This window comes from Lysobacter sp. N42, assembly GCF_004344885.1.
The window spans coordinates 1-57,671 of sequence record NZ_SKFB01000001.1; the positions used below are offsets into that span (position 1 = coordinate 1).

48 protein-coding genes, 3 tRNA genes and 2 rRNA genes (1 of these 53 running past the window's edge) are annotated in these 57,671 nt (G+C 46.1%); 33 read left to right on the forward strand and 20 right to left on the reverse strand.

The window, feature by feature from the left end; translation table 11 throughout:
- The first annotated feature begins 14 nt into the window (after positions 1–14).
- Positions 15–2,894, forward strand: a 23S ribosomal RNA gene (locus EYQ95_RS00005).
- Between the two features lie 121 nt (positions 2,895–3,015).
- A 5S ribosomal RNA gene (gene rrf / locus EYQ95_RS00010) occupies positions 3,016–3,131 on the forward strand.
- Between the two features lie 626 nt (positions 3,132–3,757).
- On the opposite strand, the gene EYQ95_RS00015 is transcribed toward rrf, so the two are convergent.
- Positions 3,758–4,639, reverse strand: coding sequence for a DNA ligase (locus EYQ95_RS00015; RefSeq protein ID WP_111914813.1), 882 nt, complete (start codon positions 4,637–4,639; stop codon positions 3,758–3,760).
- 570 nt (positions 4,640–5,209) lie between these two features.
- On the opposite strand from EYQ95_RS00015, the gene ybgC reads away from it, so the two are divergent.
- From ybgC to EYQ95_RS00105, 18 genes are all read left to right on the forward strand, one after another.
- The gene (ybgC, locus tag EYQ95_RS00020) at positions 5,210–5,608 is read left to right on the forward strand and encodes a tol-pal system-associated acyl-CoA thioesterase (protein ID WP_111914812.1); all 399 of its coding nucleotides are present in this window, start codon (positions 5,210–5,212) and stop codon (positions 5,606–5,608) included.
- A 1-nt stretch (position 5,609) separates the two neighbouring features.
- Positions 5,610–6,314 (forward strand): protein TolQ, encoded by a 705-nt coding sequence (gene tolQ, locus EYQ95_RS00025; RefSeq protein ID WP_207916220.1) that lies wholly within the window; start codon positions 5,610–5,612, stop codon positions 6,312–6,314.
- Positions 6,307–6,741, forward strand: a complete 435-nt coding sequence (gene tolR / locus EYQ95_RS00030; RefSeq protein ID WP_243618887.1) for a protein TolR — start codon at positions 6,307–6,309, stop codon at positions 6,739–6,741. The genes tolQ and tolR overlap by 8 nt, the downstream gene beginning before the upstream one ends.
- A 1-nt stretch (position 6,742) precedes the next feature.
- Complete coding sequence (gene tolA, locus EYQ95_RS00035; RefSeq protein WP_111914810.1) at positions 6,743–7,606, forward strand: cell envelope integrity protein TolA; 864 nt, start codon at positions 6,743–6,745, stop codon at positions 7,604–7,606.
- Positions 7,607–7,622: 16 nt separating this feature from the next.
- A complete protein-coding gene (tolB, locus tag EYQ95_RS00040) occupies positions 7,623–8,975 on the forward strand; it encodes a Tol-Pal system beta propeller repeat protein TolB (RefSeq protein ID WP_111914809.1) in 1,353 nt (450 codons plus the stop codon).
- A gap of 57 nt (positions 8,976–9,032) precedes the next feature.
- Complete coding sequence (gene pal, locus EYQ95_RS00045; RefSeq protein ID WP_111914808.1) at positions 9,033–9,602, forward strand: peptidoglycan-associated lipoprotein Pal; 570 nt, start codon at positions 9,033–9,035, stop codon at positions 9,600–9,602.
- A 25-nt stretch (positions 9,603–9,627) separates the two neighbouring features.
- Positions 9,628–10,368 carry a tol-pal system protein YbgF gene (gene ybgF / locus EYQ95_RS00050; protein WP_111914807.1) on the forward strand — a complete coding sequence of 247 codons (741 nt, stop codon included), beginning with the start codon at positions 9,628–9,630 and terminating at the stop codon, positions 10,366–10,368.
- 186 nt (positions 10,369–10,554) lie between these two features.
- Positions 10,555–10,630, forward strand: a tRNA-Lys gene (locus EYQ95_RS00055).
- Between the two features lie 20 nt (positions 10,631–10,650).
- A tRNA-Lys gene (locus tag EYQ95_RS00060) sits at positions 10,651–10,726 on the forward strand.
- Positions 10,727–10,879: 153 nt separating this feature from the next.
- Entirely contained in the window at positions 10,880–11,911 is a 1,032-nt protein-coding gene (gene nadA, locus EYQ95_RS00065) for a quinolinate synthase NadA (RefSeq protein WP_111914806.1), read from the forward strand.
- On the forward strand, positions 11,911–12,744 hold the full coding sequence (locus EYQ95_RS00070; protein WP_111914805.1) for an NAD-dependent epimerase/dehydratase family protein: 834 nt from the start codon (positions 11,911–11,913) through the stop codon (positions 12,742–12,744). Before nadA ends, EYQ95_RS00070 begins: the two co-directional genes overlap by 1 nt.
- A gap of 86 nt (positions 12,745–12,830) precedes the next feature.
- Positions 12,831–14,123: a DASS family sodium-coupled anion symporter gene (locus tag EYQ95_RS00075; protein ID WP_111914867.1), complete on the forward strand. Its 1,293-nt coding sequence runs from the start codon at positions 12,831–12,833 to the stop codon at positions 14,121–14,123.
- Positions 14,124–14,170: 47 nt separating this feature from the next.
- Positions 14,171–14,356 carry a DUF2798 domain-containing protein gene (locus EYQ95_RS27120; RefSeq protein ID WP_369333882.1) on the forward strand — a complete coding sequence of 62 codons (186 nt, stop codon included), beginning with the start codon at positions 14,171–14,173 and terminating at the stop codon, positions 14,354–14,356.
- 105 nt (positions 14,357–14,461) lie between these two features.
- Positions 14,462–18,799 (forward strand): DUF1566 domain-containing protein, encoded by a 4,338-nt coding sequence (locus tag EYQ95_RS00085; RefSeq protein WP_111914803.1) that lies wholly within the window; start codon positions 14,462–14,464, stop codon positions 18,797–18,799.
- A gap of 11 nt (positions 18,800–18,810) precedes the next feature.
- A complete protein-coding gene (locus EYQ95_RS00090) occupies positions 18,811–19,332 on the forward strand; it encodes a DUF1566 domain-containing protein (RefSeq protein ID WP_111914802.1) in 522 nt (173 codons plus the stop codon).
- 201 nt (positions 19,333–19,533) lie between these two features.
- Positions 19,534–23,700: a DUF1566 domain-containing protein gene (locus EYQ95_RS00095; RefSeq protein WP_111914801.1), complete on the forward strand. Its 4,167-nt coding sequence runs from the start codon at positions 19,534–19,536 to the stop codon at positions 23,698–23,700.
- A gap of 14 nt (positions 23,701–23,714) precedes the next feature.
- Positions 23,715–24,236 (forward strand): DUF1566 domain-containing protein, encoded by a 522-nt coding sequence (locus EYQ95_RS00100; RefSeq protein WP_111914800.1) that lies wholly within the window; start codon positions 23,715–23,717, stop codon positions 24,234–24,236.
- A gap of 51 nt (positions 24,237–24,287) precedes the next feature.
- Positions 24,288–24,378 (forward strand) — tRNA-Ser (locus EYQ95_RS00105).
- Positions 24,379–24,416: 38 nt separating this feature from the next.
- Here EYQ95_RS00105 and EYQ95_RS00110 read toward each other — a convergent pair.
- Together EYQ95_RS00110 and gltB are read right to left on the reverse strand one after the other, a co-directional pair.
- Positions 24,417–25,832, reverse strand: a complete 1,416-nt coding sequence (locus EYQ95_RS00110) for an FAD-dependent oxidoreductase (RefSeq protein ID WP_111914799.1) — start codon at positions 25,830–25,832, stop codon at positions 24,417–24,419.
- The gene (gene gltB, locus EYQ95_RS00115; RefSeq protein ID WP_111914798.1) at positions 25,832–30,304 is read right to left on the reverse strand and encodes a glutamate synthase large subunit; all 4,473 of its coding nucleotides are present in this window, start codon (positions 30,302–30,304) and stop codon (positions 25,832–25,834) included. Before gltB ends, EYQ95_RS00110 begins: the two co-directional genes overlap by 1 nt.
- Before the next feature lie 389 nt (positions 30,305–30,693).
- Here gltB and EYQ95_RS27125 point away from each other — a divergent pair, with 389 nt between their 5' ends.
- The 8 genes from EYQ95_RS27125 to EYQ95_RS00155 all read left to right on the forward strand — a co-directional run bounded on the left by EYQ95_RS27125 (position 30,694) and on the right by EYQ95_RS00155 (position 36,474).
- Positions 30,694–30,921, forward strand: a complete 228-nt coding sequence (locus tag EYQ95_RS27125) for a bacterioferritin-associated ferredoxin (RefSeq protein ID WP_111914797.1) — start codon at positions 30,694–30,696, stop codon at positions 30,919–30,921.
- Positions 30,922–30,950: 29 nt separating this feature from the next.
- Positions 30,951–31,427, forward strand: coding sequence for a bacterioferritin (gene bfr, locus EYQ95_RS00125; RefSeq protein ID WP_111914796.1), 477 nt, complete (start codon positions 30,951–30,953; stop codon positions 31,425–31,427).
- Positions 31,427–31,885: a bacterioferritin gene (bfr, locus tag EYQ95_RS00130; protein WP_111914795.1), complete on the forward strand. Its 459-nt coding sequence runs from the start codon at positions 31,427–31,429 to the stop codon at positions 31,883–31,885. The genes bfr (EYQ95_RS00125) and bfr (EYQ95_RS00130) overlap by 1 nt, the downstream gene beginning before the upstream one ends.
- A gap of 123 nt (positions 31,886–32,008) precedes the next feature.
- The gene (locus tag EYQ95_RS00135; protein WP_111914794.1) at positions 32,009–33,037 is read left to right on the forward strand and encodes an ArsJ-associated glyceraldehyde-3-phosphate dehydrogenase; all 1,029 of its coding nucleotides are present in this window, start codon (positions 32,009–32,011) and stop codon (positions 33,035–33,037) included.
- A gap of 3 nt (positions 33,038–33,040) precedes the next feature.
- The gene (murB, locus tag EYQ95_RS00140; RefSeq protein WP_111914793.1) at positions 33,041–34,066 is read left to right on the forward strand and encodes a UDP-N-acetylmuramate dehydrogenase; all 1,026 of its coding nucleotides are present in this window, start codon (positions 33,041–33,043) and stop codon (positions 34,064–34,066) included.
- The gene (gene birA / locus EYQ95_RS00145) at positions 34,059–35,027 is read left to right on the forward strand and encodes a bifunctional biotin--[acetyl-CoA-carboxylase] ligase/biotin operon repressor BirA (protein ID WP_111914792.1); all 969 of its coding nucleotides are present in this window, start codon (positions 34,059–34,061) and stop codon (positions 35,025–35,027) included. Before murB ends, birA begins: the two co-directional genes overlap by 8 nt.
- A 1-nt stretch (position 35,028) precedes the next feature.
- Complete coding sequence (locus EYQ95_RS00150; protein ID WP_165924678.1) at positions 35,029–35,748, forward strand: type III pantothenate kinase; 720 nt, start codon at positions 35,029–35,031, stop codon at positions 35,746–35,748.
- 57 nt (positions 35,749–35,805) lie between these two features.
- Positions 35,806–36,474 (forward strand): tetratricopeptide repeat protein, encoded by a 669-nt coding sequence (locus EYQ95_RS00155; RefSeq protein WP_165831942.1) that lies wholly within the window; start codon positions 35,806–35,808, stop codon positions 36,472–36,474.
- On the opposite strand, the gene EYQ95_RS00160 is transcribed toward EYQ95_RS00155, so the two are convergent.
- Both EYQ95_RS00160 and EYQ95_RS00165 read right to left on the reverse strand, forming a co-directional pair.
- Positions 36,471–37,310: a DMT family transporter gene (locus EYQ95_RS00160; protein ID WP_111914790.1), complete on the reverse strand. Its 840-nt coding sequence runs from the start codon at positions 37,308–37,310 to the stop codon at positions 36,471–36,473. The genes EYQ95_RS00155 and EYQ95_RS00160 overlap by 4 nt on opposite strands.
- Positions 37,311–37,324: 14 nt before the next feature.
- Positions 37,325–37,858 (reverse strand): GNAT family N-acetyltransferase, encoded by a 534-nt coding sequence (locus tag EYQ95_RS00165; protein ID WP_111914789.1) that lies wholly within the window; start codon positions 37,856–37,858, stop codon positions 37,325–37,327.
- Between the two features lie 226 nt (positions 37,859–38,084).
- On the opposite strand from EYQ95_RS00165, the gene EYQ95_RS00170 reads away from it, so the two are divergent.
- Positions 38,085–38,438, forward strand: coding sequence for a VOC family protein (locus EYQ95_RS00170; RefSeq protein ID WP_111914788.1), 354 nt, complete (start codon positions 38,085–38,087; stop codon positions 38,436–38,438).
- An 11-nt stretch (positions 38,439–38,449) separates the two neighbouring features.
- On the forward strand, positions 38,450–38,839 hold the full coding sequence (locus tag EYQ95_RS00175) for a nuclear transport factor 2 family protein (protein ID WP_111914787.1): 390 nt from the start codon (positions 38,450–38,452) through the stop codon (positions 38,837–38,839).
- Positions 38,840–38,855: 16 nt separating this feature from the next.
- Here the strand turns inward: EYQ95_RS00175 and nspC are convergent, their stop codons facing one another.
- From nspC to EYQ95_RS00220, 9 genes are all read right to left on the reverse strand, one after another.
- Positions 38,856–40,013 (reverse strand): carboxynorspermidine decarboxylase, encoded by a 1,158-nt coding sequence (gene nspC / locus EYQ95_RS00180; RefSeq protein ID WP_111914786.1) that lies wholly within the window; start codon positions 40,011–40,013, stop codon positions 38,856–38,858.
- A gap of 46 nt (positions 40,014–40,059) precedes the next feature.
- A complete protein-coding gene (locus EYQ95_RS00185) occupies positions 40,060–41,262 on the reverse strand; it encodes a saccharopine dehydrogenase family protein (RefSeq protein ID WP_111914785.1) in 1,203 nt (400 codons plus the stop codon).
- Between the two features lie 151 nt (positions 41,263–41,413).
- Positions 41,414–43,447 (reverse strand): GNAT family N-acetyltransferase, encoded by a 2,034-nt coding sequence (locus tag EYQ95_RS00190; protein ID WP_111914784.1) that lies wholly within the window; start codon positions 43,445–43,447, stop codon positions 41,414–41,416.
- Entirely contained in the window at positions 43,419–43,901 is a 483-nt protein-coding gene (locus EYQ95_RS00195; protein WP_111914783.1) for a hotdog fold domain-containing protein, read from the reverse strand. Before EYQ95_RS00195 ends, EYQ95_RS00190 begins: the two co-directional genes overlap by 29 nt.
- Positions 43,855–44,226, reverse strand: a complete 372-nt coding sequence (locus EYQ95_RS00200; protein WP_111914782.1) for a hypothetical protein — start codon at positions 44,224–44,226, stop codon at positions 43,855–43,857. Before EYQ95_RS00200 ends, EYQ95_RS00195 begins: the two co-directional genes overlap by 47 nt.
- Before the next feature lie 83 nt (positions 44,227–44,309).
- Positions 44,310–45,164 carry a thioredoxin gene (gene trxA / locus EYQ95_RS00205; RefSeq protein ID WP_111914781.1) on the reverse strand — a complete coding sequence of 285 codons (855 nt, stop codon included), beginning with the start codon at positions 45,162–45,164 and terminating at the stop codon, positions 44,310–44,312.
- Between the two features lie 90 nt (positions 45,165–45,254).
- A complete protein-coding gene (locus tag EYQ95_RS00210; protein WP_111914780.1) occupies positions 45,255–46,652 on the reverse strand; it encodes an aldehyde dehydrogenase family protein in 1,398 nt (465 codons plus the stop codon).
- The gene (locus tag EYQ95_RS00215; protein ID WP_111914779.1) at positions 46,649–47,794 is read right to left on the reverse strand and encodes a PQQ-dependent sugar dehydrogenase; all 1,146 of its coding nucleotides are present in this window, start codon (positions 47,792–47,794) and stop codon (positions 46,649–46,651) included. The genes EYQ95_RS00210 and EYQ95_RS00215 overlap by 4 nt, the downstream gene beginning before the upstream one ends.
- Positions 47,791–48,273, reverse strand: a complete 483-nt coding sequence (locus EYQ95_RS00220) for a hypothetical protein (RefSeq protein ID WP_111914778.1) — start codon at positions 48,271–48,273, stop codon at positions 47,791–47,793. The genes EYQ95_RS00215 and EYQ95_RS00220 overlap by 4 nt, the downstream gene beginning before the upstream one ends.
- Before the next feature lie 157 nt (positions 48,274–48,430).
- Here EYQ95_RS00220 and EYQ95_RS00225 point away from each other — a divergent pair, with 157 nt between their 5' ends.
- Positions 48,431–50,455 carry an NADPH-dependent 2,4-dienoyl-CoA reductase gene (locus EYQ95_RS00225; RefSeq protein ID WP_111914777.1) on the forward strand — a complete coding sequence of 675 codons (2,025 nt, stop codon included), beginning with the start codon at positions 48,431–48,433 and terminating at the stop codon, positions 50,453–50,455.
- 37 nt (positions 50,456–50,492) lie between these two features.
- Positions 50,493–51,800, forward strand: a complete 1,308-nt coding sequence (locus EYQ95_RS00230; protein WP_111914776.1) for a Glu/Leu/Phe/Val dehydrogenase — start codon at positions 50,493–50,495, stop codon at positions 51,798–51,800.
- A 1-nt stretch (position 51,801) separates the two neighbouring features.
- Here the strand turns inward: EYQ95_RS00230 and EYQ95_RS00235 are convergent, their stop codons facing one another.
- The 5 genes from EYQ95_RS00235 to EYQ95_RS00255 are packed head-to-tail and all read right to left on the reverse strand — an operon-like array spanning position 51,802 to position 56,904.
- Positions 51,802–53,019, reverse strand: coding sequence for a DASH family cryptochrome (locus EYQ95_RS00235; RefSeq protein ID WP_111914775.1), 1,218 nt, complete (start codon positions 53,017–53,019; stop codon positions 51,802–51,804).
- Positions 53,019–54,590 carry a cryptochrome/photolyase family protein gene (locus tag EYQ95_RS00240; protein ID WP_207916180.1) on the reverse strand — a complete coding sequence of 524 codons (1,572 nt, stop codon included), beginning with the start codon at positions 54,588–54,590 and terminating at the stop codon, positions 53,019–53,021. The genes EYQ95_RS00235 and EYQ95_RS00240 overlap by 1 nt, the downstream gene beginning before the upstream one ends.
- Complete coding sequence (locus EYQ95_RS00245) at positions 54,587–55,282, reverse strand: flavin reductase family protein (protein WP_111914774.1); 696 nt, start codon at positions 55,280–55,282, stop codon at positions 54,587–54,589. Before EYQ95_RS00245 ends, EYQ95_RS00240 begins: the two co-directional genes overlap by 4 nt.
- Positions 55,283–55,316: 34 nt before the next feature.
- On the reverse strand, positions 55,317–55,457 hold the full coding sequence (locus EYQ95_RS00250; RefSeq protein WP_111914773.1) for a DUF2256 domain-containing protein: 141 nt from the start codon (positions 55,455–55,457) through the stop codon (positions 55,317–55,319).
- On the reverse strand, positions 55,435–56,904 hold the full coding sequence (locus tag EYQ95_RS00255) for a cryptochrome/deoxyribodipyrimidine photo-lyase family protein (RefSeq protein WP_111914772.1): 1,470 nt from the start codon (positions 56,902–56,904) through the stop codon (positions 55,435–55,437). Before EYQ95_RS00255 ends, EYQ95_RS00250 begins: the two co-directional genes overlap by 23 nt.
- A gap of 40 nt (positions 56,905–56,944) precedes the next feature.
- Here EYQ95_RS00255 and rsuA point away from each other — a divergent pair, with 40 nt between their 5' ends.
- On the forward strand, positions 56,945–57,634 hold the full coding sequence (gene rsuA / locus EYQ95_RS00260) for a 16S rRNA pseudouridine(516) synthase RsuA (protein WP_111914771.1): 690 nt from the start codon (positions 56,945–56,947) through the stop codon (positions 57,632–57,634).
- Here rsuA and EYQ95_RS00265 read toward each other — a convergent pair.
- Positions 57,631–57,671, reverse strand: the end of a protein-coding gene (locus EYQ95_RS00265; protein ID WP_111914770.1) for an anti-phage deoxyguanosine triphosphatase. Its footprint extends 1,264 nt past the window's final position; 41 of the gene's 1,305 nt are visible here — the last part of the coding sequence; its start codon lies off the right edge, out of view; it ends in the stop codon at positions 57,631–57,633. The two genes, rsuA and EYQ95_RS00265, sit on opposite strands and share 4 nt — an antisense overlap.

The following is a 57,671-nucleotide window of genomic DNA, read 5'->3' on the forward strand; positions in this document are numbered from 1 at the left end:
TTTTCGGGTTGTATGGTTAAGTGACTAAGCGTACACGGTGGATGCCTTGGCAGTTGGAGGCGATGAAGGACGTACTAACTTGCGATAAGCCTAGTTGAGCTAGTAAGAAGCACTTGAGACTAGGATTTCCGAATGGGGAAACCCAGTGGATTTATCCACTATCTTTAACTGAATACATAGGTTAAAGAGGCGAACGAGGGGAACTGAAACATCTAAGTACCCTTAGGAAAAGAAATCAACCGAGATTCCGTAAGTAGCGGCGAGCGAACGCGGATTAGCCCTTAAGTTTGATAAGATGCAGTGGAACACTCTGGAAAGTGTGGCGATAGAGGGTGACAGCCCCGTACACGAAGTGTGTTATCAAATGAAATCGAGTAGGTCGGGACACGTGTTATCTTGACTGAATATGGGGGGACCATCCTCCAAGGCTAAATACTCCCAACTGACCGATAGTGAACCAGTACCGTGAGGGAAAGGCGAAAAGAACCCCTGTGAGGGGAGTGAAATAGAACCTGAAACCGTGTACGTACAAGCAGTAGGAGCACCTTCGTGGTGTGACTGCGTACCTTTTGTATAATGGGTCAGCGACTTACATTTTGTGGCGAGGTTAACCGAATAGGGTAGCCGTAGGGAAACCGAGTCTTAACTGGGCGTCCAGTCGCAAGGTGTAGACCCGAAACCGGGCGATCTAGCCATGGGCAGGTTGAAGGTTGAGTAACATCAACTGGAGGACCGAACTCACTAATGTTGAAAAATTAGGAGATGACCTGTGGCTCGGAGTGAAAGGCTAATCAAGCCCGGAGATAGCTGGTTCTCCCCGAAATCTATTTAGGTAGAGCCTTGGACGAATACCATTGGGGGTAGAGCACTGTTTGGGCTAGGGGGTCATCCCGACTTACCAACCCCATGCAAACTCCGAATACCAATGAGTACTATCCAGGAGACACACGGCGGGTGCTAACGTTCGTCGTGGAGAGGGAAACAACCCAGACCGCCAGCTAAGGTCCCCAAGTTATGGTTCAGTGGGAAACGATGTGGGAAGGCATAGACAGCTAGGAGGTTGGCTTAGAAGCAGCCATCCTTTAAAGAAAGCGTAATAGCTCACTAGTCGAGTCGGCCTGCGCGGAAGATGTAACGGGGCTAAACCATACACCGAAGCTGCGGCAGTAGTTTTACTACTGGGTAGGGGAGCGTTGTGTAAGCTGTTGAAGGTGTGTCGAGAGGCATGCTGGAGGTATCACAAGTGCGAATGCTGACATGAGTAACGATAATGGGGGTGAAAAACCCCCACGCCGGAAGACCAAGGGTTCCTATCCCATGCTAATCAGGGTAGGGTAAGTCGGCCCCTAAGGCGAGGCTGAAAAGCGTAGTCGATGGGAAACGGGTTAATATTCCCGTACCGATGTATATTGCGATGGGGAGACGGAGAAGGCTAGGTAAGCGCGGCGTTGGTTGTCCGCGTGAAAGTGAGTAGGTTGAGAGTTTAGGCAAATCCGGACTCTTAAGACTGAGACACGAGACGAGACTCTACGGAGTCGAAGTTATTGATGCCCTGCTTCCAGGAAAATCCTCTAAGCTTCAGATATGCACGACCGTACCCGAAACCGACACAGGTGGTCAGGTAGAGAATACTAAGGCGCTTGAGAGAACTCGGGTGAAGGAACTAGGCAAAATAGTACCGTAACTTCGGGAGAAGGTACGCCGCTGTTGGTGATGAGCTTTACGCTCTAAGCTGATAGCGGTCGCAGTGACCAGGTGGCTGGGACTGTTTATTAAAAACACAGCACTCTGCAAACTCGAAAGAGGACGTATAGGGTGTGACACCTGCCCGGTGCCGGAAGGTTAATTGATGGGGTTAGCGTAAGCGAAGCTCTTGATCGAAGCCCCGGTAAACGGCGGCCGTAACTATAACGGTCCTAAGGTAGCGAAATTCCTTGTCGGGTAAGTTCCGACCTGCACGAATGGTGTAACCATGGCCACGCTGTCTCCACCCGAGACTCAGTGAAATTGAAATCGCTGTGAAGATGCAGTGTACCCGCGGCTAGACGGAAAGACCCCGTGAACCTTTACTACAGCTTGGCACTGAACATTGAACCTACATGTGTAGGATAGGTGGGAGGCTTTGAAGCATTGTCGCTAGATGATGTGGAGCCGCCCTTGAAATACCACCCTTGTATGTTTGATGTTCTAACTTAGTCCCCTTATCGGGGATGAGGACAGTGTCTGGTGGGTAGTTTGACTGGGGCGGTCTCCTCCCAAAGAGTAACGGAGGAGCACGAAGGTTGGCTAAGTACGGTCGGACATCGTACGGTTAGTGCAAAGGCATAAGCCAGCTTAACTGCGAGACAGACACGTCGAGCAGGTGCGAAAGCAGGTCTTAGTGATCCGGTGGTTCTGAATGGAAGGGCCATCGCTCAACGGATAAAAGGTACTCCGGGGATAACAGGCTGATACCGCCCAAGAGTTCATATCGACGGCGGTGTTTGGCACCTCGATGTCGGCTCATCACATCCTGGGGCTGAAGTCGGTCCCAAGGGTATGGCTGTTCGCCATTTAAAGTGGTACGCGAGCTGGGTTTAGAACGTCGTGAGACAGTTCGGTCCCTATCTGCCGTGGGCGTTTGAGAATTGAGAGGGGTTGCTCCTAGTACGAGAGGACCGGAGTGAACGAACCGCTGGTGTTCGGGTTGTCATGCCAATGGCACTGCCCGGTAGCTACGTTCGGAATCGATAACCGCTGAAAGCATCTAAGCGGGAAGCGAGCCTCGAGATGAGTTCTCACAGGACTTTAAGTCCCTGAAGGGTTGTTTAAGACTAAGACGTTGATAGGCAGGGTGTGGAAGCGCTGTAAGGCGTTGAGCTAACCTGTACTAATTGCCCGTGCGGCTTAACCATACAACACCGAAGCGGTGTTGGATGTGAACGACACAGAAAACGACACTAGATAGAGTGTGTTATACCGGCTCAGATAGAGTTTAAAGTATTTATCAGCGCAGTCCGAATTATACAGAATATGTCTGGCGGCCATAGCGACGTGGAACCACCTGAATCCATTCCGAACTCAGAAGTGAAACATGTCAGCGCCGATGGTAGTGTGGGGATTCCCCATGTGAGAGTAGGTCACCGCCAGGCTTTTATACGAGAAAAACCCCAGCCCGAAAGGCTGGGGTTTTTTCGTATATGCGCCCGGCTATGGCCTACTCGAGAGTAGGGTGAAGCAGGTTCTTGATGAAGCCAACAATTTGGCTTCATCCTGCTGAACGGGCTGAGCTCTGCGAAGGCCTGTCCAGGCTTAAAGCCCTTCGCGTTGAGCGAGGGGCTTTTTGTTTGGGTTCCACCTATGTATACATCCATGTAGCATCGCCCGACTCGGCATCCATGCCTCGCGTAAAAACCTAAACGAGCTGTGCTCGCTTCGGGCGGTTTTTACCCATGTAGCATCCCCCGGCTCGGCGTTCATGCCTCGCGTAAAAACCTAAACGAGCTGTGCTCGCTTCGGGCGGTTTTTACCCATGTAGCATCCCCCGGCTCGGCGTCCATGCCTCGCGTAAAAGCCTAGCGAGCAGTGCTCGCTTTAACGGCTTTTACCCTGTACAGGCTTAAAGCCCTTCGCGCTGAGCGAGGGGCTTTTTGTTTATATATCCCCCGATATCGAACAAGGCTGGGGTTTTTTCGTATATTTGCCCGGCTAACGTACGGACCGCTGTGCGATCTGCACAGTGATGGTTAACGGTTTGGCTTATTAAAAACAGTGCTCGTTAACAAACCCGCTTAAATCTGGGGAATCTTGGTAAGTCATGTGTAGTTAATCCTGTGTGTTCGATACATACAGTTGTACCAATACTAGGAGGATCTTCACGTAATCGGTCCGTTAAGCCGCTACCTACGTAAAACTCCTGACCTTGTTCATTTCTTACTTTTAATGATCCTACTGCGTCGTAGTATTTTCCATTACCTTGTTTGTAGCCGATCACGCTTACGCGCATATTATCGGTTGGCTTGTATTTTAATAACTGGTTGGTCCGGCCTGGGTTATAAAGATTATCTCGGTGTTGCAACATGAGTCCTTCGCCACCTTTGTTAGTTATGGCTTCGAACAGCGCGCTTAATTCCAAAACGTTGTTAACTGTTGTTTGTGGAATAAGAAATACAGTGCTGTCTTCGGTATTTGGATCTATAAAATCTTTGAGACGATTGTAACGTTCATGGAAACCTTCGTTACTAATGGATACGTCGAAAACACCAAACTTCACCTCTCGCCATTCTTGCCTGCTCGGATCATCTCTATTAATTAGCCCAGAAACAAAGGAAAACCTTCCTCTGCCAGCCCATAGTTCGCCGTGCACAGGCAGAGGTGGTAATGCTGATTTGATTCGTTCGGGTACTTTGATTTCGATACCTTGGCGGGAAATCAGGTTTGTTCCAGTCCAAAACGCACGGACACCGTCTAATTTTTCACTGATCATGTAATCTTGTATCGATGGAGGAACTTCATCCATGTCCACTCCATGCATCAATAATAGTTGGTCTATGGTTTCATGCCATTGAGAAACTTTATCGTTACTTGGAGGTCTTAAAACGGGTACGGGTAGCTCTGATGGTGAAAGTGTTGCGGACATTATTAAAGTTGCGAATAACATGAAAGACCTCCTTGTTTATTTCAGTATTAAAGGTGCCTACGCAAAATGAAAGCTGAGTACGCAATTGCGTACAATAGGAATTACAGGCAAAAAAAAGCCCGTTCGATTGGAACGGGCAAAGTAACAACAACAAGGAGGAAGTAAATCCAGGAACTATGATGAGTAAATCTCATCCACCAAAGTGAAAAGCGACAACCTTTCGGAATTTTGGTGTAGGGCATATGCCCCCTGAACACGAGATGCATTATACGGCTGGTGGAAACTTGTTCAAACGAGAAATACTGGTTGTTCGGATTAGAAAAAATAATGCGTTAAGCTTTTGTAAATCAAATTAACGGTACAAAAATTATACATCTTTGAGCTAACTAATTGAAAAAGAAGAACATGGCTATTTTGGTCGATATTTGAACTATAAAAAAATGTTCGGTGAAAAAATGTACCGAAGGTATGTATTTAACGCCTAGAAATTAATCATTTGTACGATACTGCGTTAAAGATAGTGTTAACCATTTAAAATCAGGAATGGCTTCGGTTATAGTTGAGGACTCGTTTAAATGATTGGAAATATAGATGTTTGAATGGCCAGTGCGTGTTTATTACGAGGACACTGATGCAGGTGGTATCGTTTATTATGCAAACTATCTAAAATTTATGGAAAGGGCTCGCACTGAATGGCTACGTTCGTTTAATGTAGAGCAAGAATTTTGGCTCGCAACGGGTATTGGGTTCGTAGTTCGAAACGTTGAGTTGGACTTGCGAGGCCCTGCAAGATTAGACGATGTTTTAAACGTGTCTTGTGAGCCGATTAAAGTAAAAAAAGCGTCAATTGAGTTTCGTCAAACCATTACGAATCAACATAACAAGGTAATTTGCAGCGGTTATGTGAAAGCTGCCTGCGTAACTCTTGAGGCTATGAAACCTACCGCGATACCGCGCGAAATTATTGAGGGAATCTCCAGTGGAATTTGAAATGTCCTTTTTAGATTTGTTTTTGCAGGCGAGTTTAGTTGTAAAAGCTGTCATGATCTTACTTCTACTCATGTCTCTTTTTTCTTGGGCTCTAATATTCCAAAGACGTTCTGTTTTGTCGAAAGCCCAAAAACAAGCGGTTAAATTCGAAGACAAATTCTGGTCCGGAGTGGACCTCGCTAAACTTTATAAAGAAATTTCAGCTCAAGGGAATAAACTCCAAGGCATTGAGCATCTTTTCCATTCCGGCTTCCGTGAATTTGCTCGCCTACGCGGTACCCATAGTAACGACGCATCTGCCATTATTATCGGCTCGCAACGTGCTATGCGCGTTGCACATTCAAGAGAAATGGATAGATTGGAAAAGAACTTGTCGGTACTCGCCACTGTAGGTTCGGTCAGCCCGTACATCGGCCTATTTGGTACTGTTTGGGGCATCATGAACGCTTTTATCGCGTTAGGGGGAGTACAGCAAGCTACGCTACAAATGGTTGCTCCAGGTATAGCAGAGGCGCTGGTTGCAACTGCAATTGGTCTTTTTGCCGCTATTCCAGCTGTTATGGCGTATAACCGTTTAACTTATAAAGTTGAACTACTCGACAATAGTTACGTTAATTTTGCCGAAGAGTTCACCTCAATTTTACAGCGTCAAACTGTCGCATCACCAAGCCAACAACCGATAAATGAAGGGCTTGCGAATGAGTGATTTCATCGTTAGAAGGCGAAAGCGTAAGCCGATAGCGGAAATGAACGTTGTTCCGTATATCGACGTTATGTTGGTGCTTCTAATTATCTTCATGATCACTGCGGGTTTGATTTCTCAGGGTGTGGAAGTGGACCTTCCGCAAGCCGAGGCAGCAGCTCTTGGTGAAGATGAGCCGTTACCTATCGTTGCAACCGTAGACAAAGACGGCGTTTATTACCTAAGTGTGGAAGGCGGTACAGCGGAAGAAATGTCTGCGGTAGATCTGGCAACGCTTGTCGCAGCGCATATTCAGGTTGATGCTGACACACCTGTAGTCGTTCGTGGCGATGGTGCTGTTGAATATGCAAAAGTGGTACAGCTTATGGTGTTGTTGCAACGAGCTGGTGTACCTTCTGTAGGACTAATGACGGAATCACCGGAGTCGTAGTATGAGCCAAGTAAGTTTGGGCGGTGCATTAATAAAGAGCGTGTTGTTGCACGTAGCGTTAGTTGCAGTCTTGCTAGTGAGTGCTGACTTTTCTCCTGCAGAGCTCCCTACAGTTGAAATGACCGAAGGTGAGACCTCGACACAAGAACAAACCGAAATTATCAATGCAATTACGGTAGACCAGCAGCAGGTTCAAGCTCAGGTAGAGCGAATTCAGCAACAGCGTGAGCAAGCGCGACAACAAGAAGCCGCTCGCGTGGCGGAATTAGAGCGCCGAGCCAGGGAGGCTCAACAGCGCAGAGAACGTGAACAAGCCGAAGCTAGGCGTGCAGAGCAACAGCGGCGTGAACAGGAACAAGCGGCGCGTGAAGAAGCGGAGCGCCTAGAGCAAGCGAGGCAAGAAGCTGCAGAAAGATTGCGCCAACAGCAAGAAGAAGCTGAACGGTTAGAAGCCGAGCGTAGAGAAAGAGAAGAGCAAGAGCGTCGTGAAGCTGAAGCAGAACGCTTGCGCCAAGAACAAGAGCGATTATTACGTGAGCAAGCAGAGCAAGAGCGTGCAGAACGCGACCGAGTTCGTCGTCAACGTGTGTTGAGCGAAGTTGAACGTTTCCAAGCGTTAATTCGTCAAACCATTCAGCGCAACTGGCTGACAGACTCTTCGATGCGTGGGAAGTCGTGTGAACTGAGAATTAGCATCGCACGGGACGGCTTTGTAACCAACGTACAAGTTGGAGAAGGCGACAAAGCTGTGTGTGACTCTGCACGAGCTGCGGTACTGAGAGCAGGAACACTGCCTGTGTCCGAAGACCCTGATGTGTACCGTGAAATGAGCAATATTTTATTACGAGTAGAACCAAACCTATAAAATGAGTGGAGTTTTCATGAAGCGTTTTGGAGTTTTTTTAGTTGTTTTAACCTTTCTACTGGCGAGTAAAGCTTCGTTTGCCACTCTCGAAATTGTCATTACGGAAGGTACAGACAGTGCTCGCCCGATAGCTGTGGTGCCTTTTAAATGGCAAGGGCAAGGTGAAGCTCCGTATAACTTCACTGAAGTTATTGGTTCTGACTTAATTCGTTCCGGCCAATTTAGCCCTGTTTCGATAGATGAACTACCATCTTTACCATCTAACGACCGAGAAATTGAGAACTACAGTACCTGGGCGCGTTTGGGCGTTGAAGGTGTGCTTGTTGGTTCCGTGGCGGAGTTTGCTCCAGGGCGTTATGAGGTGACCTACCAGTTAATCGACCCACTACGCGGTCAAATTACCGGCGGAATGTCGGAGTATTTCGATGAAGAAGGGATTGCGGTTGAGCAAGACCACATCCTTGAAGCTCGAACTTCTGTAGTTCTGGACACGCAGTTTCGTCAGTACGCACACCGTATCTCAGACGTTGTTTACGAGGCGCTTACAGGAGAGCGTGGGGCGTTTTTAACGCGCATTGCGTATGTTCGAGTGAACCCAGATGAAAACCTGCCTTATCAGCTCATGGTAAGCGACTACGACGGTGAAAATGAAAGACCACTGCTTCGCTCACCTCAGCCCCTGATGTCGCCGTCCTGGTCGCCTGACGGCTCACGTTTAGCTTATGTAAGTTTCGAAAATGGTCGTTCAGAAATTTTTGTACAAAACATTTATACGACAGAACGTGAGTTGTTAACGTCCTTCCCAGGAATTAACAGCTCACCTGCATGGTCGCCGGACGGTACTAAGCTAGCTATGGTGTTATCAAAAGACGGCGCGCCAGACATTTATGTGATGGATATTGAAAGCCGAGAGGTAAGGAAGATTACCGATCATTGGCGGATAGATACAGAACCAAGCTGGACGCCAGACGGTAACTCTCTTTTATTTACCTCAGAGCGCGGCGGATTACCGCAAATTTATCGCATTGATCTTGATAATGGCAGAGTTCGCCGTGTAAGTTTCAATGGCGAGTCGAACCTTGGTGGTGTGGTAACGCCTGATGGCGAGGGCGTTGTTATGGTGAACCGTGACGGCGGCGTTTACCACATAGCAAGACAAGATTACCCAACGGGTAATTTTCAACAGTTGACGCAAACTACTTTGGACGAATCCCCGAGTGTTGCGCCAAATGGTAGTATGATTATTTACAGCACGACTTACCAGAATCGTCAGGTTCTGGCTTTGGTTTCAATGGACGGACGTTTTCAGGCAAGGTTGCCAGCAGAGCGGGGTAGCATTAAAGCGCCTGCTTGGTCTCCATTTCTCTGATTTTGAAAAACGTGCTATGTTTTCTTCAATTTACGCGAATAATTAAGGAACGAAGTTATGCAACTCAACAAAGTACTCCAAGTTCTTTTGGTCGGAGCTAGCGTTTTAGTTTTTGCCGGTTGTAGTTCAACGTCTGACGAAGCGTCCGAGTCTAGTGAAACAACAGAGCGCTCACAAACTGGTGCATCAGAAGAGTCTGCGGGTAGCGGCGTACAAACCGGTGCGGCAGATCGAATCTTAACACCTGAAGAAGAACAAATTCGCCAGCGCGAAGAACGTCAGCAGCGTTATGCAGACCTGCGCCGCGACCATGTTTTGTATTTCGACTTCGACAATGCTGCAATTCGCGATGAATTCGCTGAACTGCTAGCGGCACATGCTGACTACTTAATGAGAAACCCTGCAGTAACGGTTGTTATCGAAGGACACACCGACGAGCGTGGTACTCCGGAATATAACATTGCTTTGGGTGAGCGAAGAGCTAAGTCTGTAGTTGAGTATATGGAAAGCTTGGGTGTTTCTCGCCAACAAATGACGATGGTGTCGTATGGCGAAGAAAAGCCGGTAGTTCGCCAAAGTAATGAAAGAGCTTGGTCTCAAAATCGTAGAGCTGTGTTGGTTTACTAAGGCTGTAGTGGCTGGAGATTAGAATATGAAATGGACGACATCACTGATTGCTTTTGCAGTTACCGGTGTAGCATTTGCAGCAGGCCCCGCGCCTGTTGTGAGCTTAGCGCAAGCTCAACAAGAAACCGTTGAAGAGCGTGTGGCTCGTTTAGAACGTGCTTTTGAAGCTCGCCAGTCGGGTCAGGCTAGAATGCTGCAGCAACTGAATCAGTTACAACGTGAAATCAGTGAGCTTCGTGGCATTACCGAGCAGCACGCGAATCAGCTAGACCAGATTCTGGAACGTCAACGCGATCTTTATCAAGAAATTGACCGTCGCATTTCAGAAGTGAGAGGCTCTGGTTCATCACTGGGCACGTCTGTGGACATGAGTACAGGCTCAGGTGAGGTTTCGGAAAATGAAACTGCCTATGACCGAGCGATTCGCTTGGTACTGGAAGAACGCCGTTATGATCTAGCAATTCCAGAATTCGAGAGTTTTATAGCAACCAATCCTGACTCACCCTACCGCAGCAATGCACATTATTGGTTAGGGCAGCTCTATTTGGTTGAAGAAAACTATGCTGAAGCCGAGTCGAACTTTTCTACCGTGGTTGATATGTACCCAGATTCGTCAAAACGAGCAGACTGTATTTATAAATTAGGTTTGATCAAATTGGCGACGGGTGACACTGCAGCTGCACAAGAATATTTTAATCGTGTTCAGTCTGAATACCCCGATTCAACAGAAGCAGGTTTAGCACAACAGCAACTCGATTCTTTGTAAGTACACGTTAACTAGTTGTTAAAACTAGGTCGGTTTTTGGACGTATTGTTCAGAAGATCGTCGATAGCATGTAAACAGAGAAAAAAAATGTCTTAAATACGCGCTTTATAGTTGCAAGGCGCGTCTTTTTCAGTAAACTATGCCGCCGTTGTCGAGGTTAGCGAAATCTTGGCAACGGAACGGAATGGGTCGTTAGCTCAGTTGGTAGAGCAGTTGACTTTTAATCAATTGGTCGCTGGTTCGAATCCAGCACGACCCACCAATTCCGACCACTTTAGAGATGGGTCGTTAGCTCAGTTGGTAGAGCAGTTGACTTTTAATCAATTGGTCGCTGGTTCGAATCCAGCACGACCCACCATCTAAACCTCTCCTAGTAAGCCCAAATCATCCAGTAGCAATAAATACCACCAAAGTTAATACGTGAAGCTCGAAGTGATCCAATTTCGCTTTCATTGTATAATTTGAGTTTGGATTAAAGAATTGTCGATTAGCCATTGAGAAGTGATAAAGAATGGGACAAGCATTACGCATTGAAACTTATGATTTTCCGCCAAAACCTGCTCCATTGAGTGAAGCAGAAAAGCAGGCGTATCGTGAGCGTATAAAACAACTGCTGAAAGAGCATAACGCAGTTTTGGTTGCGCATTACTACACAGATCCTGAAATTCAAGCGCTTGCCGAGGAAACCGGTGGTTGTGTGGCCGATTCTCTAGAAATGGCTAGGTTTGGTGCTAAGCACGACGCAGACACATTGATTGTCGCGGGTGTGAAATTCATGGGCGAAACTGCGAAAATTCTTACGCCGCAGAAAAAAGTGCTCATGCCAACTTTAGAAGCTACATGCTCGCTTGATCTGGGCTGTCCGCCAGAAGATTTCGCCGAGTTTTGTGACCAACATCCGGACCATACGGTTGTTGTGTATGCAAATACCTCTGCAGCGGTGAAGGCTCGTGCAGACTGGGTCGTTACTTCAAGCATTGCGCTAGACATTGTTGAACATCTGGACGCCAAAGGTGAGAAAATCTTGTGGGCACCAGACAAGCATTTAGGTGGCTACATCGCCAAGCAAACAGGTGCCGACATGCTGTTATGGCAAGGTGCGTGTATTGTACATGACGAATTTAAGTCAAAAGCACTTCTTCAGTTAAAAGAACAATATCCAGATGCAGCCGTTCTTGTGCACCCGGAATCTCCGGATAGCGTGGTGGAAATGGCAGACGCTGTGGGTTCAACCTCGCAGTTGATTAAAGCAAGCCAAGAGCTCCCAAACGAACGCTTCATTGTGGCTACTGACAAAGGCATTTTCTACAAAATGCAGCAATTGTCACCCAACAAGTCGTTTATTGAAGCGCCTACTGGTGGACACGGTGCTACGTGCAGAAGCTGTGCCCATTGCCCTTGGATGGCAATGAATGGCTTAGCCGCAATTGAACAAGCTTTAGTGAGCGGTGGGAAAGAACATGAAATTCATGTGGACCCTGCAGTTGCAGAAAAAGCGATGATTCCATTGAATCGTATGTTGGACTTTTCTGTGAGCAAATAATGAAGAGTGTGCTCTGGTTAGGCTTTGGAGATATTGCGCAGCGTACTGCCACTTTATTTCCAAAGTCAGTCCAGGTATCTGGCGTAAAGCGGAGCCCTATGACTGCATCAGAGCATGTGTCTATGCTCTACGGTGATATATCATCTGCAACGTTTTTAAAATCTACCCTACAGTCTGTTAAGCCAGACGTTATCGTTATTACCCTTACTCCTAGCGAGTTCTCCGAAGAAGGCTATCAAACCTCTTACATTCAACCCGTTAAAACTCTTACGCAAGCCCTGCTCGAGGTGGGTATAGCGCCAAGAGTCCTATTCGTATCGAGCACCAGTGTTTATGCGCAGTCTTACGGGCATTGGGTGAATGAAGAGTCAGAGACCGCACCATCAGGCTTTTCCGGAAGAACTATGCTTGAGTGTGAGGCGCTACTTGCAAATTATCCTGGGCAATCTACTGTAGTGCGTGCTTCTGGAATCTATGGACCTGGGCGTACTCGACTATTGGACAACCTTAGAGAAGGTCGTATTGCATTAAACGACAATTGGACCAATCGCATACATTCGGATGACTTAGCAGGCGTGATAATTCATTTGCTAAACGCGCAGCAGAAACTAAATCATGACGTGGTTATCGCCACCGATAACGAGCCGTCAATACAGTCGGAAGTTTATACTTGGCTGGCGGAGCTATTAAACATTGAAATTAGCAAAACTTCTGAACGTAACACGCCTGTACGAGGTGCAAATAAACGGTTGAGTAACCAAAAGCTAGTCGCCACTGGGTTTGAATTTCGCTATTCTAGCTACAAAGACGGATACAAAGCGCTTCTTGACTAACACAAGGGCTTCTCGTGAATAGCTTACATCGTATATTAGGGCCTCTGGCCGGTTTATTTGCTTACGGTATTAGTAGAACCCTTGGCATGCCTGAGCAGGCTTCCTGGATGTTAGGCACGCTTGTTTGGGTTGGTTGGTGGTGGATCAGCGAGGCCATCCCTCTTGCTGTTACTTCACTTTTACCTTTCGTACTTATTCCTCTTGGTGGCGTTTCTGATTTCCGAGAAGTTAGTGGTGCACTCGGCAATCACATTATAATTCTTTTCATGGGCGCCTTTATGCTTGCTAAAGCGGTCGAGGTCAGCGGTGTGCACCGCAGAATGGCCCTTAAAATTGTGCATGTGATTGGCGCCAACGATGGCAAACGTATCGTCCTTTCTTTTATGTTAGCTGCCGCTATTCTTTCGATGTGGATTTCCAATACCGCGGCAGTTCTTGCACTTCTCCCCGTTGCACTGGCGATGGCAGACGCGTCATCGGAGCGTTCTTTCCAGCGCGCTCTATTACTTGGCTTGGCTTATTCCGCGTCGCTAGGTGGCGTTGCAACGCTTATTGGCTCGCCACCTAACCTTATTTTTGCATCGGTTTATGAACGCTTTACTGAGCAAAGCTTTGGTTTTGTACAGTGGATGAAAATCGGTGTACCCATGCTGCTTCTTGGCTTGCCAGTGATTGGATGGTGGCTCACGCGTAACGTCAAGTTAAGCGATCCTTTAGAATTGCCAGAGCAAGGTCAAATGAGTGTTGCTGAGAAGCGCGTACTCATGGTGTTTGGAACGGTTGTTTTGTTGTGGGTGTTCCGAACTGAACCTTTTGGCGGATGGACTGGATGGTTTAATTTTAACGGGGTAGGTGACGCTACAATAGCTTTAGCCGGTGTTGTCGCCATGTTTCTAGTGTCTGACGGAAAAGGTGAGCGTTTACTTAACTGGCAGCAGGCGCAAAGCATTCCTTGGGGGATTCTGTTGCTATTTGCTGGCGGAATTGCGCTTGCCTCTGGTGTTATGGACAGTGGTTTAAGCGAGAGTATAGGTAGCGCTCTGTCGGGTTTAACAGTATTGCCTTTGTGGTTATTGGTTTTTCTACTCACGCTCACAGTTTCATTTCTTACCGAAGTCACTTCAAATACAGCCACCGCAACGCTGCTGATGCCTATTTTAGCGGCAACAGGCGTAGCAACTGGGCTACCTATTGAAATACTCATGATTCCGGCGGTAATCGCTTGTAGCTGTGCATTCTGTTTACCCGTGGCTACACCTCCAAACTCAATTGTATTTAGCTCCAACAAAATAACAATTAAGGAAATGAGTTCAGAGGGAGTAATGCTCAATGTGCTCATGGCTGCAGTAACCACACTTGTGGTTATGGTGTTTGTTTAATATGAATTTTAAGGATTAAGATGAAAAAGTTCGTGTTTCCATTGTTTATGTCGTTGTATATGTCATTTCTCATGACCGGGCTTATTACTTGGGTAAACACTGGCATAGGAGCCGGCTTTTTTGGGCGATGGTGGGTGGCTTTTTACATCGCTTGGCCCATTGCTTTCGGGTTGGTTTTTTTGGGAGCCCAGCCTATTCGTAAGTTTGCTGAGAAAATTACGTCAACGTCTTAGAAATAGATACCAACAATCAATAAACTGTTTGAAATCGTGTGCTTTTTGCACTAAATTTACGTTAAATTAACAAAATAACGACAATCATCACAATTAGGTCAAATCATGCGTCTGCTCCCCTCTATTGCGGCTTCGTTGCTAGCCGTTACGCTTACGGGCTGTTTCAACGAAGAAAGCGTTGAAATTTATACCATTACCACCAATGCAGGCGAGGGCGGCTTAATTTCCCCACCTGTCACACAGGCAGAAACCGGTGAAGTGGTTCGTTTCTATATCGAGCCAGACGAGAACGCCATTATCAACGAAGTAACCGGTTGTGACGGCACGCTTAACGGCAACCTATATTTCACGCCTCCCATGAGTCAAGACTGTGAAATTACCGCAACGTTTTTAAGTACCGTAGTTGACCTACCTGACCGTGAAGTTTTCCCAGAAATAGACGCAACCATAGCCGTAGCCCCAGATGCAAACTACGGCTTTGTTCCTGGTTCAGTTCGTTTTACACCAACAACGGGAGGCGCCGCTAATCTTCCTGCGCCTTTGCCTGAAGGCGTGACCCCAAGTTCATCTTTGCTTGAATACCAAGTGCAAGTAGAAAACCCCGGTGACACCGCAACGATTACCATTACTTATGATGAACCTATTGGATTAGGGCATCGTCCCATGAAGTTTGGTCCTGCCGAGCCTGGGGCAGAGCCTACGTGGTTTGAAATTCCTTTTGATATGTTTACCTACAATCCGGACGGCAGAAGCATTGACTTGACCATTACCGATGGTGGTATTGGTGACCTTGATGGCGAGGTTAATGGGGTTATTGATGATCCTTTTGCTTTTTTTCAAGTTGAACCCGAGATTAGCCTGTTTCTTACAGACGAATTCGGCGTAATAGGTAGAGAAGGTCTCTACTCAAATTATAATAATGGCACAACGGTACCAGAAAACCCATTTGACTCATTTACCCCTGACCATTATGTGTTTCTGGAAGTCAATGATTTTGGCGTGGATAACCTTACAATCCCAAGCTTTTGGCGCGACAACGTGGGTGAGGCTTTTTCTGATGAAAATTTAGATACAGCATTCGAAGGGGTAGGCTGTAACGTATCAGCAGCGGAGTATAGTCCATATTTTGGAGCTATAGATACTACTATAGTAACTGTTGGAATTGAATTTGAAGGGCCGTCTTGCATAATTATTGGGAATGACTTTAGGAAACATGAGCTGAATGCCCCTTCCAACTCTGGTGTTACGTTTACCCCTGAACAGCACGACATTCATCGGAACTTAAAAGCAGAGTTCGTAGTGCATAACGAAAGTGGTCGTGCACTCAAAAATGTGACTGGTTGTGATGGTGGTGTGTGGAAGCCGGAAGAAAGTAAATATATCATCGAAAACGTGAGGGAAGATTGTACCGTTACTCCCGTCTTCGAACCATACGAAGTTTCCGCGTCAGCAGGATCTAACGGAGGTGTTGCTTGGCCTACAAGTGTTTCGGTTAACCCAGGAGAGACTGCATCGTTTGAGTTAATGCCGCACTCGGGTTATCGGACCGTTGAGCCTGTGGATAGCCAATGTGGTGGCACATTAGTCAGAGGTACTGACACTGATACTTTCACAACTGGACCTGTAAACTCAAATTGTGAAGTTAAGGCTTCTTTTGAACCAATAAATTTTACCGCTCGGGTAGGGCTGGAGCGGGAGCTGGAGCATGGTAGTATTTCGCCTATGTCCCAAACAGGGATACCGGGAACTCGATTTGAATTCACCGTAACTCCCGATGACGGCTATGAGATAGATAGATTCTTACCTGGTACCTGTACTACTGACCTTAAAGAGAGTATTGAACGCTCAGAAGTTCATTATGTATATGCGTTTAGAGGAGATTGTGAGTTTAGCGCGACTTTTAAGAAGCAGAGGGTTGTGGTTAATACCTCAGCCAATGAAGGTGGAACAGTAACTTTGGGTGATACAGGTTATTCGTCAATAGCCTTACAGCACGGAGCTACTACCCAGGTTTCTGTAAACGCAAACTCTGGATTTGGAATTTCTAGTGTGCAAGGAACAGAGTGCGGTGTTAACTACGCTCGCAACTCGAATGATCCTACAGAAAGTTCTCTGACCCTCAGTACCCAACCTATAACCAGCGACTGCAATATTACTGTAGAATTTGAAACTGCAGTCTATCAGCTTACAGGAGCTTCAAACGACGATAGTTTTGGAACTATTCAACCTCGTGATGAATTGGTTCTACATGGGCAGCCAGGCGTCTTTGATATTAATGAAATAGGCGAAGGGTATGAGTTAGTTCCGAGTTCTCTTTCAGCCTCCCCTGAATTGACTTGTAACGGAACACTGGTAGAAAGTGTTTATACAATCGAAGAAGTTACTGCTAATTGTATTGTAAGCGCTGATTTCGCAATAAAAACCTTCAAAGTTAGTGTGAGTCAAACTGGAAATGGAGAAATACATAATAATATAACAGAACAAAAGGTTGCACCGTACACGGTTGACGTAGCCTATGGCTCTAGGCTTCAGGTTGCATTTATCCCTGATGATGGATTTCTTTTAGGGCCCATAACTGGGTGCGGAGCCGAACTCTATATCGTAAATGGTGAGGTTGAAACATATAGAACGACCCCTGTTGTTGAAGATTGTCCAATAAACGTAGTGTTTACGCAGAAAGAATATCAAGTTTCGGTATCTGTTGTAGACAGCCGGAACGGAAGCGTAAGTATTGTCGGCACTTCGCCTACTCTTCATGGTGAAAGCGTGTCCTTTAACGTATCACCAAATGAAGGCTTAGTTTTAAATGCTGTGACTATTCCCGAAGGATGTGGAGAAGAACCAACCGATTTGGACGCAAATCCGCTAATTATAGGCCCCGTGACCACAGACAATTGTAATTATGAGTTTGAGTTTAAATACAAACAGTATGATGTTGGTTTGACTGTAAATGGAGAGGGCTCAATAACCTCAGTATTTGGTGATCCTGTTGGTGAAACTATTCAAGTTCAACACGGGCAAACGGTGGGTTTATTTGCAACTCCTAATGAAGGTCACAATCTAGCGTCTGTAACAACAACAGACTGCGGGGAGGTTACGCAGAACGAATTCACCGAAACTATCGGTTTGGTGTCAGAACCTATAGTCGGAGATTGTGATATAACGATCAATTTTGAACCCAATACATATCAAATCTCTACAGCCGCAGACAACGGTGGTTCTTGGAACCCCGAGTCAGCTTCCTTTACGCATGGGCAAAGAGCTATAGACTTTGAATTAACCGTTCCAACAGGCTACACGGTAAACTCTGTGACGGGTTGTAATTACGAGTCTTCGGGAAATATCTACTCGATTTCGGGTATAACTGACGACTGCACGCTTTCTGCAACACTTCGGTTGATTATTGAAGCACCGACGATTGACGAGGCGGACCCTGGCGATGGCGATGTGACTTTGTATTGGGAGTCAGTTGAAAATGCCGATTCATACAAGGCTTATTACGCTAAGGAAAGCATTGAGAATGTTGAAAATTATGCAAGCCTAGATGGTGGTAATGTAATTCCTTTCCCTACAACAATAGGCACAGTAATTTCGACCATCGAAGGACTGGAGAACAATACAGAATATTTCTTCAAAGTTACTACGGTTCAAGATGGCTTTGAAAGTGATGGTAGTAACCAAGTGAGCGCGATACCTGTTGCAGCTGGCGCGGTAGCTTTAGTTTTAAACGATACTGGGGCGGTAAATTGTGCCAGTGCCGTAAGTGCAAATGTTGGCTGTCCTAATCCGTCTGTGCCAGGACAAGACGCCGAACATGGCCGTGATGCCGACTTAACCGACAATAACCTCACGAAAGAAGGCGACGGTGTCGGTAGTTTAGATTTAACCAAACTGAATGCTGGTGGTGTTGCATTGACCATCCAAGATCAAGCATGGGATGTGAACGGTAACGAAGTTGTGGGAACGCAATGGAGTTGTGTGCAAGACAACGTGACAGGCTTGGTTTGGGATAGCCGTGTAAACGATGTAACGAACTATCGCCACAATGAAAACTATTACACTTGGTACAACCCAACGGCGACTGAGAATGGTGGTGATGAAGGTATTCAAGAAGAGACTTCGGGAAGTGGCCCGTTAGCCTGTGTGGACGGCATATGTAATGCCCAAGCTTACGTGGCAGAGCTTAACGCGAATGCTCACTGTGGCTTTACAGACTGGCGCTTGCCAACCATGCCTGAGATGTATGATTTGTTCGGTAGCGAGCATCGTGTAGATACTGACTACTTCCCTCACCTCGCGCTGCAGGAGCAGTACAAAACGTCGAACACGGTTAACTCTTTGCCTTCTGCTGGCTACTGTGTAAGCCCAGGAGTGTCGCCGAGTGTAATGCCGTGTCCGAAAGAATTCCCGGGGTTAGTTATGCCCGTGCGGTCAGGGCAATAAGGAGCAAAACTATGACAACAACATTTGGAAAACTCGGTTTGGCCCTTACTCTAATGCTGGGTACAACGGTGGCGTTCGCTCAACAAGTGTGCAATCCGAATTTAGAGGCGATGTCACCCGACAGTGAATTTGAGGTGCATGGCGACGGAACAGTTACGCATATACCCACAGGGTTGATGTGGAGTGCGTGCCTTGCGGGGCAAATGGCTATGTTTGGAGGTGTTTGTGAAGGCACCGCTTTTGAAAGCACTTGGGAGGAAGCTCATGTGCAGGCAGCACAAGCGGATTTTGGCAGTTATTTTGACTGGCGCTTACCGAATGTGAATGAATTGATGAGTATTGTAGAGTTAAAGTGCTCTGAACCTGCAATGAATTCGACGGTATTTACCACAGTGGGTGACGCGTTAACGTTATGGACAAGCACTCCGTCTACTTTCGATGGTGAAGGGAATGCTGTGATGATGCTCGATGGCACGCCGGTACCCACCTTTATGACGGAGACCCTCCCGTTTTTGCTGGTGCGGGAAAATTAACAGCCATTGGAAAGCTCATTTATCGATAACTGGAAGACAGATTTGCCTTCCAGTTTAATCTTCTTTTAATCATTTCTCCCTTCTTAACTGTAAGCGCTTTATGATCTTGTATTACGATGATGGATTTGATTGAAGTTGTATACTTTTTACACTAAATTAACACTTTGTTAAAAACGATAATTACCACAATCAGGAATTCTCATGCGTCTGCTCCCCTCTATTGCGGCTTCGCTGCTAGCCGTTACGCTTACGGGCTGTTTCAACGAAGAAAGCGTTGAAATTTATACCATTACTACCAATGCAGGCGAGGGCGGCTTAATTTCCCCACCTGTCACACAGGCAGAAACCGGTGAAGTGGTTCGTTTCTATATCGAGCCAGACGAGAACGCCATTATCAACGAAGTAACCGGTTGTGACGGCACGCTTAACGGCAACCTATATTTCACGCCTCCCATGAGTCAAGACTGTGAAATTACCGCAACGTTTTTAAGTACCGTAGTTGACCTACCTGACCGTGAAGTTTTCCCAGAAATAGACGCAACCATAGCCGTAGCCCCAGATGCAAACTACGGCTTTGTTCCGGGTTCAGTTCGTTTTACGCCAACAACGGGAGGTGCCGCTAATCTTCCTGCGCCTTTGCCAGAAAATATCAACCCGAGTTCTTCACTCCTAGAATACTCTGTAAAGCTCGAAACCCCGGGTGACACAGCGACCATTACCATTACTTATGATGAACCGATTGGGCTAGGCGATCGCCCAATGAAGTTTGGTCCGGAAAGTGCTGGAGCCGAGCCAACTTGGTACTACCTACCCTTTGAGATGTTCACATACGGTGATGATGGGTTGAGTATTGAACTCACCATTACTGATGGTGAGCTCGGTGACAGTGATGGTGAAAGAAACGGAATTATAGAAGATCCGCTTGTGTTTACGAAAGTGGGAGAGGGGGTGACAATTATTCAGACCGATGACGTTGGGGAGGGGTTTTTCGACGTTCACAATAGTTCACTTGTAGAAACTAATACTGGCAATGATATAAATCTAGTTGTGGCTTACAGTCCCTCTTACTTTGAGAGATGTGATGTTATCTGTCCAACTGCTCAAATTCTTGAATCTATGTACTTCACCGTTGGTTGTGCAATAGCGAAAAGTGGGGAAAATTCTCTTGCTATGTGGGTGAGTACGGTAGCGTACTTTTCTCTGAACTATAATGAAAACTCTACTTCCTGCACAATCCTCCTGAACCACCCCCACAAGTATCAGGTGAGCACTGAAAGGGTGGGGGGCATAACTTTTGCGCCTCGGTCACTAGAAGTTCACAGAAACTTGGGCGCCGAATTCAGTATTTCAATTCCACAGGGTGTTTTGGTAGAAGGAATTACTGGCTGTGATGGCGCTACCCTTAACGAGAGCAAAACGGTTGTTTCTGTTCCCCATGTTTTGGAACATTGCACGCTTACGCCCGTACTTGGCTCTTATACCGTTACCGCCCAAGTTGAGGGGGCAGGTGGCACCATAACGCCTCCTGCTAGAGATGTACAACCTGGAAACACGACAAGCTTTGAACTTACTCCTGAGCAGAATTTTGAGATTGGTGCGGTAAGTGGCTGTGGGGGAAGTCTTTCGGGTAATACTTATAGGACAGGACCCATTAATGCTGACTGCCAAGTAACCGCATCGTTTAATGAAATGCCTTACATGGTTTCTACGTCCGCCGGTGAGGGTGGAACCATTTCACCCACTTCCCGTGATGTGCGTACAAACGAAACAGTGGCATTTACCATATCCCCCCAGACGGGTTACCAAATCGATACTGTATCCGGGTGTCCAGGGGCGCTCGCTGGCTTTGTATACACCGCAGGACCTATTACGGGCAACTGTACGGTTTCTGCGACTTTTTCTTTGCAGTCAATTACTGTGACCGCTTCTGCAGGTGCGGGGGGAAGGATTACACCTAGTAGTAGGGTTGTAGATTATGGTTCCACAACAACGTTTACAGTCTCTCCCTACGGGGGCTACCAAGTTGACAACGTTACCGGTTGTGGAGGTCAGTTTAATTCAACAACCAATACATTTACCACAGGCACTATCACTGAAGTCTGTCATGTCAGTGCAAACTTCGAAACGGCTATTTATAACCTAACGGGTGTGCGCAGGGGTGCCGGCTCGGGCTCGGTTATACCCAGCTCACCCACCGTTGAGCATGGTCAAAGTGCATCCTTTACCATTACGCCAGAGGAGAACTCGACCATTGGCAAAATTACTGCGCAAGGTTGCTCCGGCGAGTTAAGTGGTAACACGTACTCAATTGCTTCCGTGGAGAATAATTGTTCGGTTGCTGTTGAATTTGACCTGATTACTTATGTCGTTTCTTTGAATCAAACTGGGAGTGGTCAAGTTCAAAACTCGCTCGGAACAGATTTTCCAGCCGACGTGGTTTTTGGAAATAATTTATATGTAGTCGCGGTTCCCGACAATGGACTTACGTTAGGTTCAATACAAGGTTGTAGTGTAACGCTGAGCGATATAACAGATCCAAGCGTGGATGCGGATATCTACAGTACGGAGCCCATTGTCGCGGACTGTACTATTGATGTTGTTTTCGAAGCTATAGAGTATCAAGTCTCAGCAATTGTGACTAACACGGCCGGCGGAAGTGTGAGTGCGGCCTCATCGACTGTTCTGCATGGTCAGGATGTGTCATTCAATGTCACTCCAAATGACGGATATCTTTTAAGCGCGCCTACGATCTCTGAAGGATGCGGTCAGCTTAAGAGCGACATAAATGCAAATCCAATCGTGATTGGCCCAGTGACTGCGGATAATTGCGCTTATGAATTCGCTTTTGAAATAAAGCAGTACACGGTGAATTTCAATAGAGTTGGGGAAGGCGTTATTACGGATATCTTCTCCCAACCGATGCCAGATAGTATTCAAGTAAATCACGGTCAAACGGTTGGGTTATTCGCGGCTGCGGCAACGGGTTACAACCTAGCTTCTGCAGAGGGCTGCGGTGGCTTTACTCAAAATCCAGTCCAGGAAATTATTGGCCTTGTTTCCGCGCCCGTGGTTGCAGACTGCACGGTGCAGATTGTGTTTGAGCTCAAGCAATACCAAATCACGACATCTGCTGATAACGGTGGATCTTGGAGTCCAGAATCAGCTACGTTCACGCATGGTCAGGAAGAAGCTATTGAGTTTACTTTGACGGTGCCAAGCGACTATGAAGTGAATTCGGTAACGGGGTGTGATTACACTGACTCAGGAAATGTGTACGCTGTCTCAGGTATTACCGCGGATTGCTCGCTGGATGCGACATTAAAGCTACAAATCGACGCACCAACTAACCTGAGTACGCAAGCGGGTGATGGCATGGTCACGATATACTTTGATTCGGTTGCTGATGCGGATTCTTATCAGGTTTATTATGCCAAAGAAAGTATTACGAACGTTGAGAACTACGCGAGTCTAGATGGCGGTGGCGTGACCACCTTCCCGAGCTCCATCGGTACGGTGATCGGTACGGTGCAGGGTTTAGATAATGATGTTGAGTACTTCTTTAAAGTCACCACTGTACAAGGTGCGTTTGAAAGTGATGGCAGTGCCCAAGTGAGCGCCACGCCGGTAAGTGCAGGAGCATCTGCAGGTGGCCTGAACGACACTGGCGCTACGAATTGTGCCAGTGCAATGAGTGCGAATGTGAGCTGCCTGAACTTTATGGTGCCCGACCAAGATGCAGAGCATGGACGTGACGCAGACCTAGCGAATAGTAACCTGACGAAAGAAGGTGACGGTGCGGGTAGCTTAGACTTAACCAAGCTCAATGCAGGTGGAGTTGCGTTAACGGTACAAGATCAAGCTTGGGACAATGGTGGTAATGAAGTTGTAGGCACCCAATGGAGCTGTGTGCAAGACAACGTGACCGGTTTAGTTTGGGACAGCCGGGTGAACGATGTAACGAATTATCGTCATAAAGAGAACTTCTACACTTGGTATAACTCAACGCCTACTGAGAACGGTGGAGATGCAGGGTTAGAAGAAGACACGATGGCTGTACCGCCATTCGCGTGTGTGGACGGTATTTGTAATACCGAAAGCTATGTTGCAGAGCTTAATGCGAGTGCGCACTGTGGCTTTACGGACTGGCGTTTACCAACCATGCCGGAAATGTATGACCTGTTTGGTAGTGAGCACCGGGTGGATGCGGACTACTTCCCGCATATCGTACCGATGACGCCTTATTGGACGGCGAACACGCTGAGTCAGAGTGTGGCTGAGGTGTTTTGTATGATGCCGGGTGTGCAGCCGAGTGTGAGCGCGTGCTTAAAGTCAGATGTTGGTCTAGTGATGCCGGTTCGCGCGGATTAATAGGGAGAGTGAAGATGAAAGGTTCAATCAAAAAAGTAGGCTTGGCTCTTGGTTTAATGTTGATGACAGCGGGTGCGTATGGGCAGCAGTCATGTAATGCGAACATTACGGCGACAGCTCCGGATGCTGATTTTGAGGTGCATGGCGATGGCACGGTAACAGACACTGACACCGGTTTAATGTGGAGTGTGTGTTTGGCGGGTCAGACGCATATGTTGGGTGGTACTTGCGATGGAGCGGCGTTTGAGGAAAGTTGGGAGCAGGCTCACTTGACTGCCTCGGGAGAGAGTGTTGGAGGTTACTCAGACTGGCGCTTGCCGAATGTGAATGAGCTGGTGAGTATTTTAGAATTACAGTGCGAGGGCTCGGCTTTAAATGAGAACATCTTCCCGGGTGTTGCGGGTAACACAGTGCTGTGGACGAGCACGCCAACGACGCAAGATGGATTAGCGAATTCAGTTTTTATTGATGTGGGCGTGCCGGGGCCGGATGCGATGATGGCCATGTATCCGTTTTTATTAGTAAGGGAAAATTAACGGCAACGCGTTGACTCAGATCTCGCAATTCCGTACTATACGCGCCTTGCAGGATAGGTGTCCGAGTGGTTGAAGGAGCACGCCTGGAAAGTGTGTATACGGTAACCCCGTATCGAGGGTTCGAATCCCTCCCTATCCGCCAGATACAAAAGAACCGCCTAACAGGCGGTTTTTTTGTATCTACCCGCGCATAAGCCAAGCATATATCCCATCAGCTGCCTTCCGCCCCTGTGCAATGGCTGTTACCACCAAATCGGCACCGAGCACCATGTCGCCACCTGCAAATATCTTCTCGTTCGAGGTTTGCATGGGAAACGCACTACTTTCGGTAGCTGTAACTAAGGAATTCTTACCTAACTTAATACCTGCTTTATCTATCCATTCAGGAGGGTTGGCAAGATAACCAAATGCAAGAATAACTGCGTCGGCTTCAATAACAAACTCGGAGTTAGGGACCGCCTCTGGACGTTTACGACCATGCTCGTCGGGTTCACTAAGCTGTGTTTTTACGAACCTTACACCGCTTACCTCCCCGTTCTGTTCTAATACTTCTACAGGCTGCGCATTAAACTGAAAGTGCACTCCTTCCTCTTCAGCATTCTGTAGTTCTTTTTGCGAACCGGGCATATTCACTCTGTCGCGTCGATAGGCGCAGGTAACTTTTGAGGCTTGCTGACGTATTGCAGTTCTTACGCAATCCATAGAGGTGTCGCCACCTCCTAGAACGAGTACCTGTTTGTCGACCATATCTATGTACGGGTAGTCGGGCAGGGTGAGGTTCATTACCTTTGCTGTATTGCCAATTAAATAGGGTAATGCAGGGTAAACTCCTCTGGTTTCGATACCCGGTAAACCTCCATCGATGGCTTTATACGTGCCAAGGGCGAGAAATACCGCATCGTATTCAGCTTCTAGTTTCTCGAAGCTGGTGTCTTTACCCACTTCGCAGTTCAACTTAAATTCAATGCCCATGCTTTCAAATATTTCTCGCCGCTGGGTCATCACCGACTTTTCGAGTTTAAAACTAGGAATACCGAAAGTGAGTAGCCCGCCAATCTCTGGGTGTTTGTCGAATACTGTTGCGGAAATACCTTGTCGTGCTAGTACATCGGCGCAAGCCAAGCCGGCGGGACCCGCGCCAATGACTGCCACTCTAAAGTCGAGTTTTTCCACATGCGAAACGTCAGGTCGCCAACCTTGGGCTAATGCTGTGTCAGTAATGTACTTCTCTATTGCGCCAATGGTTACTGCACCGAAGCTATCATTAAGTGTACAGGCTCCCTCACAAAGACGGTCTTGCGGGCACACACGGCCACATACTTCCGGCAGGCTATTAGTTTGATGAGAGAGTTCTGCGGCCTCGATGACTCGCCCTTGAGCTGCAAGTTCTAGCCATTGAGGAATATAGTTATGTACCGGGCACTTCCACTCACAATAAGGGTTTCCGCAGTCGATACAGCGGTCAGCTTGTCCTGCAACCTGTTCTTGTTCTTGGGGGTGATAAATTTCCACAAACTCAATAGCGCGTTCGCTATATGAACGCTTCGGTGGCTCTGCTCTGCTTACATCTACAAATTGATATATGTTTTTATTCATTACGACACCTGTACCCTAATTTCTTCTGTTCCACGGGCTCTTCTTCCCAACACGTCATGGACATCGGTGTCTTTACCTTTTACCAGTTTGAAGTGTGCTAAATGGGTGTCGAAGTTGCGTAATATTTCATGGGTATGCGCACTCTCTGTGCTTTCATAGTGTTCGTGTAACAACCCGCGTAAATGCTCCTTCAAAACATTTAACGAAAGAGGTAACACCTCAACAAGTTCAGGGTTAATTTTCTTTGCGATGCTGTTTTGTGCGTCATGAACGATTGCAAGTCCACCAGTCATGCCGGCGCCAAAGTTAATTCCCGTAGGGCCAAGAATCACCACTATGCCCCCGGTCATATACTCGCAAGCATGATCGCCAACCCCTTCAATAACGGCTATTGCACCGCTATTACGCACTGCAAACCGCTCGCCCGCGTGTCCAGCTGCATACAGCCGGCCGCCAGTAGCACCATATAAACAGGTATTGCCCATGCTTACCGCGTGTTGTGAGGGCAGCTTTGAATCTCGTGCGGACTTAACGACAATACGACCACCTGCCATACCTTTGCCGACATAGTCGTTCGCGTCGCCTATTAATTTCAGGTGTAAGCCTGGAGCATTCCAAACACCAAAACTTTGTCCGGCGTTGCCTTTAAACTCTGCATGTATAGGGCTTCCTGTTAACCCTAAGCGCCCGTGCGTTTGGGCAATAAAGCCGGACAAAGAAGCTCCTACCGAACGGTCTTGGTTAGTAATCTTAAAGCTCAATTTTTGCGGAGCTTTTTGTTCTACCGCGGCTCGAAACTTACTTAATAAAGTTTGATTAAGCTGCCCTTTATCGTCTGGTGTATTGTTCTCGCTGCAAAATAGGGTTTTAGCAGATTTTACTTGTACAGAGTCGAGTATCGGCTGCACTTGAATTAAGCGTTGTCGGTCGGTCAGGTTTTCTGCAAGCTGCAGAAGGTCTATACGTCCAATAAGGTCGGTGAGCTTTTCAACGCCTAAAGCGGATAAGTAAGTACGTACTTCTTCACCAAGGAACTCAAAATAACGAGAAACCTTCTCGGGTAATCCCGTGTAGAACTCTTCGCGAAGTTGACGGTCTTGTGTAGCAATACCTGTTGCACAGTTGTTTAAGTGGCAAATTCTTAAGTATTTACAACCCAGTGCAACCATTGGCCCAGTGCCAAAGCCAAAGCTTTCAGCACCTAGAATAGCGGCCTTAATTACATCGAGGCCTGTCTTCAGGCCGCCGTCGACTTGCAGGCGTACTTTATGTCGTAAGTTATTACTTACTAAGGCCTCATGGACCTCTGCAAGACCTAGCTCCCACGGCGAGCCGGCATACTTAACTGACGTTAAAGGGCTGGCGCCGGTACCACCGTCGTAGCCAGAAACAGTAATTAAATCGGCATAGGCTTTAGCCACGCCAGTCGCAATAGTTCCAATACCTGGTTCAGAAACAAGTTTCACTGAAACAAGAGCATTAGGGTTCACTTGCTTTAGGTCGAAAATGAGCTGCGCTAAATCTTCGATGGAATAAATGTCGTGGTGCGGTGGTGGTGAAATTAGCGTTACGCCGGGAATCGAATGGCGTAATTTCGCAATTTCAGCGGTTACCTTTTCACCCGGAAGTTGCCCGCCTTCTCCTGGTTTTGCCCCTTGCGCAATTTTGATTTGCAGCACGTCAGCATTCACTAAATAGTGTGGGGTAACGCCAAATCGTCCTGATGCAATCTGCTTTATTCTAGAGTTGCGTAATGAATCAAAACGAGCGGGGTCTTCACCACCTTCCCCTGAATTCGAAAATGCGCCCAATGTATTCATACCTACAGCAATAGCTTCATGAGCTTCAGGGCTTAGTGCGCCAATCGACATCGCTGCGCTGTCAAATCTAGGGTATAGGTTTTCAACTGGCTCTGGTTCAACATCAGAAACGTCTTTTGGGTAATTTAAGGTCCAAAGATCTCTCAGCATAGAAACAGGCCGACTGTTTACTTGCTGGGTATATTCCTTATAGCTGTGTTTAGAGTTCTGATTAATCGCTTGTTGCAGTGTCATTACCACGCCTGGGTTATAAGCGTGATACTCACCGTCATAAACGAACTTCAAATAACCGCCATGGGGTAGCTTTAGGTTTGTGTTGCGAGCCTGTTGGCATAGTGCCAATGTGTCTTTTTCTATCTCTTCGAAAGGTAGTCCCTCTAGCCTTAAATGACAGCTCGGGAAGCATAGTTGATGAATGTCTTTAGAGACCCCGAGTAGCTCAAAGAGACCTGCACCACGATAACTCGCGACACATGAAATACCCATTTTAGAAAGAATCTTTAGAAGCCCTTTGTTAATGCCGTTTCTAAAGTTCTCAACTGCGTCTCTAGCGCGTAGAGGGATTTTTTCTTGACTGACTAGTTGCTCAATAACTTCATAGGCTAGGAATGGATACACAGCAGTTGCTCCAACACCTATAAGTACAGCGAAGTGGTGAGGGTCGCGAGCACTTGCTGTTTCAACAATAATGTTAGTGTCGCAACGCAAGTCGTTTTCTATGAGCGCTTGTTGCACTGCTCCAGTGGCAATAGCTGCTGGAATATAGGTTTGACCTGTCTCTAATTCTCGGTCGGAAAGAATAATAATGACAATATTTCGCTCTTTGCTCGCAGTTACTACCCGATTAGTAAGCTCTTGAACAGCTTCCTTCAGGGTTTGCTTTTTAGGGTCGTAGTTGAGTGAAAATGACTGCCACGCGTAATGCTCTGGCTCTAGTTCTTTAAGTTGTACTAAGTCTGTGTACATCAATACTGGTGACTCAAACAGCACTCGACGAGCATAGCCGGCAGTTTCATTAAAGATATTCTTTTCTCGACCAATACAGGTTGCCAAAGACATAACATGGCGCTCGCGAATAGGGTCGATTGGCGGGTTAGTTACCTGCGCGAATTGTTGCCTGAAGTAGTCATAAAATACTCGCGGCTTTTGTGATAGTGCTGCAATAGGCGTGTCATCACCCATAGAGCCAGTTGCTTCGTGGCCATCGTTGGCGAGTACAAAGAGTACCTGTTCTACTTCTTCACGGGTGTAAACAAATGCTTTTTGCAACACTTGCATGGTGGTGTCGTCGAATAATCGTTCACCAATTTTTTCCGCTTTTAATTCTGCGAATGGCGTAAGTCTTTGAATATGCTCATCCAACCAATCTTTATAGGGGTGGCGCGACATTAAGTCTTGGTCGACTGCTGCGGTATTCCATATTTTGCCGGTGTATGTGTCTACCGCAATCATTTCTCCCGGGCCTAACCGACCTTTTTGCACCACCTTTGACTCTTCGTAATCCCAAATACCCACTTCAGAGGCAATAGTGAGGATATGGTCTTCGGTTAATACATATCTTGCTGGTCTTAAGCCATTACGGTCGAGTGAGCAGGCGGCGTGACGGCCATTGCTCATAACTACACCGGCGGGACCGTCCCATGGCTCCATGTGCATAGAGTTAAACTCGTAAAACGCACGTAACTCCTCCGGCATGGTTGGGTTACCTTGCCAAGCAGGCGGAACCAGCATGCGCATAGCTCTAAACAAGTCCATGCCTCCCGCAAGCAAAAGTTCGAGCATATTGTCGAGAGAGGCACTGTCAGAGCCACGCTCTTGTACAAATGGTGCAGCGTCGTGAAGGTCTGGAAGTAATGGCGAATGGAATTTATATGCACGAGCTTTTGCCCAAGCTCTATTTCCCGCAACAGTATTTATCTCACCATTATGAGCAAGAAAACGGAAAGGTTGGGCGAGTGGCCAACGTGGTTTGGTATTGGTTGAAAAGCGCTGGTGAAACACACAAATTGAGGTTTCTAGTCGGTCATCGCTTAAGTCTAAAAAAAACGTACCGAGGTCTTTAGGTTGCATAAGACCTTTGTACACAACAACCAGGCAAGACAAAGAGCATATATAAAAGTCTGGGTCGTTATCTAATTGTTTTTCAATACGTCGTTTCGCCATGAAAAGGCGTCTTTCCACATCTTTCTTGCGCCAGCCGGGTTGTGCACTAATAAATATTTGCTGGATGTCAGGGCAGGTGTCTAGTGCAAGTTCACCCAGTACTTCTTTTTCTGTGGGTACTAATCGCCAGCCGTGAATGGTAAACATCTCTCGTTGTAGTTCTGTTTCTACAACCTTTTTCGCGTATTCACTTTTTTGCTTATCTTGGCTCAGAAAAATTTGGCCAACAGCGAACTTCTTGCCTAAATTCCATCCCTGTTGCTCTGCAATTGCTTGAAAAAAAGACTCTGGAATTTGTAGTAATAGGCCACATCCGTCACCGGTTTTACCGTCCGCATTCACTGCGCCCCTATGCGCCATTCGTGATACCGCGGTAATGGATTTACTTACAATGTCATGGCTGCGTACGCCTTCTGTATGCGCAATCAAACCAAAGCCACAGTTGTCTTTGGCATCATTCGCTTGCGTATCAGCTGAGTACAACGACATAAAATCACCTTTTTAATGCATAGGTATTCAGGTTATCAGTATCTGCTTAAAATTGTAATTAGCCCTGTGAATGGTCACAATTTCTTCAAAAGAAGAACAATTTTCTTTGTAGGAAATCTCTTAAAATGAAAACCATGGTTTGAAACCTGAACTTTCTTATCTATACATTAAAGCTCGCTTCAACACATGGACGTTTAAATAACTTAAGGAAAAGTGGAGCAGAACGGTCGAGCTGGCAAGGATGCTAGGATGTCTCAGAAAAGTGGAATAGGTGGCTTTGGCCACCTATTTTTTTGCTTAGGGAATAAAACCGCACTGCAAACAAAAATAGACTTGATAACCATTCTCATTAAGGTCTATAATTTACACATCTACTTAGTGAGGTGTAAATGTACGTTTGTCTGTGTAAAGGTGTAACCGATGGGGATATTAAAACAGCCGTAAAAGGTGGCTGTAGAGATATGCGCACCTTGAAAAGAACAACAGGGCTAGCTACTCAGTGCGGCAAATGCAGTTGTCACGCTCGCGAAGTCCTGCATGAACAAATACAAACTCACGCAAATCCTGTGGAAATCCATTCAGACTCCCATCTTGAGGTAGAGGTCTGCTACACTTAATTTAAGTCATCTAAATTAAGGTGTAGTTTATGAAAGGTCAGCCTCAAGTTTTGGCCGTGCTCAATACGGTTCTTACCAGAAAACTTACGGCAATTAATCAGTATTTCTTGCATGCACGGATGTATCGAAATTTAGGTTTCGAGCCTCTGAATAAAGTGATCTATAAGGCTTCCATTAAAGAAATGGTTCATGCCGACGAAATTATCGAGCGCATTTTATTGTTGGAAGGATTACCTAATCTGCAAGAGCTTGGAAAGCTATATATTGGTGAGCGTCCAGAGGAAATGCTGAAACTTGACCATAAGGTTCAGGCGCAAGACATCGACGTTATTAAGCAAGCTATTGAACAATGCGAACAGGCTGAAGACTTTGTTTCGAGGGAACTGTTGGCAGGGATTTTAGAGCAGCAGGAAGAGCATTGGGACTGGCTTGAAACGCAGTTAGATGTGATCGGCAAAATTGGAATTCAGCGATATCTTCAAACACAAATCGACGAGGAAGCGTAATGTCTAAAGTTATTGATGCACTCAACAAGTTATTGCGGTGGGAGCTCACCTCTATTGACCAATACACGCGCAATGCGTCGATATACGAAGATTGGGGCTTCACAAAGTTACATGAACGTATAGCCCACGAGGCTGACGATGAGCGTGGTCACGCGAAAATGTTGATCGACAGAATTCTTTTACTTGGAGGAAAGCCTGACTTAGAAACTCGTCATCCACTGCCGCCAAGTACCGATGTACCAACAATGCTAAAAGGCGATTTGGATCTCGAATTGCAGAACGCAAAGGATCTGAAAGCGTCCATTTTGCTTTGTGAGTCGGAGAAAGACTTTGTAAGTCGCTCTATTCTAGTCAGTATTTTAAAAGACACGGAAGAAGACCATGCATATTGGTTACGCCAACAGATAGGGCTAATCGAGATAATTGGGCTGGAAAATTACCTACAATCGCAAATGTAGAATATCCGAGCAAATTGAGGCGCTCATATGGGCGCCTTTTTTATTTCTACCTAATTATTATTTTCTCTAGCATCATTATAATGGCTTAAACTATGCGTAATAAGCACAAGAAGGGGTAAGTTTATGTCTTCTCAAAGAAATCTGAAAGTTGGTATAAATGGGTTTGGCAGAATTGGTCGATTAGCTTTTCGTGCTGCATTTGACCGAGCCGACTTCAATATTGTACATGTGAATGATCCCGGTGCAGACGCCACAATGCTCGCGCATCTGCTAGAGTTCGATTCGTCTCATGGTCGTTGGCACAAATCTATCCAGGTTGACCAAGAAGGGTTTACGGTTGAAGGTCAGAGTATTCGCTGCACCAGCGAGCGCGATATTTTAAATACTGACTGGTCTGATTGTGACATTGTTATTGAGGCGTCGGGAAAAAATAAAACCGTAGAAGCTTTAGAGCCCTACTTTGATCAGGGCGTTGATCATGTTGTTGTCAGTGCGCCGGTGAAGTCTAAGCAGGTTCCGAATGTAGTTGTGGGAGTCAACGACGAGGAGTTTGACCCGTTGGAGCATTCAATAGTGAGCGCTGCGTCTTGCACCACAAACTGTCTTGCGCCGGTGGTCAAAGTCATACAGGAAGGGTTAGGTATTAAGCATGCGTCTATGACCACAATACATGCGTTAACCAATACGCAATCTATTCTAGACGCGCCTCATAAAGATATGCGACGTGCTCGCGCATGTGGTGACTCACTTATTCCTACTACGACCGGCTCGGCGAAAGCCATCACTACCATATTTCCGGAGCTAGAGGGCCGTATAAATGGCCATGCGGTTCGTGTACCTATTTCATGTCCTTCATTAACAGACGTTGTGTTCGAAGTGTCTCGTGAAACAGACACCAAAGAGGTTAACCGGTTGCTGAAAAGCGCGGCGGAAGGCGAGCTAGAGGGTATTCTTGGTTTTGAAGAGAAGCCTTTGGTGTCCATTGATTATAAAAGCGATCCTCGCTCCTCAATTGTTGATGCTCTTTCGACCATGGTTATTAACGGAACCCAAGTAAAAATTTATGCTTGGTATGACAATGAATTTGGATACGCTAACCGTACCGTAGATCTGGTTGAGCGAATCGTGCAGAGCAAGAAGCAAAGAAGCTAGTGAATGAATAATAAATTAAGACGCGATGGAAAGTCGGTGCGTTTGTTACACAGTTTTCAACTTCCATGTTTCGCGCAAGACGTACTCTATATTCGTGATGAAGCCGAATTAAAAACATTAGCGTGGCGCGACGACTTCCTTTTTCTTGGGGAGGGTACAAACACGCTTTTTGTTGATGACTTTGGTGGAACGGTAGTGGTGAACGCACTGAAAGGTGTGAACATTGAAGAAGATGAAGAAAGCTGGAGTGTTAGTGTAGGTGCGGGTGAAAACTGGCACGAGCTAGTTTTAAACTTGCTCGACAAAGCCATATTTGGTCTTGAGAACTTAGTACTTATTCCTGGTAGCGTTGGTGCTTCGCCTGTTCAAAATATTGGCGCATATGGTGTAGAAGTTGGGACCTTTATCGATTCAGTTGAAGTTTGGGACTTTGAGCAACAAGCTTTTAGAACTTTAAACCAGCAAGCGTGTGAATTTGCCTACAGAGACAGTGTTTTCAAACGCGAAAGCTCACGAAAGCTATTCATTACACGAGTAAACTTTTCCTTTCCGAAAGCTTGGGAACCTGTTTTAACTTACGGACCATTAGCAGATCTTGGTAGCAACGCTACGGCCAAAGCAATTGCAGACAAAGTCATAGAAGTGAGACAAAGCAAGCTTCCTGACCCAGCTGTGTTGCCCAATGCGGGCTCTTTTTTTAAGAACCCCGTGGTTAGCGCGCATGATGCAGAGCAACTCAAAGCAAAATATGCCGATTTACCGGTGTATGAAACCTCGCAACCAGAGAAAGTTAAATTAGCAGCGGGTTGGCTTATTGAGGCGTGTGGTTTGAAAGGGTTCTGCTTAAAAGGTGCGTGTGTTCATGATAAGCAAGCGTTGGTGCTTGTGAATAAAGGAGAAGCAGAAGCGAAGCACGTTCTTGCCCTAGCGAAAGCGGTACAAACCCAGGTGTTGGAAAAGTTTGGTGTGAATATTAGCCCAGAGGTCCGCCTCATCGGTGCGCAAGGCGAGCGAGGACTGTATGAGTGACCTAGACACTCAACTTATAGAGTTATTAGCGGACGGCCACTTTCACTCCGGTGAGCAATTAGGCGAAGCTTTGGGTGTTAGCCGCATGGCGGTGAATAAACGTATTGATAAATTAACCGCATTGGGGTTAGACGTTTTTCGCGTAAGTGGCAAAGGCTATAGGTTGGCTCATCAGCTCGACTTACTCGACCACCAACTTATCGAACAAGAACTTGAAGACCCTAATGTCCCCATTTTTGCGAAACATATTACGGGTTCTACCAACGACGATCTCCGCGGGCTGATGGAGACTCAAGAGCTAGCGCCCGGTACTGCCGTCATTGCTGAAATGCAGACAGCAGGGCGAGGCAGAAGAGGCAAAACTTGGGTATCTCCATTTGGTAGTAACTTGTATGTCTCTATTTATTGGCCGTTACGTCATGGGCTCAATGCTGCGGTAGGTATGAGTGTTGTGGTGGGTCATGCTATTGCTAAAGCACTTTCTCCCTTTATCGAAGGAAAAGTGGCGGTTAAATGGCCGAACGACATATATATAGACAATCAAAAGGTGATTGGTATTTTAGTGGAGCTTGAGGGCCAAGTTAGTGGCGAAGGAAGCGCTATAGTAGGTGTGGGTGCAAACTTGAAAATGGATAGTAACTTCCAAGGCATCGACCAGCCTTTCACATCGTTGAATCAACACGCGATAAAACCTCTTTCTCGAAACGAGTGGTCGGTTTTAATTATTCAAGCTATTAGAGCAGGCCTCGAAGCACACGACAATGTAGGTTTATCTGAAGCACTCGAGGATTGGCCGCGTTACGACCTATACTATGATAAGCCAGTAAAAATATTGTTGGGTCAGCATCAATACTTGGGTGTAGGCAAAGGTATAGACGAAACTGGCGCGTTTTTAGTGCAACAAGAAGACGGGTTAAAACGTTACTTTGGCGGAGAGATCAGTGTTAGAGCACAGAACTGACGTGGTTTTAGTAGAAGCGGGCAATACGTCTTGGAAGGTTGCCACATGTACTGGTGCCGACGAGCTACAGTTGCAACTTCGAACTAGCAATATTGTAGAGCTGAGAGACTGGCTAAGCGGCCAAACTATTAAAACAGTAGTCTTAGCCAGTGTCGGAGCAGAGCAAGAAGCGGTTACTTTAATTTCGGAGTTGCAAGATCTTGGTTTTGAAGTTTACCGTGTACAAACAGGGGAGATAGACGGATTTAGCCACTGTTACAAAGACATAAGCCACCTTGGCGTTGACCGTTGGTTAACCATGGTTGCTGTGAAAGATGTTGGAAAACCGAGTTTAATTATAGATATAGGTACGGCATTTACGGCCGACTGGTTGTCTGCAACTGGCGAACACTTAGGTGGCTGGATAGCTCCAGGCTTTGCGCTTATGCAAGAGTCTTTAGTGCGCAGAAGTGCTCGGTTAAGAGTACAAGATGCAGTCCCCGAGGGCATTATTGGACAGGGCACGGAAAGTGCTATAGCAACGGGGTGTGCCGCAGCTCTCGATGGTTTAGTGAACTATGCCATTGAGTATGCAGACGAAACCTTTGCAACAAAGGAATATGATATATATCTCACCGGAGGCGGCGTTCGCCACCTCAAACAAGAACGTTCTAGGAACTTCCTTGTGCGTCCCCACTTAGTTTTGGAAGGGTTGGCGATTTGGGTCAATGAAAACCTTTAGAAATATTCCACTTTGCCGATAAATAAGCACGTTCATAGGTAAGTATTGAGAGTTTTTATGTCGAAAAGTATTGTGAGTTTGAAAAGTGTTTACATTGTTCTCGCCGCGATAGTTATTTCGATGCCCGCATGGACTAGCTTCAGTGCCTCTGCACGACAGTTTAGTGTTCCACAAGCTGTACAGCTGTATTCAGACGACGAGCTTGTTGAACTTATTCGCGCAAACCGTCATTTACAGCGTGTGCAAGACATCGATAATTGCCAACTGTACCAAGACATTAGAGCTCAAGCTGAAGTAGAACGCCGACCGGCATATCAATTCCTTTATGGAGATATGCTGGCTTATGGTGTTTGTTATGAACGCGACGTAGAGCTTGGTGTGGAGTACATGAACCATGCTGCTCGCCAAGGCTTGCCGGAAGCATTAGAACAACTAGGACGCTACTATCATATTGGTCAATTAGTTCAGCCAGACATGCGCCGAGCTATTCTTCATCTTCGAGAAGCGTCGAGCTTGGGCAATCTACCTGCGCAGAAGCGTTTTGCACAAATCCTATTAAGTGGGGAAGGTAGCGCCTTGGATATGGAAGCTGCTTATCATTACTTGCACAACGCGGTTACTGGAGATGAACAAGAACATCGTCAAATTCAGCGCATTCTTATGGCATTAGCCGACAAGTTGCCACCGCGTATTGTAGAACGAGCGAAGCTGCCTTTAGATGCTTAAGCGTGTTTATATTTTTGCGAAATAAACAACGCGACACCACCAAGAATAACGATAGAGCTAAGTACAAATCTGAGGGTAAAAGGCTCTTGTAACAGAAGAACGCCTCCAGCTGCGGCTAAAACAGGAACTGTAAGTTGCAACACTGCCGCTTGTGAACTTTTCAAATAGGGCAGAACGGCATACCAAACTGCATAACCAGCGCCCGAGGTTACAGCTCCTGAAAGTAAAGCATACACAAAACCCTCTCGGTCTATTGAAACGCCATTCATTACAAATAAACTTAAAAGCACTGCTAACGGTGCTGCCAATATAAAGTTGCCCGCTGTCGTCTGTAGCGGGCTGTTCCCTGTACCCGAACGAAGTGAATAAATACCCCAGGAAACACCCGCTAAAGCCATGAGCGATGCACCAGAGAGTGAAGGGGCATGAATACCCGGAGACATAAGCGCTATAAGTCCGAAAAACGCAAGTAGACCGCCTATGATCTGCAATAGATACAGTTTCTCACCACGATAAAGCCCAACCGCAATCATCGTTACCTGAACTGTGCCAAATAGAATGAGCGCACCAATGCCTGTGTCTAGTGAAACATAGGCAAAGGAAAAGCCAGCGGCGTACGCAAAAAGCGCCAGGGCCGATATGAAATTTCCTTTTGTTTTGGGGTGCCCTTGTTTGATTAATAACAATAGCCAGAGTGTCACGGCGCCAGAAATCAGTCTCAAGCTTGTAAAGCTAGCAGGATCGATATTGGTTTCTTGTAAAGCTAACCTACACAGGATGGAATTACCTGCGAAAGCTAAGAGTGCAAGAGCGGTGAAGATAATCGTTTTATTCATACATTAAGTTCAAATTAGAGTGTTAACCTAAAGCCGAAAACGGGAAGTGACTCTTGTTTAAAATCAAGATCTGTTGACCGCTGAAAACCAATGTTTTCATATAAGTGCCACGCAACTTGCATTGCGCGGGTGCTGTGAATGACAACTTGCTTGCGCCCCATGTTCTTCGCTCTCTGAATACATGCCTCAGTGAGTGCTTTGCCCAAGCCTAGACCTCTCGCTGTTGGAGAAACCGCTAAAAGGCGAAAGCCAGCTGCGTCTTTTTCTTGAGTGGCCGTGCCACCGGAGCCATAGTGCTTCATATCAGAGAAAAATACGACAGCCCCAAGAATTGAGTTGTCATGAGTTTTTGCAATAAGGATATCGATTGTTGGCTCTTCGGTAAGGTCTCCGACATTTCGTAACATCGCATAGTACTTGGGCTGCTCATCAGGTGAAGGGAACCCATCCAGTGCGGAATAAACTTGAACCAACAGCTCTCCAACGGCATCAAAATGCTCGTTTTTTGCCGTTTCAATAACATAGCTCTGCGCTTCAGGCCTATTCATTTAAACTCACTTCATCGACACATCAGAAGCGTTAAACATACGCATAATTGCTTTCATTGAAAACCCGATCTTGGAAAAGGTTATTCTCATTGTTCGGCTTCTACACTAAAAACTTTTCACACTCGAAGATTCAAATTCAGTGTTACAGAGCTAGTTTTTAACGTGTTACACGGCTACTGTTGAGGCAGATGTATTTTAAATAGTGGCCGCATTAAAGGAGAGGATAATGAGCAATCACCATAAAATAAACTACATAGAAATGCCCTCGAAAGATTTAGAGGCAACCAAGGCGTTTTTTACGAAAGTATTTTCTTGGGGATTCGTGGATTATGGACCTGAATACTCTTCAATCACTAATGCAGGCATTGATGGCGGATTCTTTACCTCAAAGCTTGCCATAGATACGCAGGCTGGCAGTGCACTTGTCGTGCTATACAGCGAGTCATTAGAATTAACTCAGCAGCAAGTCGTTGATGCAGGTGGCGAAATTATTCAAGATATTTTTGAATTTCCGGGCGGTCGACGGTTTCATTTTAAAGACCCCAATAGCAATGAATTTGCGGTATGGTCGGATAAATAAGGCTTTCTAAAATGACAAATACATTAGACCCCACAGAGCTTGCACGAGGGTGGATTCAAGCTTGGATTGATTTTGACATGCATTGGCTACGAGAGTACTTAGCAGAGGACTTTGAGCATTCCAGTCCTTTCGGGAGCCTAGTGGGTACGGAGCACTATTTAAGTATTGTGGAACCCATGGCTAAGAAAAGTGTTCAGAAGCTTGTGATTAAGCGAGTACTGGCTGAAGACGAGCAAGCGGTTATTTGGTTTGAGAATGAAACCGCAGCGGGTGCTGTACCTTCATGTGACTGGTTACGAATAAAAGGTGGTAAGATTGCATCTATTCAATCGTTTTACGATACGGTAAAAGTGCGAAGTGCTCTTAGTGAAGAGGAGCAATCCGCACTCAACGATGATTGAATTGTAAAGTCGATACTCAAGACAGGCGAGCTTTGAAGTCTTGGTAGGTGAATTGTCTCTTTAACTCGAAGTTACCATCGGCTTTCAGAATTCCGATAGACGGATGCTCTACGCCGTTAAAAAAGCTCGTTTTCACCATGGTGTAATGCATCATGTCTTGGAAGAGTAAACGGTCACCAATCTCTATTTCATGAGAAAAGCTATATGCTGGTATCACGTCGCCCGCAAGGCATGAGTTTCCGCCAATACGGTAAGTGAACGGCTTTTCTCCGGCTTCGCCGCCATTTTCCCCTTTAAACGTAAGTACGGGGCGATAAGGCATTTCCAATACATCTGGCATGTGCGCCGTTACTGAAATGTCTAAAATGAGTACCTTCCCTTGGTTCTCAACGATATCGACTACTTCACACACTAAAGGACCTGTTTGCCAAGCTACCGCAGAGCCAGGCTCTAGAATGACATGAACGCCGTACTTTTCTTTGAGTCGTTTCAGTTGAGTAATTAAATGCTCAACGTCGTACCCTTTGCGAGTCATTAAGTGTCCGCCGCCCAAGTTAATCCACTTGAGTTGTGGTAAGTATTTCTCGAAGTTTTTCTCTACAGCGGCTAGAGTTCTCTCCAGTGCAAAAGAGTTACACTCGCATAAGTTGTGGACATGAAAGCCTTCCACTTTTGAGAGGTCAACACCTTCAAGTTGCTCTGCTCTAATGCCTAAACGAGAGCCAGGCGCGGAGGGGTCATAAAGTTCGGTTTCAGCTTCTTGTTGCTCTGGGTTAATGCGAATGCCCACAGAAACATCTGCCGCTACAGCCTCATCTTGGTAACGCTCAAGCTGAGTAATGCTGTTAAACGAGATGTGATTACACAGCTCTAGCAAGCGACCCATTTCACTAGCCTTATACGCTGGTGAATATGCGTGAACTTCCTTACCGAAGGTATCTGCTGCTAGCTCAGCTTCCCATACCGAACTGGCTGTACAACCTGCTAAATATTGGCGCACCGTAGAGAAACTAGACCACATCGAAAACCCTTTCAGTGCCAAAATAATTTCGGCACCGCTTTCTTGTTGCACTCTTTGCATAAGCTCAAGATTGCGAATTAGCTTCGCTTCTTCCAGCACGTAGCAAGGTGACGGAATCACTGGCGACAATAGGGTTGCTTCGTTATGGTCCATTTAAGTCTCTCTATTTGCGTTCGGTATGGGTATTTACTACTTAAAATCAGCGTTTAAACGGGCTTTCGATATCTTCCACAACTTGCCATGGAAGACCATATTTATTTAAACGTTCCATCATTGGATCTGGGTCGAATTGTTCCATGTTGTGAACACCTGGTTTCATCCAAATGTTTTGCAACATAAGCGACGCACCAATCATGGCCGGTACCCCAGTAGTGTAAGACACTGCTTGTGCGCCCACTTCTTCGTTACATACTGCATGGTCACAGTTGTTATAGATAAAGATAGTTTTCTCTTTACCATCTTTTACACCGGTAACGTAGGTTCCAATACAGGTCTTGCCTTCGTAGCCTTCGGCTAGTGAACCTGGGTTAGGTAATACCGCTTTTAAAAATTCTAGAGGCGCTATTTTTTGTCCATTGAAGTCAATTGGCTCAATAGAGGTCATGCCAATGCCCTCAAGAACACGCAAATGGTTCAAATAGGCGTCGCCAAAGGTCATCCAAAAACGCGCACGCTTAATGGTTGGGAAGTGCTTTACGAGCGACTCTAACTCTTCATGGAAAAGTAGGTATGAAGCACGAACACCCACACCTGGGTAATCTAGGTCTTCACGGACACTGATTGGATCAGTTTCATGCCATTCGCCGTTTTCCCAGAATTTACCGCGCTGGGTAATTTCACGAATATTAATTTCTGGGTTGAAGTTGGTTGCAAAAGCTTGGCCGTGATCTCCGCCGTTACAGTCAACAATGTCCAAATAATGAATTTCGTCGAAGTAATGCTTTGCTGCGTAAGCGGTATACACGTTGGTTACGCCCGGATCGAAGCCAGAGCCTAATAGTGCCATTAAGCCAGCTTCTTTAAATTTGTCGTGGTACGCCCATTGCCAAGAGTATTCAAACTTAGCGACATCTTTAGGCTCATAGTTTGCCGTGTCTAAGTAGTGAACTCCGGTTTCAAGGCATGCGTCCATGATAGGCAAGTCTTGGTATGGAAGTGCTAGATTGATTACCAAGTCAGGCTTCACTTTATTAATGAGCTCTACAAGTTCCGGTACGTTGTCTGCGTCAACAGCGTATACGCCGACTACGCGGTCTGCACCGACTTCTTTTTGTAGTTGTTCGCACTTAGAAACAGTGCGAGAAGCTAAATGAATTTCGTCAAAATATTCAGGTAAACTTGCGCACTTCTTTACGGTTACCGAGCCAACTCCACCGGCACCAATAATTAATACTCTAGACATTCTTTAAACCTCTTTTGCGTTCATTCAGCTATTAAGCATAGAACGAAATTAGTGAAATTCTTCAGAAAAATAAACTGCCAATAATTTTGGCGGCGATTGTGCCTACCACCACGTACAAATGCAATCTTTTGTCATGAAAACAACAGACTATTTAAACGTCCGAATGGTGAAACTGTAAACAGAGGGAACGAAGCTGCTCCATTCCTTTAGTTTTACTTTCAGCTTTCATTATTTTAGCCACCTGGGTATTGTCTGTGGCGCTTACCAAAGCTTGTAACAGCGTTTGTTGTTCTTCGTCTACGCGAATCCAACTGTTCACAAGAGCGGCTTGCAACCAAGGAGCATAGTCGTAGAAATTCAGCTCTTTTTTCACGAAAGCTCTACCTAATTCTTGCCAGCGCCTAATTTGCGAAGCTTCCGGTCGCTCGTTAAACGGAATACTTTTCAGCAAGGGTAGAATAATGTCGGCACGCGCACGATGTCTTATTTCATCTTCATTACTTAACTCTAGGCTGTGTATACGTGCATGAAGTTCCGTTACGAATAATGAAGAAAGTTCCCGTACATAGATGTGCATTCGTTTTGTTAACGGGTATACGAATACAGCGGATGAGCGACCACTTGCGGGGTCGAGCTTTTGTCCTAATCGTAGCGGTATGTAGCCACTTTGCTGCCAAAAGTCGATAAGCTCCGGTGTAGCACCAAAACTCGTACCGACCGATTCGATATTTCTTTCTTTTGACCAATATTGAATTCGAGCGAGTAATCCATAGCCCAACCCTTTACGACGTAAACTTGGATGGGTGGCTATCCGTACCACTCGAATATGGCGCATTGAAGCGAGGACAGGGCGTTTTAAATAATAACAGAAGGTTTGTGGTAGCAAGTTACCTTGTGGGCGCCTCTTTCCCTTAGTAATAGGGTCGATTAAGTCACTGATCAGTGGACCTTCTTCACTTAACCACGCGACACCAATCAGCAGTGGACCTCGCTTTTGCAAAACAAGGTATTGGTTCGGGTTATCGAGCAGCAGCTTAAAGTCGTTAGGGCTAGTTTGGTAATGAGCATCGACGAGCAAGGAAAAACAAGACTCCTTTTCTTCGCTGCTTAATTCATGAGCGTGGCAAATACGGTAAGAAATATCACTCGTGAGCAATGGCGTTGGAACCGTTTCCAGCGCTAAACTCTCCTCCCATTCACTGCGCAATGCGAACGCTTTAAAGGTTGTGTCCTCAACTGGATCATTTAGATTCCAACGCATTGGTTGGTGAAGCCATTCTCTCGAAACAAAAGGAAAGTGTTGTTTTAGCTGATGCTCGTATTTGATTTGAAAGCCTCTACCCGCGAACTCGTAACCCTCTGTCGTAGTAGCTAAAACTAAAAAGCCTGGGTGTTGTAGCAACCCCATCTGTGCAATAAACGGTAAGGTTGCTGCTTCGTCAACGATTAAAATATCTGACGGTTCTGCGCATTCCTGATAATGCTCAATGTCTTCAGGCGCGAGGAACTGCCAATCAAGGTGGGCGCATGCGTCGATGATTTTGCGTGACTGTAATTTAGAGGGAGCTGAGATAAATACTCGAGTTTCACCGGGTAATTGTTTGCACCAATGCGCCAATGTTGAGGTTTTTCCTCGGCCACGCGCTGCATAAAGCAAAAAGGCGCTGTGCGGGTGCTGTTTTTGCTGTTGGTCTAGTATGCCAATGACATTGTTTTGAGACTGAGTAGGGTGAAATCTGGAATCTATTTCGGGTTCAGACCAGTGCTCAAGAAAGTCGTTAAGTTCCCTGTCTTCCCTGCAAATAAAGGTCGTTTCAAAGTTCCAGTAACTCGCTAAGTGCTGCCAAGAGTGAGTTTCTAGAAGTGCCGAAGTAACCTCAACAATAATGACCCCTTTGCCCACAACTGTAGCGGTGCAGGCTGCCCATGCGCTGGCATTCCAATTATGGTCGAATCGACAATGCAGCAAAGTTCGCTCTGTCCCAAGTAACGACTTAAACTGACTAGTGTTGGTTATCAGCAGGCTGTTATGACGTTCAAGTTGACGTTTAACTTGTTCTGCAGAGGCTGTTGATTGTGGAAACCACAAAATAAGTGAGCGGTGATTACGCTCACTTATGCACCGATAGAAGCCTACTAATGAACCCTGAAAAGGTTCATTTTCTTGCTGGTTTGGCGGATACATAAAGAATAATTTCGCCTTCGATCACTTTCGTTCCGTCTTCTCTTTTCGCATAAACGGGCACAGCAACATCACCTTCTTGCCAAGCGTCGTTGGGCAACTCGGCTACCACCGTAATATCACTGTTTGCTTTGGCCGTATAATTGATGTTCATGCCTTTCGGTATCCAACGCAAGTGCTTGGGTATAGATGACTCTGCCATTGCACCCATGGCCATTTCCAAACCATTACATAATGCAATGGCATGAACGGTACCGATGTGATTAAGCACTGGCTTACGTTTTTTAAACGTGAGTTCACAGTAGCCGGGGCGCATTTGCTCGATAACAGGTTTAATGGTTTTGAAATAAGGGGCCTTACTGGCAAACAGTTTGGAAAATATGTACTTACCAAAAGGAAGTGCCAGACACTTATTTCTCATCCTTAGTAGGTAATTGGCTTCCTGACTCGAACTCATCGTTGATAACACCCTTAAAAATCAATGGAAATTGTCTGAATCTTTGCCCTTCATAGCTGTCTTGAAGAACCCACTTGGTAATTTCATCGACACTGTTTGTAAGAGCTAAAAGATAACTATATCTTTTCAGCGCAACTTTGGCACTCTTTGGTAGAAATTGTTGTTTCTCGTAGTGAGCAAGGTTCGCTTTCAGAGTTTTGACTTTCTCTGGGTTGGCTTGCAGCGCCGCGAGTGCTTTCTCGAAGTACGCAAGAGGGGCTTCTGTTTTTTCTCTGTCTCCGGAGCGCTTAGTTTTGCTCCGAAAGGGATAATATTTGCCGGTCATAAGGTAACCGAGAAAATGTTGAACTTAAAAAAAAGGAGCCGACAAGGGGATGTCGGCTCAATCTCGTTGCTAGCGAACAGTAGCTAATAAAGCATACTGTACACTTTTTTACGGTACGTTGAGGCGAGTGGATCACCTTCTGGTAAATTATTAATCATATCTAATAAGTGTTTCTTAAATTCGTCGTTACTGCGCTCGGCTTTCCACAGTGTTAATGCCATTGCTAGGGCTTCTTCGTAGCGCTTCACTTGGAAATACTGAACGGAGAGTTGCGACTGTAACGCTAAGTCGTCTGGTGCAGCTTTAACTTGCTCCTCTAGTGCTCTAATTTCAGGGCTGTCGGCAGCCTCTTCCGCAAGTTGGATAATGGCCTGCACTTGTTGATACTCAGGTTCACTTTGGTGACTTATGGAAAGTTGCGCTAATAATTCTTTTGCCTGTTCCGTATGGCCTACTTTCGCCGCAGCATGCGCCAATACCAGCACAGCGTCATGATTAGTTGGATTTAAATCTACAGCTAACTTTGCTTGTGTGTACGCGGTGTCGGCATCGTCGTTCGCTAAAGCTTCCTTAGCGTTTTTCAGAGCGTCGTCTTCAGGTTGAGGCAAGTGTTTGCTCAACATTTCACGGATAGCTTGTTCTGGCTGTGCGCCTGCCAAACCGTCGACCGGTTGCCCGTCTTTAAATACCATTAGGGTTGGCAAGTTACGTATTTGAAATTGACCTGCAAGCGCTTGTTCTGCTTCACAGTCTACTTTCGCTAGAATTAAGTTGTCTGAGTAATCGGCAGCAATTTTTTCAAGTATAGGAAGGAGCTGTTTGCATGGTTCGCACCAGTCTGCCCAAAAGTCGATTAAAACAACTTTGCCTTCAGCTTGATCAATCAGTACTTCTTTAGCGTTTTGAGCTGTTAAATTTACAATATTGTTCGCGTTCACTTCATCGCCTCGTGGTCTATATTCATTTCTCTTGTTTTGTGCTCTGTAAATGGGGACGAACCCTAAGCATTCAACCTTTTGTTTCCGCAGTTAACCTAAGAGCTTCTTCAGAATCTTTTGCTTCCATTCTGTGTATGGTGGGTAACGAACGTCGATGTCCAGGATAAATTTACGCGTAACTACAGGTTTTTGGTGCGAGAAAGTGTCGAACCCATACTTGCCGTGATAGGACCCCATACCACTTTCACCCACACCTCCAAACGGGAGGTTCGGATTAAGCATAAAGACCATGGTGTCGTTTATACAAAGAGAGCCACAGCGAATTAGTTTTTCTACTCTGTTTTGTTCGCTTTGTAGGCTGGAGAACAGGTAACAGGCTAGTGGGTGAGGGCGGGCTTGAATAAATGCCAGCGCTTCTGTGAAGTCGGAAACAGGGATAATGGGTAGCAATGGACCAAATATTTCTTCTTGCATGACTGATGCATCGACAGGGCATTGGTCAATGATTGCTGGCGCAAAATAGCGACTTTCTGCGTCTTGTTCTCCGCCCCATATTTTTGCGTGTTGAAGTTCTGGGTCTGAAAGTAGCTTCGCAAGACGTTGGTGGTGACGCTCGGAAACAATTCTTCCGTAGTCTCGGCTCTCCTTAATATTTTCACCATAAAGCTCTTTAATGGCAGCTTTGAGGGCTTGCGTTAAAGCTTCATGGACACTTTTTTCCACTAGAATATAGTCGGGAGCAATACAGGTTTGCCCAGCATTCATAAATTTGCCCCAAACAATTCGCCTAGCGGTGACTTCAAGGTCGGTATGTTTGGAGACGATTACGGGGCTTTTTCCGCCAAGCTCTAATGTGACCGAAGACAAATGATTCGCTGCGGCGTGCATAACTTTCTTGCCAATCTGACTGCCTCCCGTAAAGAAGATATGGTCAAAAGGTAAATTGAGGAGCTGAGCTGCGATTGCTGCGTCGCCTTCCACTGCCCAGATAGCTTCTGAGTCTAAGTAGCGGTTGCATAGTTTTACAATTAACTGGCTGGTTGCAGGAGACACTTCGGAGGGCTTAATACACACGGTATTGCCCGCTGCAATGGCTGCAACAACAGGGCTTAGTGTTAATTGTAACGGGTAATTCCAAGCGCCGAATACTGCAACAGTACCTTTAGGCGTAGGGAGTAACTTCGAGCGAGCAGGGGCAATGGCAATTGGACTAGAAACCCTCTTCGGCTTCATCCATTTCTTCAAATGACGCTTGGTATGGCGAATATCTTTCAGTAGATAACCTATTTCAGTGCTCCAAGCTTCAGTGGCTTGCTTGCCTAAGTCTTCAAATAGTACCTGTTTCCACTCTTCAACATGATTATTGAGCAGCTTTTCAATTTGCTCGAGTTGGCGAATTCGCCAATCACGAGAAAGCGTTCTTTGGCTTAAAAATGTGGACTGAAGTTTAACAAAGTGTTCTTGCATATCTTGTTCGTTAATGGTCATGGTGCGTCCGTTATTTCAAGTTCAATAATTTGCCCGTCGGTACCGTCAACTAAAACTAAGATAGAAGACTTCGTTGGGTGTAACTCTATATCTCTAACTCTGTGGTTCCATGTAATATCAGTGCTCTCACTGACTAAGTCGTATTCATTTAAAACACTTATCTGCTGGCCACGCTGACTAAGCGTTAAAGCTGTTATCTTCCGCGCCGCGAGTGCTGGAATGAGGGCTGTATTTTCAAAAAGTGTAAGTCCGGCTGGCGCAATTGACGGTGTCCAGTCATATAGTGGTGGTTCCATACCGGGTAAGTCTCGGTATGGCGTAATCATAGCGCCAGTGTAATCAACACCGTTAGTTAGGAGGGGCCAACCATAATTGCGACCGCCTCTAATATGGTTTAACTCGTCACCACCTCTTGGTCCATGTTCGGTGCTCAAAATGGCATTCCATTCGGCGTGATAGGCAATACCTTGTACGTTTCGGTGACCATATGAAAACAAATTAGGGGCTGCGTTTTCTGTACCGATGAAAGGATTGTTATTTGGGGTTCGCCCAGAAGTGTCAATCCGAGCGATGCTTCCTAATAAATTTGTAGTTACTTGCGCTTGTTCACGATAATCAAAGCCGTCGCCTAGCGTGACCAAAATGGTTGAGTCGGGGAGTTGCAACAGTCTTCCGCCAAAGTGTGCAGCACCTTTTTTGGTGGGGGTTGCTCGAAATATTACGGTGGTATTTTCAAGCTCTAAATCTTTCGTAAGTTCTGTCCTTGCCACACAGGTTTGATTTGCACTGCTTACTCCACATGCATAGCTAAGTAATAGTTGCAGGTTTTCACTTTCATTTTTGGTTATATTGAGAACGTCGAACAATCCAGCTTGGGCATTGACGAAAATATCAGGAATGACATTAGACACGTTAATGCGCGCGAGTATTTCGGCATTATTCTCTGGCGTAAGCGAGGCAACAACTAGAGTACCGCTTCTCTCAGTAAACACGAACTTTTGCTCATCTAGAAATGAGATACCCCATGGTGAGTCAAGTTGCTCGAGCAAAGGTGTTGCATGGGTAGCTTGTAACTGAGCTTGAGCAGGAACCAAGGCAGACCATAAGAGCGCAAAAGCAGAGACAACAGACGCTATTTTCATTTCACTAAACCTTTGAGTGGGTTAACTTTGCGAAGAGAGCGAGTAAGGCGGGCGTAGAGATACCCTGCCAAGCAACCGCTTAGAATCATAAGCAAGGTTCCGAGAGAGCCTCTAGTTGCCGCTATTAACGTGGGTGGCGGCGTAAATGCATTAATGAGTTGAAATGCCACATATAAGCCAACGCCTCCTGCGACAATACACCACGCGGTAAATTGTCGTTTCTGGAATGTAGAAACGAAGTGAGCGATAGGTATAGCAATAATAAGGGTAACCGCCATAACCACAGCAAATAAAGGTGCAAAGAAGATCAGGTCATGTAATGTCGTATTAATGCGCTGGCTAAGCTCTATGGCAGGTCCTATTTCACTTATTGCATGCAAGTTGAGCTGTGTCTGAATAACAGAGCCCACCAAGGTTGAAACCACGAGTGCGACAAGAAGAGCAAAAATCCGAACTCCAAACCTTTGCCAATGCGTCATAATGAACATATCCAAGCGTTAAAAAGTAAGACCTTAACTTATATGAAGTTGCCCAGACCTTCCACCTTTTAGGCAACTTCTCGTGTCAGTTTACTTGCCCCCACTTGATAGAGTGGATAAAGTGTTGACCACAGGTTAGACCAGAAGAGGCAAGCAGATGACCCAAGCATACCCGAATTTATTTGAACCTTTAGACCTAGGATTTACCACATTAAAAAACCGAGTGTTGATGGGCTCGATGCACACAGGACTAGAGGAAGAAAAGCAGGGCTTCGATAAGCTTGCAGTTTTCTATGCGCAGCGCGCGAAAGGTGGTGTAGGCCTAATTGTGACTGGCGGAATCAGCCCTAATATTCGTGGCCGATTAAGCCCTGTAGGGTGTCAGCTAAGTAAGCCTTGGCACGTGGCTAAACACCAAAAAATTACCAGTGCAGTGCATGAAGCTGGCGGTAAAATCTGCATGCAAATTCTGCATGCGGGAAGGTATGGATATCACCCTTTAAATGTTGCCCCAAGTGCTATAAAAGCTCCAATTAGTCCTTTCAAACCCTCGGCAATGAGCCACCGTCAAATTGTAAAAACCATTAAACATTATGCTCGTGCTGCCAAGCTCGCGAAAAAGGCAGGATATGACGGTGTAGAGATTATGGGCTCGGAAGGTTATTTGATTAACCAATTCATTTGTAGCCGAACAAATAAGCGAACCGACCAGTGGGGTGGCAGCTTTGAAAACCGTAGCCGTTTCCCAAAGGAAATAGTAAAAGCTGTTAGAGAAGCGGTAGGTGAAGACTTCATTATTATTTATCGCTTGTCCATGTTGGATTTAGTAGAAGGTGGTAATACCCAAGAAGAAGTAGTGGAACTGGGTCAGGCGGTCGAGAAATGCGGCGCAACCATTATTAATACTGGCATCGGTTGGCACGAAGCTCGTGTACCTACAATCGTGACTTCAGTTCCGCGAGCTGCTTTCCGTTGGATTACAGCCGAGTTGAAAAAGTCGCTATCTGTACCCGTGGTAGCAACCAATAGAATTAACACGCCTGAAGTTGCTGAAGATATTCTGGCAAAGCAAGAAGCCGATATGGTGTCGATGGCACGACCGTTGCTCGCCGACCCCGACTTCGTTGCGAAGGCGGAAGCTGACAAAGCCGACCGTATAAATACCTGTATTGCTTGTAACCAAGCGTGTTTAGACCACGTATTTGAGAACAAGCGTGCTACTTGCCTTGTTAACCCGCTTGCAGCCTATGAAACAGAGTTGGTGATGAACCCTGTTGTGAAGAAAAAACGTGTGGGTATTATCGGCGCGGGTCCTGCTGGGCTATCTGCCGCATGTTTTGCCGCAGAGCGTGGGCATGAGGTTCACTTGTTCGACAAGGCTACCGAGATCGGTGGTCAGTTCAATTACGCAAAGCAAGTGCCTGGTAAAGAAGAATTTTATGAAACCATTCGTTACTTCAAAAACAGGCTTGAAGACGCTGGTGTTATTCTTCATTTAGGGCAAGAGCAAAACAAAGAGTCTATTACACAGTTTGGTTTTGATGACGTTGTGGTAGCCACTGGTGTTTCACCTCGAGCACTAGAGATAGAGGGCGCTGACCTTCCTCATGTGTATGGTTATTTAGATGTGTTGCGTGACCATAAACCAGTGGGTAAACGAGTGGCAGTTATTGGCGCTGGAGGCATAGGATTTGACGTTTCTGAGTATTTAACGACAACCGTTTCTCCGACTTTAGACGCGGAACAATGGCACGCTATTTGGGGTATCGACAAGTCGTACGAGCACCGCGGAGCTTTGCTAGAGCAGCCTTTGGCGGAGCCAAATCCAAGACAAATTACGTTAATGCAACGGAAAACCTCGAAAGTCGGCGGTGGACTGGGTAAAACATCTGGTTGGGTACACCGCAACACATTGAGACATAAAGGCGTGAAAATGTTAGCCGGTGTAACGTACGAACGTATTGTTCCAGAAGGTATTGAAATAAGTATTGATGGTAACAAGCAATTGATCGAAGTAGATAATATTGTCGTATGTGCAGGACAGCTCCCGTTAAGAGAACTGGAAGCTCCATTGCGTGAAGCGGGTGTGAGTGTACACCGTATTGGCGGTGCAGACGTAGCTGCCGAGTTAGACGCAAAGCGAGCTATTCGACAAGGAGCTGAATTAGCGGCAATGTTGTAAACGTAAAAGCATTTGAAACTTAATACTGGAGATAACTATGAGCGAATCGCAAGAAGTGCCTGAAGTATTAGAAGACGCGCAAGGAAGACTCGAAGAGATTTTCAAGCGGTTAGAAATATCAGATGATGCACAGCAGCGGCTCGCTCAACCCGAAAGAATTATTCAAGCCTCTATTCCAGTGCGTATGGACGACGGCAGTCTTAAGGTATTTCAAGGCTGGCGCGTTCAATACGACCTAACTCGTGGCCCTGGCAAAGGCGGCATACGCTTTCACCCTAATGTGGACGAAGGTGAGGTTACGGCATTAAGTTTTTGGATGGCTATCAAGTGTGCTGTGGTCGACATTCCTTTTGGCGGCGCTAAAGGCGGCGTATGCGTAGACCCCAAAAAGCTCTCTCGAATGGAGCTAGAGCGACTTTCCCGTGGCTATATTCGTGCAATGTTTGATGCGATAGGCCCCGACACTGATATTCCCGCACCAGACGTGAACACTAACGCTACCGTAATGGGGTGGATGGCAGATGAGTACTTTAATATCGCTCGTGGTCAACACCCTGCGGTTATTACGGGTAAGCCTCTAGGGTTAGGAGGCTCTGCGGGACGTGTCGAGGCAACCGGGGAAGGCGCATTAGAAATCTTAAGGCTATGGGTAGAGCGGGAAGATAAAGATCCCAAAGACATGACCGTTGCTGTTCAGGGCTTTGGTAACGCGGGGTACTATTTTGCAAAAGCAGCTCTCGACCTAGGCTTTAAAGTTGTGGCGGTATCTGACTCTAAAGGTGCTGTTTACTCTAAAGAAGGCTTAGACGTAGAGGCTATATACAAGCACAAAAACGAAACTCGAGAGCTCAAAGGAATTGTTTACTCTGAGTCGTCTGTAGACGATGAAGAGAATGTCGAGCACTTGTCGAATGACGAGTTATTAACACTAGACGTGGATGTTTTAGCTTTAGCTGCGCTAGAAAATCAAATTACTAAACATAATGCCAAAGACGTAAATGCTGACATTGTGCTGGAAATAGCGAATGGACCAGTGACTAGTAAAGCAGACGAATTACTAAACGAGCGAGACATAACCGTTATTCCTGACGTATTAGCGAATACAGGCGGCGTGGTAGTGAGTTACTATGAGTGGGTGCAGAACCGAATAGGTGACTACTGGAGTGCAGATCGTGTGAACAAGCGCATGAAAGAGTTGCTAGAACGCGAATCTAAGCTTTGTTTTGATTTGGCTGAACGTGAATCAATCGACCTGCGCAGGGCTGCCTATATGCAAGGTTTAGAGCGTATTACATCGGCTATGGACTGTAGAGGTAACCAACACTACTTCAATGGCGACACGTAAACTACAAAGAAAGCCAATGGCGACGGTAGCTGCCGTCGCTGTCGTACATTTGAGCTTGTTTATTTACGTTAAACCAACTCCCTCCGCGAGAGTTAGCCCGTAAACCTGCTATATATTGCCAATTTCCGTAGTTGCTCGCAGGGTCGTAATCAATAAGCTGTTGTTCAAAGTAACAAGCACCCTTGCGCCAATCTTCTCCAAGGTCGTAAATGAGTGCTGACGCCACATTCTGCCTTCCTCTGTTGCTCATAAATCCAGTGGCATTCAACTCTTTCATGTTGGCATTTACGAAGTCGTTGTTAGTTTCACCCTTTACCCACTCCGCAAAACTTCCTTTAACTATGGGCTCGTAGTCAATTTGTGGTGAACCATCATAAAAAAGCTCTGGCCCTGCTTGTACTGCTAAATGTTGAAAAAATTCCCGCCAAAGTAATTCTATTTTCAGCCAATGCGTACTTTCGTTCTTGCCAAACTCTGTTTCGTGTTGATGTACAGCTCTCAATGCTTCTTCAGGCCCTAAATTGCCCCAAGCTAGCCAAGGAGAGAGCTTGCTGGAATAAGACATACCCAACATACCGTTACGCGTGGATTTATAATGTCGAACTGGTCCATTTTGTTGTAAGTAAGCACTTAAATGATTTAATGCATGGCTGCGGCCGCCATTAAACTGAATATTTTCTGTGGTGGTGTATTTATCTGTAACGCTCTGTAATGGCTCTGCGGGGAACGACTCCTCCAGTAGAGGCTCAAAGCGTTTTCTAAACTGGCTAAAAGAGCGAAGTGGCTTATTAATACGTTCACAAACCTGCTTTGCTGACCAAAGGGTATAGGTTTCATAGATGTGGGTTTGGGCTGGAATCTTTTGTAACTTCTGCTTAAGCTCGTGTTCGTCTCGCTTTTCTTCGTAAGCGGGCAGAGTGCTCCAGTGTATATGCTCGGCTTTGTATCTTTCTACAATTGCCAATAACGATTTAATGGTATTACCGGATGTGATGAGCAGTTCAATATTTTGTTTAGCCAAAGTTTGTTGGAGCTCATTCAAACTTTCGGTAATGAATTTTTCTTTGTGCGAACCAAAACGTTGAATGCCTAGCCAGCTGGCTTTCTCTCTATCTTCCCAAACATAAACAGCGACCACTCGAGCTGTCGAAGGAATGTTTTGAAATGCGGGGTGGTTCTCACGTAATTCTCTGCGTAGCCATACAATATGTGTTTTCATTATAAGTCCTCGATATGCTCAAGGTAATGTTCGGCTTGCTGTAAAATATCCTGCCGTTCCTGCTCAGTGCGCTTGTCCCATTGCGCGTACATCATGCGCATACGGTGGTTATTGCGGAACTTGTCTTCATGCTTATCTATAAAGTGCCAATACAAGCTATTGAATGGGCAGCTATTATCTCCATACTTTTTACTCACGTCGTATGTGCATTTAGTGCAGTGGTCACCCATTTTCTTGATGTAGTTTCCGCCACTCACGTAGGGCTTTGTGGCTAGCACACCCCCGTCAGCAAACTGGCTCATTCCGCGGGTATTTGGAAGCTCAACCCACTCAATAGCGTCGATGTAAATCCCTAGGTACCAGTCATCTACTTGTTGCGGGTCGATTCCTGCGAGCAGGGCAAAGTTCCCGGTCACCATCAGACGTTGAATATGGTGGGCATAGGCGTACTTTAATGATTGGGAAACCGCATGAGAAACGCAGCGCATATTGGTTTTTCCACTCCAATAGAAACTCGGCAGATCTCGCGTATGATTTAATTCGTTTCGGTTCGCGTACTCGGGCATGAAGCGCCAATAAATCATTCGAACATACTCGCGCCACCCTAGTATTTGTCGAACGAAACCTTCGACTTGAGGCAAACTTATACTCTCAGGCGAGTGTTCATAGGCTTGAATAGCTCTTTCGACAACATATTTAGGGCTAACCATTTTGGTATTCAGGGCAAACGAGATGCGTGAATGATATAGGCTCCAGCCCCTGTCTGTTAGCGCATCTTGGAACTCACCGAAGTGCTGAAATAGGTGGTCGAAAAAGTAGTCCATAAGGTCAATGGCTTGTTTGCGGCTTATGGGCCACAAAAAGTGTTTGCTGTCTACTTCTCCGAATGTTTCGATGCTTTGCGAATTCAGCAAGTCTACAAGGTCGGAAACATCGTGAGAAAACATCAAAGGAGAGTGAATCTCATGTTTTTTCGGAATCTTATTTCTATTTTCGGAATCGTAATTCCACTTTCCGCCTAAAGGCTTATTGCCGTTCATTAAATATCCCGTTTCCTTTCGGGCTTGGCGGTAATACTTTTCCATCAATAAATGTTCGGCATCTGGGAAATATTTCTTCAGATCGTCTCGTTCGGTGTAGAAGTGTTCACTCGAATAAACTTGCGTGGTAATCCAGTCGATGTTTTTCAATTGGGTATCGAGCCGGTACTCGTCAGGCTCTTGGTACTCCAGCGATTTAGCTTTCACGGTCGAACAGACCTGTTGAAGGTTTTTACATAAATCTTGCTGGTTATCTGAACTGTCTAGCTTGAGATACAAAACGTCATGTTTTTTGCTGATAGCTTGAGCAAAGTTACGCATTGCAGCAAAGAAGCCCACAACCTTTTGAATGTGGTGTTTCACATAAGTAAGCTCTTGCTTCATTTCCATGATGACGAACAGAGTTCTGTCGTCAGTTTCATGAGTGTGGCCGCGAAACCAACTATGCGAGGCGTTGAGTTGGTCTCCTAAAATAAGTCTAACCTTGGGGTAGTCTCGGCTAATCTCGTTGACTTGATGAAACAGGCTCACGGCTTAGCCCAAAACTTTTTCAGATTAACAGGGGGATGTATGTCGTTATTACCCTGAGTTGGCAACTCTCGGGCTCTATGCTCTGGAACCGCATAATGATAACGCTGTCCTTTTGAGGGAACGTGATAGCAGTCTAAGCCAGTTACTGCAGCTGCTCTAATCTGACTTAGTTCAAGGCTTCCGTCCGGTTGTAAAACATCTTCACGAATACGCACCCATTTAATTTGCCCAATGATGAATTCGGTTCCGTTGAGTTCAATGGGTAAAATCTCCTTTAAGTCTAGTCCAATACTTATCGGGGACTCAGATACGCAAGGCGCTTGAAAGTCGTCTATCCATTCAACACTTAGCCCAACCTCTGAGAACTCAGAAACCTGCTCTTCATATTTTGCTGACGTTTGATGGGCTTTTTCCACCATAGATTCTGCAACCATATTTATGGTGAACTGATGTTGCTCTTTGATGTTATTTACCGTGTCGCGTCGCACTGTCGTTGGCCTTGTCACCATTCCCATGAGTGCTGGATTAGCTCCAAGGTGAACTACCGAGCTCACGATAGCTAAATTTGGTTGATGCTTCGCATCACAGGTTCCAATTAAGTTTGCGCTTTTGTATCCGGAAAGGCCATTAATTAGGCGAGCGCGAAACCGATCTGGCAAGTCTTCTAGGTGTTTTTTATTAAACCAATACATGCTTAAACCAATAATTTCCCATTTTGTTTTCTTATTACGAATTTAGTCTTCGGTTACGGCGGCAACGTTCAGAGCAGTATTTCACCTCATCCCAAACATCCTTCCATTTCTTTCTCCAAAGGAAAGGACGATTGCAGACGGGGCAGGTTTTCTCAGGTAAATGCTGCTTTTTCATCGCGTTTGTCTCGGTGACCCTCTACATGACGCAACAGAATTTGTTCTTTATACGCTTTAACTTCAGGAAGAGACTTCCACTTCCATAAAAATTCTCTTGCTCGCTTACCTGTCTCTTGAATGTTAACTATGGGGTGCGGGTAGTCTTTACCTAATTCAAAGTTGCTTGCTAGTTGCTCTAACGGCGGCATTTCCCATGGTGTGTGAATATACGCACTAGGTATGGCAGAAAGTTCGGGTACCCATTGGCGAATAAATTCACCGTTTGGGTCATGCTCTTGCGCTTGTTTAATCGGATTGTAAATTCTGATTGTGTTAATACTGGTTACGCCCGCTTGCATCTGAAACTGCGGGTAGTGAATTCCAGGTTCAAAATCAAGAAATAACCGCCCCAAATGTTTCGCGCCGAAACGCCAGTCTAACCAAAGGTGGTGAGTCAAAAAGCTAACCAACATGGCTCTCATGCGAAAGTTAATATAGCCGGTATGTTGGAGACAGCGCATGCACGCATCAACTAAAGGAATACCCGTTTTGCCGCGGGCCCAAGCACTAAAGTGTTCTATGTTCCCATTTCGATGTAAGTTTTCGTAGGCTGGGTTAAGGCATGAACGCTCAAGCTGTATGTCCATTTCGAACTTTTGAATAAAATGACAATGCCAGCGAAGTCTAGAATGCAACGCTCGTATCGATTTCCTCCAACCTTGTTGGCTCTTAAGCTGACCTGTACGTTGCCAAACTTGCCTTACGCTTAAGTTTCCAAAAGCCAGATAGGGTGACAAACGTGAGCAAGAACGCCTACTTGCAGCCGGTTTCGATATATCGAAAGCGTAGCGCTTACCACGCTCTAAACAAAAGTCTTCAAGCCATTTCAATGCAGATAGTTCGCCGCCGTGTTGAAACCTGGTTTGGTGCGTTAACCAGGCTTGCGGCACCGAAAGTTCGGGTTGTTCATGCCAAACTAGAGTATTAAGTCGAGCCAAATCAGTTTGGTATTGAGCCTTGGCCATCGTTTGATACCAATGCTTTCGCCAGCCTTCTCTATCTCTACAGGCTCTTACCACGCCATTACTGGGGAATTCTAACCATTCCACGTTATTGTTGTTACACCAGCTCTTCACTGCGATATCGCGTTGGTAAGTGAGATTAATCCCTGTTTCTTCGTGGCTCAGTACTCTGGCTACCGGAAATGTCTTTGCGAGACGTTTTAAAGCTGCAAGCATATCCGACTGGATAACGTGAACTCTGTGCTGTGAACCAAGCTGGCGCTGAAGTTGCTGAACGCTTTGCCAGTAAAAGCGCCAATGGTGCTCTCCGTAGTGAGCGTCATCAACCAGCATAGGCTCAATCACCACCAAAAGTAGAGTAGGGCGGCCTGAGCGAGAGGCGAAAGAAAGCGGAGCGTGATCTCGAATTCTAAGGTCACGTTTAAACCAAACAATATCTATCATGATGTACAATACGCGCATTAACTATGAAAGGATTTGTAATATGAGAGTCGATAGGTTTTTGTCAGAAGCCACAGGAATGAGCCGCAAGGAAGCAACCAGAACACTTCACCGCGAAGAGGTTGAGGTCAATGGCCGTGTAGAGAAAAAAGGTGCCGCTAAGATAAAAACTACAGACGAAGTAACCTGGAACGGTGTAAAGCTTGAACTGATGGGGCCTACTTATCTAATGATGAATAAGCCCGCAGGTTGTGTTTGTGCAAATGACGATCCTACTCACTTACCCGTCCTGTCATATCTAGAGCTTCCGAACCTAGATAAAGTGCACACAGTAGGAAGGTTAGACCTAGACACTACTGGACTATTGTTGATTACCAATGATGGGCAATGGTCCCATCGTATTACCTCTCCCAAACGCAAGTGCGCCAAAGTTTACCGTGCTTGGCTCGCAGACCCAGTAGAAGAGTCTTACAAAGAAGCTTTCCAAAAGGGGATTCAATTAAACGGAGAGCAACAACTCACAGCGCCTGCGGAAGTTGAATTTGTAAACGAGCAAGAGGTACTCGTTACGCTCTATGAAGGTAAGTACCACCAAGTAAAACGAATGTTTGCGGCTTTGGGTAACAAAGTAGAGGCTCTACATCGCGAGCAGGTGGGAGAGCTCAAGCTCGACCCTGAGCTACAAGAAGGCGAATACAGAGCGCTTACCGCACAGGAAGTAGCTCTGTTTTAAAAGGTGCCAAATAATCTTTGGTACATACGCGCTGCAT

What these genes read in the sequence shown, in the direction of transcription:
- tolQ (WP_207916220.1), top strand. Translation starts at nt 5,610, where the DNA reads ATGTCCTTTTTAGATTTGTTTTTGCAGGCGAGTTTAGTTGTAAAAGCT.
- EYQ95_RS00255 (WP_111914772.1), bottom strand. Translation starts at nt 56,904, where the DNA reads ATGATAGATATTGTTTGGTTTAAACGTGACCTTAGAATTCGAGATCAC.
- bfr (WP_111914795.1), top strand. Translation starts at nt 31,427, where the DNA reads ATGTCTAAAGTTATTGATGCACTCAACAAGTTATTGCGGTGGGAGCTC.
- EYQ95_RS00250 (WP_111914773.1), bottom strand. Translation starts at nt 55,457, where the DNA reads ATGAAAAAGCAGCATTTACCTGAGAAAACCTGCCCCGTCTGCAATCGT.
- EYQ95_RS00015 (WP_111914813.1), bottom strand. Translation starts at nt 4,639, where the DNA reads ATGTTATTCGCAACTTTAATAATGTCCGCAACACTTTCACCATCAGAG.
- EYQ95_RS00100 (WP_111914800.1), top strand. Translation starts at nt 23,715, where the DNA reads ATGAAAGGTTCAATCAAAAAAGTAGGCTTGGCTCTTGGTTTAATGTTG.
- ybgC (WP_111914812.1), top strand. Translation starts at nt 5,210, where the DNA reads ATGTTTGAATGGCCAGTGCGTGTTTATTACGAGGACACTGATGCAGGT.
- tolR (WP_243618887.1), top strand. Translation starts at nt 6,307, where the DNA reads ATGAGTGATTTCATCGTTAGAAGGCGAAAGCGTAAGCCGATAGCGGAA.
- EYQ95_RS00215 (WP_111914779.1), bottom strand. Translation starts at nt 47,794, where the DNA reads ATGAAAATAGCGTCTGTTGTCTCTGCTTTTGCGCTCTTATGGTCTGCC.
- EYQ95_RS00135 (WP_111914794.1), top strand. Translation starts at nt 32,009, where the DNA reads ATGTCTTCTCAAAGAAATCTGAAAGTTGGTATAAATGGGTTTGGCAGA.
- nadA (WP_111914806.1), top strand. Translation starts at nt 10,880, where the DNA reads ATGGGACAAGCATTACGCATTGAAACTTATGATTTTCCGCCAAAACCT.
- EYQ95_RS00090 (WP_111914802.1), top strand. Translation starts at nt 18,811, where the DNA reads ATGACAACAACATTTGGAAAACTCGGTTTGGCCCTTACTCTAATGCTG.
- bfr (WP_111914796.1), top strand. Translation starts at nt 30,951, where the DNA reads ATGAAAGGTCAGCCTCAAGTTTTGGCCGTGCTCAATACGGTTCTTACC.
- pal (WP_111914808.1), top strand. Translation starts at nt 9,033, where the DNA reads ATGCAACTCAACAAAGTACTCCAAGTTCTTTTGGTCGGAGCTAGCGTT.
- EYQ95_RS00195 (WP_111914783.1), bottom strand. Translation starts at nt 43,901, where the DNA reads ATGAGTTCGAGTCAGGAAGCCAATTACCTACTAAGGATGAGAAATAAG.
- tolB (WP_111914809.1), top strand. Translation starts at nt 7,623, where the DNA reads ATGAAGCGTTTTGGAGTTTTTTTAGTTGTTTTAACCTTTCTACTGGCG.
- EYQ95_RS00245 (WP_111914774.1), bottom strand. Translation starts at nt 55,282, where the DNA reads ATGTATTGGTTTAATAAAAAACACCTAGAAGACTTGCCAGATCGGTTT.
- rsuA (WP_111914771.1), top strand. Translation starts at nt 56,945, where the DNA reads ATGAGAGTCGATAGGTTTTTGTCAGAAGCCACAGGAATGAGCCGCAAG.
- nspC (WP_111914786.1), bottom strand. Translation starts at nt 40,013, where the DNA reads ATGGACCATAACGAAGCAACCCTATTGTCGCCAGTGATTCCGTCACCT.
- murB (WP_111914793.1), top strand. Translation starts at nt 33,041, where the DNA reads ATGAATAATAAATTAAGACGCGATGGAAAGTCGGTGCGTTTGTTACAC.
- EYQ95_RS00095 (WP_111914801.1), top strand. Translation starts at nt 19,534, where the DNA reads ATGCGTCTGCTCCCCTCTATTGCGGCTTCGCTGCTAGCCGTTACGCTT.
- EYQ95_RS27120 (WP_369333882.1), top strand. Translation starts at nt 14,171, where the DNA reads ATGTCGTTGTATATGTCATTTCTCATGACCGGGCTTATTACTTGGGTA.
- EYQ95_RS00070 (WP_111914805.1), top strand. Translation starts at nt 11,911, where the DNA reads ATGAAGAGTGTGCTCTGGTTAGGCTTTGGAGATATTGCGCAGCGTACT.
- EYQ95_RS00210 (WP_111914780.1), bottom strand. Translation starts at nt 46,652, where the DNA reads ATGACCATTAACGAACAAGATATGCAAGAACACTTTGTTAAACTTCAG.
- EYQ95_RS00225 (WP_111914777.1), top strand. Translation starts at nt 48,431, where the DNA reads ATGACCCAAGCATACCCGAATTTATTTGAACCTTTAGACCTAGGATTT.
- gltB (WP_111914798.1), bottom strand. Translation starts at nt 30,304, where the DNA reads ATGTCGTTGTACTCAGCTGATACGCAAGCGAATGATGCCAAAGACAAC.
- EYQ95_RS00075 (WP_111914867.1), top strand. Translation starts at nt 12,831, where the DNA reads ATGCCTGAGCAGGCTTCCTGGATGTTAGGCACGCTTGTTTGGGTTGGT.
- EYQ95_RS00190 (WP_111914784.1), bottom strand. Translation starts at nt 43,447, where the DNA reads ATGTATCCGCCAAACCAGCAAGAAAATGAACCTTTTCAGGGTTCATTA.
- EYQ95_RS27125 (WP_111914797.1), top strand. Translation starts at nt 30,694, where the DNA reads ATGTACGTTTGTCTGTGTAAAGGTGTAACCGATGGGGATATTAAAACA.
- EYQ95_RS00155 (WP_165831942.1), top strand. Translation starts at nt 35,806, where the DNA reads ATGTCGAAAAGTATTGTGAGTTTGAAAAGTGTTTACATTGTTCTCGCC.
- birA (WP_111914792.1), top strand. Translation starts at nt 34,059, where the DNA reads ATGAGTGACCTAGACACTCAACTTATAGAGTTATTAGCGGACGGCCAC.
- EYQ95_RS00185 (WP_111914785.1), bottom strand. Translation starts at nt 41,262, where the DNA reads ATGTCTAGAGTATTAATTATTGGTGCCGGTGGAGTTGGCTCGGTAACC.
- EYQ95_RS00220 (WP_111914778.1), bottom strand. Translation starts at nt 48,273, where the DNA reads ATGACGCATTGGCAAAGGTTTGGAGTTCGGATTTTTGCTCTTCTTGTC.
- ybgF (WP_111914807.1), top strand. Translation starts at nt 9,628, where the DNA reads ATGAAATGGACGACATCACTGATTGCTTTTGCAGTTACCGGTGTAGCA.
- EYQ95_RS00110 (WP_111914799.1), bottom strand. Translation starts at nt 25,832, where the DNA reads ATGAATAAAAACATATATCAATTTGTAGATGTAAGCAGAGCAGAGCCA.
- EYQ95_RS00175 (WP_111914787.1), top strand. Translation starts at nt 38,450, where the DNA reads ATGACAAATACATTAGACCCCACAGAGCTTGCACGAGGGTGGATTCAA.
- EYQ95_RS00170 (WP_111914788.1), top strand. Translation starts at nt 38,085, where the DNA reads ATGAGCAATCACCATAAAATAAACTACATAGAAATGCCCTCGAAAGAT.
- EYQ95_RS00200 (WP_111914782.1), bottom strand. Translation starts at nt 44,226, where the DNA reads ATGACCGGCAAATATTATCCCTTTCGGAGCAAAACTAAGCGCTCCGGA.
- EYQ95_RS00160 (WP_111914790.1), bottom strand. Translation starts at nt 37,310, where the DNA reads ATGAATAAAACGATTATCTTCACCGCTCTTGCACTCTTAGCTTTCGCA.
- EYQ95_RS00085 (WP_111914803.1), top strand. Translation starts at nt 14,462, where the DNA reads ATGCGTCTGCTCCCCTCTATTGCGGCTTCGTTGCTAGCCGTTACGCTT.
- EYQ95_RS00235 (WP_111914775.1), bottom strand. Translation starts at nt 53,019, where the DNA reads ATGAAAACACATATTGTATGGCTACGCAGAGAATTACGTGAGAACCAC.
- EYQ95_RS00165 (WP_111914789.1), bottom strand. Translation starts at nt 37,858, where the DNA reads ATGAATAGGCCTGAAGCGCAGAGCTATGTTATTGAAACGGCAAAAAAC.
- tolA (WP_111914810.1), top strand. Translation starts at nt 6,743, where the DNA reads ATGAGCCAAGTAAGTTTGGGCGGTGCATTAATAAAGAGCGTGTTGTTG.
- EYQ95_RS00230 (WP_111914776.1), top strand. Translation starts at nt 50,493, where the DNA reads ATGAGCGAATCGCAAGAAGTGCCTGAAGTATTAGAAGACGCGCAAGGA.